A 57083-nucleotide genomic window follows, 5' to 3' on the forward strand; every position below is an offset into this window, starting at 1 on the left:
CCGGGAACGCCAGGAGGCTCGTTACGGTGGCAAGGGTGGGCCGAAGTGCTGTTGATGCACGAGGTCTAGGCAACACACCACTGTAGGAGCCTGGCTTGCCGGCGATGGCGATCTTCAGGACGCCATCGCCGGCAAGCCAGGCTCCTACAGTTTTTTTGCGTCCGGGAGACCTTATTTTGTTGACCCCTATCCCTGTAACAATCCTCAGTGGCTTTCTCGGCGCGGGAAAAACCACCCTGCTGCGCCACCTGCTCAAAGCCGAACACGGCCTGAAAATCGCCGTGATCGAGAACGAATTCAGCGACGCCGGAATCGATACCCAACTGCTGGGCGACGAACCGGTGCAAGTGATGACGCTGTCCAACGGTTGCGTCTGCTGCACCATCCACACTGACCTGACCAAGGCTCTGTACTTGCTGCTCGAGCGCCTGGACAGCGGCGAAATCGCCTTCGACCGTCTGGTGATCGAATGCACCGGCCTGGCCGACCCGGCACCGGTGGCGCAGACGTTCTTCATCGATGAAGAGCTGCGCGAGCGCTACATCCTTGACGGCATCATCACCTTGGTGGACGCCGCTCATGCCGACACTCACCTGACCCAAACCATCGCCCAGGCGCAGATCGGTTTCGCCGACCGCTTACTGGTGAGCAAGCGCGATCTGGTGGACGAGGCGACGTTCAACGCCCTCAGCGAGCGGCTGACCCGGATCAACCGTCGCGCACCGATTCGCGTGGTCGAGCACGGCAAGATTGACCTGGCCGAATTGCTTGACGTGCGCGGTTTCAATCTCAATGCCGACCTTGGCGGCGTCAGCCTGCGCCCGGTGAACAAAGCGCCGTCCATCGACCGTATTTCCAGCCTGGTACTGCGCACCGACAAGCCACTGGATATCGACAAACTCAGCGAGTTCATGAACGAGCTGCTCGAAGACCATGGCAAGCAACTGCTGCGCTACAAAGGCGTTTTGAACATCCTGGGTGAGCCACGGCGCATGGTGTTTCAGGGCGTGTTGAAGTTGTACGGATTCGATTGGGACACCGAGTGGGCGAACGATGAAACGCGCGAAAGCGTGATCGTGTTTATTGCCGATGATTTGCCAGAAGAGAAGATTCGTGAAGGGTTTGCGCGGATAGCCGCGGACTAAAAGTTCAGTGCCCATTGCATTGGGCACTTTTTCACGTCGTCGCAATGACGACTAAAGATTTCTTGTTGAAATTCAGAATTAATATTGTTCCGTGTCCTTGTTGGATAAGTATTGCTGTGTTCGGCTGAATGATTGCTGTGTGTGTTAAAGCATTAAAGGTTATTTCTGATTTGGCTTTTAGTGGCGGAGTTAGAGGGGGGTGTAAGTTACATTTGGTTGGGTTTCTAATCTTTCATTATTTCATCCGGGTGATACAGTCTTTGGGCGCTAATATTGGCGTTAACTTGTTGAGTATGGAGAATTGAATGAAAGAGCAAATCATGGATCTGTCGGGTGAGTTCGATGCGGAATTCGAAGCCTACGTAAAAGCAGGCGACAACCAGACCGCGGGCGCAGAGGTCATGGCGACCACCGTATCGTGCGGCACCCTGGGCTGCACCGTTCTGGACTGCTAAGCAGGCAGTCACCTATGGCGAGTCGATGGCTCGCCATATCCGTTATAGGTGTCATCAAATGTTGGCTGATGTACTGACGTTTCAAGAGCGTGAAATAACGGGCGCCGGTGCGTCGATAGATGTTGCCCTGTTGCATAAGACCATTGCGCAGCTGCATAAAAATGATAATGCTCTACTGCATTATTTTGGTCTGGATCGGCAGCAACTGATTCAACGAGTTGAAAGTAACAACAGGCCTGTCGAGCGTGAACATGAGTCGTCGGTGATAGTGTCTTTGAAACACGAAATTGACATTATAGAGTCGCTGTTACTGGGCGAGCATGTGGAAGACGTAGGTCAGGAATGTTTCTACTGCTTTTATTATGTTTTTTACGACTACTTCAAGAAGTGCTTCGAAGAAGAGCGGCGATTTATTGAGGTGTGCAACTTGACGAATGTTGATAGTTTGCTGGCGAGTGTCAAGTCTTACGTCATCGCAGGCGTCAAACGTTTATCGGAAAAGTCTCTTGTCCATGCGCTGAATACGCAGATATCCGAAAATGCCGATCTGGATCTACAGACCTTCAATCAGCGATTGAAAACCGGAATAACAGGCGCGGTTCTGAAATCATACCCGGTTCTCACCCGTCTCTTGATCGAGCAGATCAACAGCACGGTAGCGTACCTGTACAAGGTCGTTTTTCATTTTGCCGACGACGCTGACCTACTCCAACGTACATTCAGTTTGCCTGGCAAACGGATAGACGCAATCAACCTCGGGTTGGGCGATCCCCATGCGGACGGAGAAACGGTCTGCTCTGTACAGGTTGGCAGTCAATCGCTGGTGTACAAGCCACGGAGCAATCATGAGGCCTTGTTCTACAATGCACTGCTAAAGCGCCTTCATGAGCTGACCGGCGATGACAGCTTTGCCATCTATGCGCCGATAACGGTAGCCAGGGAGGGGCGCTGCTGGATCGAAAAAATCGAGAATCTGGCGTGCGCAGCAGAGACCGATCTGTCGTTATTCTACCGGCGGATGGGGGCACAGATTGCGGTCGTTCACGCCTTGAACGGCATCGATTTCCACTACGAAAACATCATTGCCTGCGGCAACAGCCCGGTGATGATCGACCTGGAGTGCCTGTTCTCGGCCGCCATGGTTGATCTGAAGATCAACCTTCCACACACCCGTGCATTGTTCAAAACCCTCAAACGCAACAGTCAGTCCGTCTTCTCGAGCGGTTTTGTCGCCTATTCGCCAGACACCGACAATGACACCGGCGGGCTGACTCGGCAGAAAACCTTCATTTCGAAAAAGAAGCAGCTGATTCGTGAGCAAAGTTTCTATCGTTTGAAAACGGTCAAGGTCGACAAGGTTCCTGTGATCAGACACCTGCCGGTTTTCAAGGGTGAGCCGCGTTCAGTGGATGAGTACCAGCACGTGTTCTTCCAAGGGTTCGAAGATGCCTACGACCAGATCGTGAACCATATCGACGCGGTACAGGAACTGATCACCCAGCACGTCAGCCAGCTGAAAACCCGTGTCCTGTTAAAAAATACGCAGCGTTACGCCGACTTCATCGAACTGTCCCTTCATCCGCGCTTCATGCAATGCATGATTCAGCGTGAGGTGCTGCTGGCAACGTTGTGGGCAGAGTTGAACGAGACGCTCACTGGCCATCAGCTACCACGTTACGAATTGAACGATTTGCAGAAGGCCAACATCCCTTGTTTCACCATGTCTATCGGTTCAAGCCGAATAGTCGGTGCTGCAGGTGTGGAGTTGACGCAACTGGCGATCGAAACCCCTTTTGACAGTTGCCGGCGCAAGTTGAGATCACTCTCGCCCAGCGATAAAACCTTCCAGAAGTACATACTTCGGGAGTGCCTGTTTCCCGTTTCCAACGACGCCTTGCCCATGAACCGTAAACATCGATGTGACGGAGCGCCGGGGCTGAGCTCGCCGCAGTACCTTGATGCTGCAATGAGCATCGCCGGGGCAATCGAGCGCTTTCGTATCAAGGGTGAGGAGGGCGATGTCGGGTGGATGTTCTTGAATACTCATCCGCGAACCCGGCGCAAATACATTTCTGCAATGGGTAACAGCTTGTACAACGGCATGGGCGGGCTTGCGATTTTTTACATGAGTCTATTCAGCGTCAGCGGCCAGGAACATTACAACGATAAGGCTGACGAGATCCTGCGTTCGATGGCAAAGTCCCACGGCCATTTTGACAGTGACATGACGGTCAGCGCCTATTTCGGGTTGGCATCCTATGTGTACGTGCTGGTCAATTACCAGCGTGTGACAGGACGGCAGAATCACCAGCAAACCATCGATGGGTTACTGCTCAAGCTCGCCGACTGTCCTCGTCCGGATGACGAGTACGACTTTCTCAATGGCGGGTGCGGCACGGTGACAATGTTGGCGAATCTCTACTTGTTGGAGAAGCGCGCGATGTTGCTGCCCCTCATAAAAACGTTTACCGAAGCGATCAAGTCCCGACTGAGGTACGAAGGCGGCACATTTGTGCTCGGTGATACTCGGGTGCCGCTGCTGACGGGGTTCTCCCATGGGATATCCGGCATCCTCCATGCGCTTGCCAAGGTGTACGAGGTCACTCGGGATTCGTCGCTCGTGACGTTGATCACGCAGTTGCTGGAGGCCGAAAACCGTCTCACCGTCCAAGGCTTCTGGCTCGATCTGCGTGATTGCTCCAGACAAAGCTATATGAACAAATGGTGTCATGGTGATGCGGGTATTTTGATCTCCCGGTTGCAACTGAGCAGGGCGCTGGCAAATGCCTTGAGCCACGACGCAAGGACGGCAGTCGAAGCAGACATCAAAACCTGTGAAAACAATCTCTGGGGGCATGGCCTGGGAAGCGGTTATAGCCTTTGTCACGGTGATTTCGGGAATCTTGTGTGCTTGCTGGATCTGTACCGTCGGGACGCAAACGACCAGGGCGTCGCCCGCGTGTTGCAGGCGTTTTCCGAGGCTGTGCACAACTTCTTCAATGAAGACTTTATCGGTAAAGACAGCATTCCCGATCTGGGGATGATGCTGGGCATTGCCGGGGTCGGGCAAGCCTTGCTGCATGCCCTGGATGCGGAGTTGCCTAATGTTCTATCGCTCGAGTTTCAGGGCGCGGCATCAGTAGCGTCTGTTCAAGATGATCCAGTTGCCGGGTCATCAGTCGAACCGCTGCTGTAACGTCTGCGCGCTCCAGAGCCTGCACCAGCAGTGTGCTTTCATGCCATTCGCTATAACTGGGCGTGGGTCGTTCATGTCGAGCAATGGCCAGCAATGTCACGGGGACCAGGCTGCCGAGGAAATGCGCCAGCGGTGCATTGCCGGCCATCTCGGCCAGTTGTAGATGGAATTCTCCAGACAGTCGAATTGCCGGGCCGCGCTCACCGCGCTCCATGCATCGGCGCTGCCGCGCGATCAGGTCATGCAGGCGTTTCAGATCTTCTGCTTGAGGCTGCTGGCTGGCCAGTTGCACCAGCGTGATCTCGGTCAGGCGCCGGGCATGAAGGGTTTGGCGGGTTTGCTCGATGTCTGGCGCGGCGACTCGGGGACGATGATGGGTGCGAAGGATGATGATCTGCTGATACGACAGGCGCGTCAGTACCTGGCGGATGCTGCTGCGGCTGACCCCGAACATGTCCCCCAGGCTTTCTTCGGTGAAGCGGCTAGCGGGGACGATGCGCTGTTCGAGAATGGCATCGAACATCCGTGAGTAGAGATCATCCGCCGACGGCTTCCCGGTATTCGTTCGAGGGAAGGGCAGGGCCGTGAGTGTTTGCGGCGAGGCGAAGCTGTTCATGGCTTGTCTCCAGTTCGAAGCGGGCTCAACTGTCGAGGTTGTCGTCCGGAATGTTCAATTCGATGCCCATCCGCTGGCCTTCGCGAAGGATGTGCCGACGCATTTCGGCGCTGGCCAGGGCGCTGTTCTTGCTGCGGATCGCCCGCACTACCGCTTCGTTTTCTTCGAGACGTTCAGCCAGATGCTCTGGCGAATTGCGCAGCACGTCGGCGCTTTGCTTGAGGGCGTTGCTGGTCTGTTGCACCACACTCTGGAAAATCGGGTTCGAGGTCAGCGTGAACAGCTCTTCGTGGAACGCGATGTAGGCGTTCACGCCGGCTTCGCTGTCGTTGGCCTCAAGGGCTTCGCGCATGTCCATCAGGGTCAGGCGCAGTTGCCCGACTTCCTTGCTGCTGATCGACTGCGCGACCAGGCCGACAATGAACGGCTCGAGGGTGTAGCGCAGTTGCAGCACGTCTTCCAGGCTCGCACCGGCCACCGCGCTGTCGTGGCTTTGGCTGTCGCTGAGATTGACCTCCAACACCACCACGCCTTTACCCGGCATGGAGCGCACCAGCCCGAGGGTCTCCAGCACGATGACGGCTTCACGCAGGCTCGGGCGGCTGATGCCCAGTTGTTCGGCCAGCTCACGTTGCCCCGGCAGCATCTCGCCGGATCGCCACTGACCACGGACCAAAGCGGCCCTGAGTTTTTCTACGACTGAATTCACAACGGTCGACGAGGTAATCACTGTTCGCTCCACGAGCATCCAAAACGATTGATGACCGTGCCTGCCCGCAGGCAGGCACGGCGATTATTCAAAATTCCTGCTGATGCGCCGGGGCGACAGGTTTTCTTGGCTGGAAGGTATAACCCACTTGGCCGGAAAGCACTTTGTTCGCCCGTTGAATATCGATGTCCTTCTCCCAGCGGGCGATGGCTACGGTAGCCACGCAGTTGCCGATCAGGTTGGTCAGCGCCCGGCCGATGCCCATGAACCAGTCCACCGCCAGCACCAGCACCAGGCCCACCACCGGAATCGCCGGGATTGCCGTCAGCGTTGCCGCAAGAATCACCAGCGCCGAGCCGGGAATACCGTGGGCACCTTTGGAGGTGATCAACGACACCAGCAGAATCGTCAGCAAGTCGCTCATGGCCAGCGGCGTGCCGGTGGCATTGGCGATGAACACGATGGCCAGGGTCAGGTAGATCGAGAAACCGTCCAGGTTGAACGAGTAACCGGTTGGAATCACCAGCCCGACCGTCGAACTGCCGATGCCCAGGTGCTCAAGCTTGCGCATGATCTGCGGCAGCACGGCGTCGGAAGAAGCGGTGCCCATGACGATCAGCAGTTCTTCGCGCAGGTACTTGAGCAGTGGCCACATCCGCAGGCCGGACAGGCGCATCACCAGGCCGAGAATCAGCGACACGAACGCCACGCAAGTCAGGTAAAACAGGCCGACCAGGCTGCCCAAGTGTTGCAGCGAGTCCAGGCCATATTTGCTGGTCGTGAAGGCAATCGCCCCGAACACACCAATCGGCGCCAGGCGCACGATCATACCCATGATGCGGAAAATCACGTGGCTGAGTTCGTTGATCAACCGGGAAATACCCGAAGCCGCTTCACCCACCAGATTCAACGCGCTACCGAACAGCACTGAAAACAGCAGGACTTGCAGGATGTTGTTGTCGGCAAAGGCGCCAATCACCGAGGTCGGGATCAGATCCATCAAGAACTGTGTGGTGGTGTGCATGTGTTGACCGCGCTGGGCGATGTCGCCCATGTCCGCGGCGGAAAGCTGATCCAGATGAATGTTCGCGCCGCTGCCAATGCCGGTGCTGAAGGCGAACACCAGGCCGATCACCAGGGCGATGGTGGTCAGGATTTCGAAGTAGATCACCGATTTCAGGCCGATGCGTCCGACCTTCTTCAGGTCGCCGGCACCGCTGATGCCGCTGACCACTACGCAGAACACGATCAGGCCAATGAGCATCTTGATCAGTTTGATGAAACCGTCGCCGAGCGGTTTGAGCTGGGCGGAGTATTCAGGAAGGGTCAGCCCGCAGACGATGCCGAGCACCAGTCCGAGAACCACTTGGAGGAAGATTGAACGCGAGCACCATTTGAGCATGGGAGGAATCCTGGTCGGTGTCCTGGCTGCCGTGCGCTTAAGCGCATCAGATTCAGGACTTAATTATTGTGGTCTTACCGGTATGTCCAGTGCAGGCGCAGTCTAGGCGCTGTTTTTGGGTGTTCGCAAGTGGAAATTTGCAGATTGGCTTTACCGGTCTTACCAGTTGGGCGCAATGCCCCGACCTTGAGCCATTTCACTGTTTTAAAAAATCGCGGACGAAAAAAAACCGGCCATCACTGGCCGGTTTTTCGTTGCTGCGGTTTAGCGGGCTGATTAGGCGCCGTATACCGGCAGCTTCTTGCAGATGGCCTTGACCTTCTCACGAACGGCATCGATCACCGCTTCGTTGTTCAGGTCAGCCAGGATGTCGCAGATCCAGCCGGCCAGTTCCTTGCACTCTGCTTCCTTGAAGCCGCGAGTGGTCACAGCCGGAGTACCGAAGCGCAGACCGGAGGTGACGAACGGGGAGCGTGGATCGTTTGGCACGGAGTTCTTGTTCACGGTGATGAAAGCCTTGCCCAGAGCGGCGTCGGCGTCTTTACCGGAGATTTCCTGCTTGATCAGCGACAGCAGGAACAGGTGGTTTTCAGTACCGCCCGATACCACGTCGAAACCGCGCTCGATGAACACGCCGGCCATGGCCTTGGCGTTCTTCACCACTTGTTGCTGGTAAGTCTTGAACTCAGGCTGCAGCGCTTCCTTGAAGCAGATCGCTTTGGCGGCGATTACGTGCTCCAGCGGGCCACCCTGGGCGCCCGGGAATACCGCGGAGTTCAGCTTCTTCTCGATGTCGGCGTTGGCGCGAGCCAGGATCAGACCGCCACGTGGACCGCGCAGGGTCTTGTGCGTGGTGGTGGTCACGACGTCAGCGAAAGGCACCGGGTTCGGGTAGACGCCAGCGGCGACCAGACCCGCCACGTGGGCCATGTCGACGAACAGGTAGGCGCCGACTTTGTCAGCGATTTCGCGGAAACGCGGGAAGTCCAGGATCTGCGAGTAGGCAGAGAAACCGGCCACGATCATTTTCGGCTTGTGCTCAACGGCCAGACGCTCGACTTCGTCGTAGTCGATCAGGCCATTGGCATCGATGCCGTACTGAACGGCGTTGTACAGCTTGCCGGAAGAGGAAACGCTGGCACCGTGGGTCAGGTGACCGCCGTGAGCCAGGCTCATGCCCAGGAGGGTGTCGCCCGCTTGCAGCAGGGCCAGGTAAACGGCGCTGTTGGCTTGCGAACCGGCGTGCGGCTGAACGTTGGCGTAATCGGCGCCGAACAGTTCTTTTGCACGATCGATGGCCAGTTGCTCGACCACGTCGACGAACTCGCAACCACCGTAGTAGCGCTTGCCCGGGTAGCCTTCGGCGTACTTGTTGGTCAGTACCGAGCCTTGAGCTTCCATCACCGCAGGGCTGGTGTAGTTTTCCGAAGCGATCAGCTCAATGTGCTCTTCCTGGCGCTGAGCTTCTTGCTCCATGGCGGCAAAGAGATCGGCGTCGTACTTGGCAATAGTCAAATCACGGCTGAACATGGCGGTCCTCAAGGATCGGGGCAGAAAAGGGGGGCATTCTAACCCAATGGGTTTTAGATGGCATATGAAAGGACATCATGTCGCAGACAAGTGGGCTTCATGACGGGATCAAAGGTCTCAGTCAAACATGAAGAGCGCATCATTGCTGAACTGCGCTTCAAACCGGCTCGCCGGCATCGGACGGCCAAACAGATACCCTTGAACCTCGTCGCAACCATGCTCACGCAGGAAGTCGAGTTGCTCGTGGGTTTCCACGCCCTCGGCGATGACTGCCAGATTGAGGCTATGGGCCATGGCGATGATCGCGCGGGCAATTTGCGCATCCTGCTCACCCGACGGCAGGCCGTCGACGAAGGTGCGGTCGATTTTCAGCACGTCGATGGGGAACTGCTTGAGGTAGTTGAGCGATGAGTAACCGGTGCCGAAGTCGTCGACCGCAATGCTCAGGCCGAGATTTTTCAGCCCGGCAAGTATCTGCATCGCTTCGCTGACTTCGCGCATCAGGATACTTTCGGTCAGTTCCAGCTCCAGGCACGCTGGCGGCAGGCCGGTTTCCTTGAGGATGGTGGCGATTCGCGTCCCGAGTTGGCCGTCGGAGAATTGCCGGGCCGAAATGTTCACCGACACCTTGGGCACCCGGACCTTGGCCTGATGCCAGGTCTTGAGTTGACGGCAGGCCTCGCTGATCACCCAGTCGCCGACATCCACCACCAGACCGAGCTCTTCGAGCACCGGGATGAAGTCCCCCGGCGGTACGAGACCGCGTCGCGGGTGGCGCCAGCGCAGCAAGGCTTCGGCGCCGGTCAGGCGTTTGCCATCGCCGCTGAACTGCGGTTGGTAGTAGAGGACGAATTCGTTCTGCTCCAGGGCGTGACGCAAGTCGCTTTCCAGCTCCAGACGCTCCAGGGCGCTGGCGTTCATGTCGGCCTGATAGAACTGGAAGTTGTTCTTGCCACGCTCCTTGGCGTGATACATCGCGGTGTCGGCGTTTTTCATCAGTTGGCTGAGTTCGTTGCCGTCCTGAGGGCTCAGGGCGATCCCGATACTGGCGGTGACGAAGAACTCGCGGCCTTCAAGCACGAACGGTTTTACCAGGCTGGCGAGAATCTGTTCGGCCACATGAATCGCCCGGTTCAAGGCGATTTCACGGGTGAGCCGCGGTTGCAGCAGCAAGGTGAATTCATCGCCACCCATGCGCGCCACGGTGTCGTCATCATCGACACAACCGAGCAGGCGCGTGGCCATTTCCTTGAGCATGCGATCGCCGGCGGCGTGGCCCAGGGAGTCGTTGATCGGTTTGAAACGATCCAGGTCGAGGAACATCAGCACCACCCAGGACTTCTGCCGTTCGGCTGATTGCAGCGCCGAGTGCAGGCGATCCTGGAACAGCGTGCGGTTCGGCAGGTGGGTCAGGGCGTCGTAATAGGCCAGACGGTGAATCCGCTGCTCACTGGCCTTGCGCTCACTGATGTCGCTGAAGAAGCACACGTAGCTGGCCAGATCGCCTTCGTCATCCAGCACCGCCGTAATCCCGACCCAGGCCGGGTAATGCTCGCCATTGCGTCGTTTGAGCCAGACTTCACCTTCCCACGTGCTGTGCTGATGCAGCTGCTTGAGCACGTAACGCAGATGGGCCTCCTGCTGCTCATCGACCGTCAGCATGTTCGGCAACTGGTCGAGCACCTGCTCCACCGCATAACCGCTGACACGGCTGAAGGCTTCGTTGGCCTGGACAATGTAGCCGGCCGGGTCGGTGATCAGGATCGCCGAGGTCGAGTGCTCAAACACTGTCGCGGCCATGCGCAGGTCTTTTTCAGCCCGGCGCTGCTGGCTGATGTCGCGACCGACGCCCAGCACGCCCTCGAATGCACCGTGTTCGTCCCAGACCAGCACCAGCCGCAGCTCGATGGGAATCTTGCGCCCGTCGGCCCGCAGGCAGTCGAACAAAAACAGTTGGGTCTGCACCTGACTGCGCAACAGCGCCAGTTGCTCGGGTTTATTCAGCGCTTTGCTGACCCGGTCCATCAGGGTGTAAATGCCGGTCAGTTGTTGCGGGTTGGCGATGGTCGATTGCCAGCCGTTCTGGAAAATCCAGTCAGCGTCGTAACCCAGCACGGCCTGCACCGACGGGCTGACGTAGTTGAGCGCCATCTTGCTGTCGGTTGAGAAAATCACGTCGCTGATGCTTTCGGCGAGCATCCGGTAACGCTGCTCGCTGTCGCGCAAGGACTCACTGGCTTCGATCTGTTCGGTGATGTCCTTGGCCACGCCGATGATCCGCGTGACCTGATCGTGCTTGTCCCGCGCCAGCGCCTGTTCGCGGATGTCGAAACGCCGCCATTTACCATCCCGGTGGCGGAAGCGCAGTTGGCATTGCAGCAATTGTCTGTAGCCAGCCTGCCGCTGGGTTTGGCGCGAGCGGTGGTAGAAATCGGCATCTTCGGGATTCAGGAGAATTTCCCAGAAATACTCGCCCATCTGGTGCAGTTCGGTACGGTTGTAACCGAGTGTCTGGCCCAGGTGGTGGTTGCTGAAAATCATTCGCTGGCTGATCACGTCTTGCACGTACAGATGATCCGGCACGGTGCGCACCACGTCGGACCAGAATCCTTCACGCTCCAGCAGCGACAGTTCGACGAGCTTGCGGCTGGTGATATCAGTGATGCTCAGGATCACCGATTTATAGTCGTCCAGGTCTTCCGGCAACCGCAGGACCAGCCACACGTGCTGGTCGCGGCCATTGGCGTCCTGCAGTTTGATTTCCAGTTCAAGCTGTCTCTGCTGGTTGAGCACCGCTTCGAGCACTTGATTGCCGATGGCGGTGCCGTCCTGCGGATTGCCGTCGATCAGCAGTTTCCAGGCTTGATCGCAAGTGTTGACGTTGAGCAGTTGCAGGGCGACCAGGTTGACCTCGGTGATGCGCAGTTCCTGCAGCAGTTGCTGGCGTTGTTGTGGTGTATCGAGCCAGGCCTTCAGGTGTTCGCTGCTGTGCAGCTGAGCCTTGTCGAAGACGCTTTTGAGCCCGGACACGTCGAGCACACACAGGGCGACGCCGGTGCCTTCAAAAATATCCTGGTAGCGTCGACGGCCTTCATGCACCTGACGCTGGCGGCGGCGCATGTTCAGCAGGGCGATGAACGGCAGCAGGGAGAAGGCCAGGCCCAGAAGGCATTTGCCGATGAACGCCGGCAGCAACTGTTCGATTACCCGTTGCCGGTCGAATAGCCCGCGCAGTTGCCAGTCGCTGCCGGTCAGGGGGACAGTCAGCACGCTGTTGGTTACATCGTTCGCGGTCAGCTCGCTCAATTTGGCTAAAGTCTGCGATTCATCGCGGCTGATGACTTGGTGGTTGACGCGGTTTTCCACCAGCCACTGCGGGCGAATACCGGCTTCGTTTGGTGTGGTGAGCGACGAGAAAATTGTCGGCGTCAGGCGCAGAGCCCAGTAGCCGCGGGTGCTACCGCTGGCCTGATGCAGGAGCAGATGCACCATCGAACCGTCATTGGCGTTGCTGAAATAATGGGCCTGGGCGTGACTGCGTCGGACCAGTTCGCTCAGGTAGTCGGCGTCGTTGCTGTCGTCGGCACTGTCGCTGAGGACTTTCCCGGAAGGGCTGAGCAACGCAAGGCTGCGCAGGTCGGGCAAGGATTTTTGCAGCTTGCGCAGCAGCGCCTGCAGTTCGTCGGCGCTTTTTGGTTGTTCGACGATCGGTAGCAGGTTGAGGGCGATCTGGGCGTTGAGCGCCATGTTCAGGCTGACTTGCGAGGCCAGATCGGCGGTGTAGTCGATGGTGTACTGACGCTGGTTTTTCTGGGTTTCGCGAAGCTGATCCAGCAACTGCCAAAACAGTAGCGCGAGTAGCAGCAGGACGAGCGTCGCCAGCGCGCCCTTCAAGGATCCACGCAGGGGTGAGCCGGTCGCAGGATTGAGTGCGCTCACGGAAGAAGGGGGAGAGACATTAGACAAACTGTAATCCTGCGGTTTGGCTTGACTGGCGCGACGTGCACTATAAGCCGGACGCCCGAAGGGCGGCTAGCATGCCTTGAGTTGTGGCAAAGTGCCAGTCCCGCTCGGCTGGACTGCCATCGGTCATTCAGGTAGCTTTGCCGGTTACGCGGGAGCGTTCCAGCTCCTAGGGCTTTTTTAGCGCGCACGCATTGATACCCATCAATCGGCCGACGCGCACAGCCTGGCCAGGCATCGCCTGCGCTCCAATCATTCATCAGTCACTGACCCTAGGTTCTCCATGGCTCAATACGTATTCACCATGCATCGGCTGGGTAAAGTTGTTCCACCGAAGCGGGAAATCCTCAAAAACATTTCGCTGTCGTTCTTCCCGGGCGCCAAGATTGGCGTACTCGGCCTTAACGGTTCGGGTAAATCCACGCTGTTGAAAATCATGGCTGGCGTCGACACCGAGTTCGACGGCGAAGCCCGTCCGATGCCGGACCTGAACATCGGCTACCTGCCGCAAGAACCGATCCTGGACCCGACCAAGACCGTGCGTGAAGTGGTCGAGGAAGCGGTCAGCGTGATCAAGAACGCCCAGGCGCGCCTGGACGAGGTCTACGCGGCTTACGCTGATGAGGATGCCGACTTCGACAAACTGGCCGCTGAACAAGCCAAACTCGAAGCCATCCTGCAGGCCAGCGACGGTCACAATCTGGATCGCCAACTGGAAGTCGCCGCCGATGCGCTGCGTCTGCCAGCGTGGGATGCCAAGGTCGAATTCCTGTCCGGTGGTGAAAAGCGTCGTGTGGCCCTGTGCCGCCTGCTGCTGTCCGCTCCCGACATGCTGCTGCTCGACGAACCAACCAACCACCTGGACGCCGATTCCGTCGCCTGGCTGGAGCATTTCCTCCACGATTTCCCGGGTACCGTGGTAGCGATCACGCACGACCGTTACTTCCTGGACAACGTCGCCGGCTGGATCCTCGAGCTCGACCGCGGCGCCGGTATCCCGTACGAGGGCAACTATTCGGGCTGGCTTGAAGCCAAGTCCGATCGTCTGGCTGCCGAATCCAAGCAGCAGTCGGCCCATGAAAAAGCCATGAAGGAAGAACTGGAGTGGGTGCGCAAAGGCGCCAAGGCCCGCCAGTCCAAATCCAAGGCTCGTCTGCAACGCTTCGAAGAAATGCAATCGCAGGAATTCCAGAAGCGCAGCGAAACCAACGAGATCTACATCCCGGCCGGTCCGCGCCTGGGCGACAAGGTCATCGAGTTCAAGAACGTTTCCAAGGGCTATGGCGATCGGGTGTTGATCGACAACCTGTCGTTCTCCATGCCAAAAGGCGCCATCGTTGGCGTGATCGGCGGTAACGGTGCCGGTAAATCGACCCTGTTCCGCATGCTGATGGGCAAGGAAACGCCGGATTCGGGCAGCATCGAAGTCGGCGAAACCGTGCAACTGGCGTGCGTCGATCAGAGCCGCGAAGACCTGGACGGCAGCAAGACTGTCTTCCAGCAAATATCCGAAGGTTCCGACCAGATCCGCATTGGCAACTATGAGATCCCGTCGCGCACCTACGTCGGTCGCTTCAACTTCAAGGGCGGCGATCAACAGAAGTTCGTCAAGGACCTGTCCGGTGGTGAGCGCGGTCGCTTGCACCTGGCCCTGACCCTGAAGGAGGGCGGCAACGTCCTGCTGCTCGACGAACCGTCCAACGACCTCGACGTTGAAACCCTGCGTTCCCTGGAAGAAGCCCTGCTGGACTTCCCGGGCGCCGCCATTGTGATCTCTCACGATCGGTGGTTCCTTGACCGCGTCGCGACTCACATCCTGGCGTACGAAGACGACTCGCAAGCGGTGTTCTTCGAAGGCAACTACACCGAGTACGAAGCCGATCGCCGCAAACGTCTTGGCGAGGCGGCCACTCAGCCGCATCGTGTACGGCACAAGAAACTGGCCTGATTTCAGGTTGGTGCATGAAAAAACGGAGCCTCGGGCTCCGTTTTTTTATGGGGTTTCAGATAAGCCGCGGCGCGGCCATCGCGAGCAAGCTCACCCAATCTCTATGCCCAACACCTCAATCAACAAATCCCCCGCCGGCCGCTTCCACAGCACTTCATCCCCAACCTGCGCACCCAGCAACGCCCGACCCAGCGGCGAACCCCAATTGATCAGCCCGCTCGCGGCATCCGCCTGATCCTCGCCCACCAATTGCACGCGTTGTTCGTTGCCCTGTTCATCGGCAAAGGTCACCCAGGCGCCCATCTGCACTTTGTTGGTCGAGGAGGCCGGCACGACTAACTGAGCGCTTTGCAGGCGTTGATTGAAATACCGCCAGTCACGCTCAAGGTCGGCCTGGCGCTGTTTGTCCGCCAGTTCACCCCGAGAACTCTGTTCATTGAGCAGGTTTTGCACCTCGGCGACTTTCGCCTGAAGCTGCGCAAGCCCGGCGGGCGTGACGTAATTGGGCTGCGCGCTGACCTGCCGTTCGACTGGCTGATCGGCTTGCGCGGCGGCGTTATCTTCATTGACGAAGGCGCGACTCATGGTTTTCTCCCGTTATAGGGTTTGGGCCATGATCGCAGGCTTTTAGTTTCGACGGATGTCTGTCAGCGACTCATTGCGAGCGATACGCACGGGCGGCACCCTGATCCTTTTGCTGCTGCCAGGCTTTGTCCCGGTCGTCCCAATGATGGCGGCGATAATCTTCGCGATCCTCGCTTTCGCGCATCGCCTGACACTGACGGAAGCCATCGCTCCAGCCCTCGGCGTACTGCTTGTCCTTGAGGTAACGCGGGACATTTTTTCGAAACTCGCCAGTGATTGCGCCAGCGGCTTGCCGGCCACTGCTGCAACCGTCATCGAAGCCATCGGCGAACGCCGGTGGATAGCCCTTGGCGATCAGATCCTCGTGGGTCGTCTGGCAACCCGCGATCAACATCAGCAAACCCACCACACCCACGCAACGCCACATCTCAGACTCCCGGGGCCGTTCTACGGCCTATATCAGAAGTCTAGGAGTGGATTCGTCGATGGGATGTGAAAGAGAGATCAAAAGATCAGTAGTGATACCACTTCACCTCAAGCATCACTTCGTTCTCGGGCGAAGCCAGGTGGCTGAATTCGCGCTGGGCACTCAGGCGCACACCCAGGTTGCGCGACAGTTCCCACTGCTGATTCAGACTCACGCTACGGCGTACTTCGCCATTGGTGAAGTAATCACCTTTGGCCTCCAGGCTGAAGTTGCCCAGCGGGTTTTTCCACAGCAGGCCCGTATTGAAGCCCGCCGCCGGAGCGATGAAACCGGCGAAGTCGTTGTTGTGCTCCACGCGCACGGTGCCCAAGGCAAAGCCGAGCATGTCGTCGCCCAGTTGCCAGGTACCGCCGCCACCGCCATTGACGTGGCTGACCAGGGTTTCGTCGTCATGTTTGCCGGGCACTCGCTCCAGGCCGCCGGTGACCTGCCACGAGAGCGGTTGCAGCAACTCATTGCGCGGGGTCAGGGAGCGGATGGTCGCCAGGTCCAATTGCTGCAACTGCCAGTGATTGCCTTCGTACTGGCGCAGTTTCATTTGCAGGATTTCGATCTGCGCACCGAGGGGGAAGCTCTCGGCGTTGTCGTTGAGATCGTGATACGCCATGCGCAGGCCATATTCGCCAAAGGCCTTGTCGCCTCGGGTGCCGATGCCGGCCTGCCAGGTTCGCGATTCATGGCCATCCTCGGGCAGGCCGGGTTGCGGGATGTCCAGTTCCGGTGCCGGGTTCTGGTTGATCGCCCGCAGCAGTTCGAAACTGCGCTGCGCCCGTTGCGGGTCACGTTCCTGACCGTTGGCGCGGTAGCGCTCCAGGCGATAGGCCGCGTCGATGATCAGCGCCTGACGCTCGCGCGGTTGAGCCTTGAACGCCGGCGCCTGCAACTGCTTCTGGTCGGCGCTGACATTCAGCACCCAATCCTGTTCTTCGTCGGTCAACGGCTCGGCGCGGCTCAGCAGTTCACGTTCGCGAGACGGTCGATACTGAATGGATTCCACCAGTCCGGCTTCTTTCACCGCTTTCACGGTGTCCGTAGGAATCGCGGTCAGCGGGAATTGTTCGGTCAATCGCAGGCTCGGGCGGGCCACTTGCAGCAGTTCCAACAGGCGATAGGAGCAGTTTTCGTCGAAGAAGAAATAGTCGAACTGGATCTGTTTCAGTTCCCAGACGTGCTCGACCATGCGCTCGGTTTCTGTCTGGGTCAGGTTCAGGCGGTACTCCCACAGATCGCGGTTCTCGAGACTGCGGTACTCCGAGAGTTTTTCCTGATAAGGCACTAGCGCAAACAAACCAGGATAGCCGCCCATCAAGCCTTTCCAGGCATACAGGATGCTGTTGTCGGAACCCTCAATGTACGCACCGAAGTTGATCGCATAACTGAGCAGGGCGGTTTGATCGCTTTGCACATTGGCCTGGTCGATGCGCAGCAACGTGTGGCCGAACATCGATGACGGGCTGTTCAGATACGCCGCCGGGAAAATCATCACCGCACTGTGGGGTGAAACATCCTTGAACCATTGCTTGAATTCTGTGCAGGGAAGCGTCGGCAGATCGCTCAGGTTGAGCTGCGCCTTCAGCCAGCGGGTGCGGGCGGGGTAGACGCATTGGGCGTGTTTTTCGCCGGCACTGGCCGGGGCGTACAGCGCTTGCACGGTGGCGGCCAGTTCGCGGTCGGGATGTTCGTTGCCATCGGGTGCAAGAAAAAACTTCTTGTCGCTGACATAGCTCCGCCAGCCGCCGAGTTTGGCGGTTTCGTAGTGGCCCAGGGAAATCCAGAAGGGGTCGTTGGCCAGTTGCTGCAAACGTTGATTGTCTATGTGAGGCGCGGCGGACAGCGGGGCGCAGACACAGAGCGCCAGCCAGGCAAGGCGTTTGAGCATAGTGGGCTACTTAAACTCGAAGAATACAAAGACCAAAAAGGGTCAGGTCCAAAAAATAAAACCCGCTCCCCGAAAGGAACGGGCGGGTCGAGCTTAAGCTTGAGTAACGTACTTAGCCAGACGAGGATCGTTCTTCAGAACGGCCAGGGTGTTGGTATGCACGTCGTCAGCGGTCACGTCAGCCTTGCTGAAGATCTGCTGGAAGTGCTTATGAGTGACGGCGGCGAAGTGCGCACGGTCTTCCGGCGCCACGCCCATTACCACGGCGTATGTGGTCAGCGCTTCGCCCTGACCCTTAGCCATGTCTTCGGACAGCTCGTTCATCATGCCATTCATGGCAATCCAGGATTTGCCGCCATAGGTCAGCGACGCATTAGTCGAGCAACCATTGGTACCGGAGGTCATACCGAACGTTGCGTTGCCGGAAGTGCCGTTGGTGGTGGATGCCAGGAAGTGAGCCGGGGTGCCACGCTGACCTTCGAACAGCATGTTGCCCCAACCGCAATCCGGGCCGCCTGGCGCCTGAGCCATGGCATTGAGGGATACAACGGTGAAGAGAGTACCGAGAAGAATCCGTTTCATAGCTTTGTTCTCTTTATGTGCATACCAATGGACAAGGGGTCTGGCCCGATCTGGCGCCAGTGGGCCGGTTATTGTTCCAGCCGCGCAGTTTGGAGTTTAGGCACGTTCCTGAGGTTCCGTTATTTTTTGCATAACATTCGTTGAAAACATTGATTTAGACCCGACCCGCTTAGCGATACCGCTTTGTCTATGCTTTGGCTAGAGGCGCGCCTTGCAAGTGAGGTATGGGCGGCGCCAGAATGCCGCTATCTGCCCCGCCTGATGTAAGGAAGCCCGATGCCTGATCCTGTTGCTGCCAGCTTGCGTCTAGCGCCTGAAGCGCTGACCCGTCCGTTTTCCGCTGAACAGTTCAGCTTCTCTACCACCAATGATTTGGAGCCCTTCCGCGGTGTGCTTGGCCAGGAACGTGCGGTCGAAGCCTTGCAGTTCGGTGTGGCGATGCCACGCCCCGGCTACAACGTATTCGTCATGGGTGAGCCCGGCACTGGCCGGTTCTCGTTCGTCAAACGCTACCTGAAAGCCGAAGGCAAACGCCTGCAGACCCCGGCGGACTGGGTCTATGTCAACAATTTCGATGATCCTCGCGAACCTCGTGCCCTGGAGTTGCCCTCTGGCACCGCCGGTGCCTTTATCGATGACATCAACGGCTTGATCGACAACCTGCTGGCGACTTTTCCGGCAGTGTTCGAGCACCCGTCCTACCAGCAGAAGAAAAGCGCCATCGACCGCGCCTTCAATCAACGCTATGACCGCGCGTTGGATGTGATCGAGCGCCTGGCGCTGGAGAAGGAAGTCGCGCTGTACCGCGACAGCACCAATATCGCCTTCACCCCGATGAGCGAAGGCAAGGCCGTGGACGAAGCCGAATTTGCCCAGTTGCCGGAAGCCGATCGCGAGCGTTTTCACGACGACATTGCGTGGCTGGAAGAGCGGCTGAACGAAGAGCTCGCCAGCCTGCCGCAGTGGAAGCGTGAGTCGAGCAATCAACTGCGCCAGCTCAACGAAGAAACCATCACACTGGCCTTGCAGCCATTGCTCGCACCGCTGTCGGAAAAGTACGCGGAAAACGCCGGCGTTTGCGGTTACCTGCAAGCGATGCAGGTGTACCTGCTCAAGACTGTGGTCGAGCAATTGGTGGACGACAGCAAAACTGACGCCATCGCCCGCAAGCTGCTGGAAGAGCAATACGCGCCGAGCCTGGTGGTCGGTCATCCGTTCAGCGGCGGTGCGCCAGTGGTCTTCGAGCCGCATCCGACCTATGACAACCTGTTTGGCCGCATCGAATACAGCACCGATCAGGGCGCGTTCTACACGACCTATCGGCAGTTGCGGCCGGGCGCCTTGCATCGGGCCAACGGCGGTTTCCTGATCCTCGAAGCAGAAAAAATGCTCAGCGAGCCGTTCGTATGGGATGCGCTCAAGCGCGCCTTGCAATCGCGCAAGCTGAAAATGGAATCGCCACTCGGTGAGCTGGGCCGCCTGGCCACCGTGACCCTGGCACCGCAACACATTCCGTTGCAGGTCAAGGTCGTCATCATTGGCGCCCGACAGCTCTACTACACGCTGCAGGACCTCGATCCGGACTTCCAGGAGATGTTCCGCGTTCTGGTGGACTTCGACGAAGACATCCCGATGGTTGACGAAAGCCTGGAGCAGTTCGCCCAGTTGCTCAAAACCCGCACCTCCGAAGAAGGCATGGCGCCGCTGACCGCTGATGCGGTGGCGCGTCTGGCGACTTACAGTGCTCGCCTGGCTGAGCACCAGGGGCGTTTGTCGGCGCGGATCGGTGATCTGTTCCAACTGGTCAGCGAGGCGGATTTCATTCGCCAACTGGCCGGTGATGAAATGACCGACGCCGGGCACATCGAACGTGCGCTCAAGGCCAAGGCCACGCGTACCGGGCGCGTCTCGGCGCGGATTCTTGATGACATGCTGGCGGGAATCATCCTGATCGACACGGATGGCGCGGCGGTGGGCAAATGTAACGGGCTGACAGTGCTGGAGGTCGGCGACTCGGCGTTCGGTGTGCCGGCGCGGATTTCCGCCACGGTGTATCCGGGCGGTAGCGGCATCGTCGACATCGAGCGCGAGGTCAATCTCGGTCAGCCCATTCACTCCAAAGGCGTGATGATCCTCACCGGGTATCTGGGCAGCCGTTACGCCCAGGAATTCCCGCTGGCGATTTCCGCGAGTATCGCCCTGGAGCAGTCCTACGGTTACGTCGATGGCGACAGTGCATCGCTGGGCGAGGCTTGCACCTTGATTTCGGCCTTGTCGAAAACCCCGCTCAAGCAGTGCTTTGCGATCACCGGCTCGATCAACCAGTTCGGTGAAGTGCAGGCGGTGGGTGGGGTCAACGAGAAAATCGAAGGCTTCTTCCGACTTTGCGAAGCGCGCGGGTTGACCGGTGAGCAAGGGGCGATCATTCCTCAGGCCAACGTTGCCACGCTGATGCTCGACGAGAAAGTGCTGACGGCGGTGCGCGCGGGGCAGTTCCACGTCTACGCCGTGCGCCAGGCCGATGAGGCGCTGAGCCTGTTGGTTGGCGAGCCGGCTGGTGCGCCAGACGCCGATGGTCAGTTCCCTGAAGGCAGCGTTAACGCGCGGGTGGTAGAACGCCTGCGGGTCATCGCAGAAATGATCAGCGAAGAAGACCTCAAGGAAGCGGAAAAAGAAGCTGCGCAGGAAGCGTTAGTGGAAGCCAAACCCGCCTGACATAGAGCCCCCTGTAGGAGCGAGGCTTGCCCGCGAAGAGCGATAACGCGGTTATTCCGGTAAAACCGCGTCACGGCTTTCGCGGGCAAGCCTCGCTCCTACAAGTGCCGTCGGTCTGACGTCAATATTCACACAATGACCATTCGGCGCCTTTCGGTCTCACCTGACGTACAAGTCAAACTTTTCTTCTATTCTCAGCTCAAGGATATCGACAGTAATCACTGGATCGAGACAGTCCTCCCGTGGGGGCTGAATACCGGATCTACCGAGGGTCGCCGCCATGTCGCGCAACCTCTGCCTCACCCGTCAATGCCTGGGCCTTGTGACCCGTATCGAGTGTGCCATCCGCCCATTGGCGGGCGATACGGGCATGTGGACCTTACTCTTTGCCGCCGGAATGGCCGGCGAACAACCTTCTGCCATTAAGGCCCAGGGCCCGTTTCATGGTCCCTTTGTGGCTGAGTCGATCCTCTACACCATCGTTGAAAGTCTCACCCTGCACGGCTATGAACTGGCCGATGATCCGCAAATCTGGTGCCTGCACCTGCAAGCTCAGCTGCGGGAAATCAATGGTGGCCGTTGCCGTAATCCTGGAGGTTTCGAGTTTCGACCCGAGCACTGAACCGGCTATTGGGCAAGGTGGGACGTATCCGCCGTGTCGAGTTTGACCTCGAATCCATATTGCACGGTGGTGAGGTCGGTTCGTTGATAGGTTTCCAGTCGGGCAGGCTGCCCGTAGAAGTAATGCACGCCCAATAATGCCGGGCCTTCTGCGCTCGCATCGTGAATGACCGAAAGAATCTCCTTCAGATAATTGCCGCTGTCGTCCTTGGCGAAGAAACGCCAGTCCTGGGCGGGAAACAGCTTCAGATTAACCACCAGCGCATTGCCTTTGAGCGCCAGGCCTTTGGGCAACTGGTGGGTGTCGATGGTTTTCTTTTCGACGGTGGCGAGGAACAGCGGCATGGAGCCCACCGCGTAAGCCGGGGTTTCTGGAAACAGGTTCAAGTCGTAGGTAATGGTGCCGCGCAGGGGATCGACCTGGTAAGCCTCAGGCGGCAATTCGATCGGCTCATCGCGCTTGCCGTTACCGTCCTCGGTAAAGAAGCTGACCGGGCTTTCACCGGGGTTGAAGGAGGTGCCGAGCAGCTCATCATTGAAGCTTTTGGAGTGATCGAACTCGATACGGGCGGCGCTGGGGTCTTCGACCGACTGACTGATGCTGACGTTCTTTTTCAGTTTTTCCTCGCCAAGCGTTGCGCCTTTGAGCCAGATCGGGGCCTGATCGTCGTACACCACCACCGGCAAAGTCAGTGGCTGGATGGTCTTTTCCGTGGTGTGTGGGTCGAAGCGACGGACTGGCAGGTCCAGGTTCTTGTGGGTCACCGTGGCGGTTGAAAAGTCCAGTACGCTGACCTCAAGGGTCTCGATCGGCCCATTGAAGTACACCTTGGAATAATGGTGGCTCTGTTGCTTCTCAAACGCGCGCTGCTCGTCATCGATCTGTTTTTCGAAGTTCTCGCTCCAGGCTTTCTGCTGCTGCATTTTCGCCAGTTGCTGTTGATAGAAAGCAATTTGTGCGGCGGTTTCGTTGATCGAGCCTGAGCGCGAGAGAAACTGCCCGGTGCTGTCCTTGGCCTGAACGATCAGCGGGTTCAACGGTGTTTCGCTGACCTCGGGGGCCAGTGGTGCGCTGTTGTTGAATTCGATTTCGGCGTAGTTGTTGGCAAGTTTCAGCAGGGTGACGCTGAGGTTGTCGTTGGTGCGAGTCTGGCCAACGTCCTTTTTCGTCAGGTCGAAGCTGTAGAGCCGGCGCGGTGCGATCACGTCTACCTTGCCTTGCAGGCTCACCGGTTGTGGCGGGTTCTTGTTATCGACGTCCAGGCCATCGATGAAGGGGTAGGTCACCGTCAGGTCGTCGGGGTTGGTCAGGTTTGAGCTCGACGGGCTCAACTGAATACCGGGATCGGTTTCCGACCATTCCGGCTGAAACGGGATGACGCGCTTGTCGCTCAAAGTCACCGACTGCCATTCCAGGCCATGGGGAAAGAGAAACGCGGCCGGAATGCTGAAGTTGAAAGGGAACACCGGTTGCAGATCGGTCAGGTAGTCGGAACTGGAGTCTTTGTGCAGCACGAACAGACCGTTGATGTACGTGTCGACCAAGGCTTGTGGCGTGGGGTAGTGCTGGAGCACGGCGAGGGCGTCTTCGCCGTATTCTGTTTCTACCGGTTTGCTGTCGAGCTTGAGTTGCGCACGCTCGAGCAACAACAGTGAGCCACCGAGTTCAGCCACGGCATCCTTGAGTTTCGGATCCTGAATCGCATCCAGAGACTTCTCGAGCTGCGCAGTTTTTTCCTCGAGGCTGACCTGGCGCTTCTCATCGCTGGGAGAGCAGGCGCTCATCAGCAAAGCCAGGCAAATTCCGGCGCTCGTTAGAGGCAATCGCACATCCATTTCCCGTCTTCCTGTCCGATGTCGCTGAGCTGTCAATGCTTTGGACACTAGCAGAAAAACCTTGTCACACACGCGCAGGTTGCGGATTTCCCGACGGTTTCTGGGTGTAACGGGTGGCTGATATACTCGCGGCCATTTCCAGCCCACATGTGAGATTTAATGGAACGCTTTATCGAAAATGCAATGTACGCCTCCCGCTGGCTGCTGGCGCCGATCTACTTTGGTCTGTCCCTCGGTCTGCTGGCGCTGGCGCTGAAATTCTTCCAGGAAGTGTTTCACGTCATCCCCAACGTGTTCTCGATGGCCGAGTCGGATCTGATTTTGGTGCTGCTGTCGCTGATCGACATGGCGCTGGTGGGCGGCCTGCTGGTGATGGTGATGATCTCCGGGTACGAGAACTTCGTTTCCCAACTGGATATCGACGAAGGCAAGGAGAAGCTCAACTGGTTGGGCACCATGGACTCCTCTTCATTGAAGATGAAGGTGGCCGCTTCCATCGTGGCGATTTCGTCCATCCACCTGCTGCGGGTCTTCATGGACGCCAAGAACATCGATCCCGAGCATTTGAAGTGGTACGTGATCATCCACATGACCTTCGTGATTTCGGCGTTTGCCATGGGTTATCTGGATAAGCTGACCAAGCACTGATTGGCTAGACAGAGTTGCGAAACAGACGGGCGGTGTTGTTTGTGGCTTGTACTTTGATGCGCCGAGGCTTATGCCTGTAAGGATCTTGGCTCGCCACTGTGTGAGGTGTGTTCATGGACCTGCAAGAGTTGAATGCCTATGCCATCGCCGGGAAGATCGATGAGCTCAACCTGATCTCGATGGAAGGTGGGATCTACCTGTTGGAAGCGCGGATGCACGGCGCGGCGTATCCATTGAGTGATGCCCGCGGCCAGATGTTTCATCTGCGCTCGGTCGAGCATGCGCGTGAAGTGCTTCACGCCTTTCCCAGCTTGCCATTCAACCTTGTACATGTTTCGGTTCATGACGAGATGTGTGGACTCGGCATCGAGGAAAGCCTGAAGGTACCGATCGCGTGGCAGCACTGACACCTCTCATCAACGCGATGGCATCTGTGCTAGTCTGCTGGCCCTTTTGGTTCCGGGCGCTCCGGGATGCGCTGTGCACGCACGGCAAGTTCCAGGGCCGTCCGCACAGCGGAGCAGTGTCATGTCCGAAGTAAATCTGTCCACCGACGAAACCCGCGTCAGCTACGGTATTGGCCGTCAGCTGGGCGACCAACTGCGCGACAACCCGCCACCGGGCGTTAACCTGGACGCGATCCTGGCGGGTCTGACCGACGCATTCGCCGGCAAGGAAAGCCGTGTGGGTCAGGAAGAAATGTCCGCAAGCTTCAAGGTGATCCGCGAAATCATGCAAGCTGAAGCAGCCGCCAAAGCTGAAGCAGCGGCTGGCGAAGGCCTGGCATTCCTGGCTGAAAACGCCAAGCGTGACGGCATCACCACCCTGGCTTCCGGCCTGCAATTCGAAGTGCTGACCGCCGGTGAGGGCGCCAAGCCAACCCGTGAAGATCAAGTGCGTACTCACTACCACGGCACCCTGATCGACGGCACTGTGTTCGACAGCTCCTACGATCGTGGTCAGCCTGCAGAATTCCCGGTCGGCGGCGTGATCGCTGGCTGGACCGAAGCCCTGCAACTGATGAACGCCGGTAGCAAATGGCGTCTGTACGTGCCGAGCGAACTGGCTTACGGCGCTCAAGGCGTTGGCAGCATTCCACCGCACAGCGTACTGGTATTCGACGTCGAGCTGCTCGACGTTCTGTAATACATGAGCCTGTAGGAGCGAAGCTTGCTCGCGAATGCATCACCTCGGTTTCAAGTCGGAACCGAGTTGCCTGTTTCGCGGGCAAGCCTCGCTCCTACAAGGTTTTGCGTTTTTCATATTTCAATCTTGTGGTGCAGTTCGCTTGTCGGGCGCAATGCCCGGGCATAGCAGAACAGAAACAGATTGCGCACCAGTTCCTTAAGCACCACCGGCTCGCTGGAACTCAAGCCGTCGACATCCAGATCACCCTGATCCTGCAGCTCGCTCAAGGCTTCTTCTTCAAGCACCGCACAGACTTCCCCGGTTTCCCGATGGAGGATCCTGAGGTAAGGGTGTGGCCGGTCCAGCCAGGCATCGATCAAATAAGTCATGGGTCTCATCTCCATTGATTGGTTTCAATGAGAATAATTCTTATTCATTAAATAGCAAGGACCTATTGGCGGTTTGTGTTTTATTCTGGGTAAGGGTTGCGTAGGTCAAAACGGCTGGCGTTTGGCTATTGCGAAGGATTGTTGGGTAAAGCGGGGGAGGTGAACCACCATCCCACGCAGGGCGCAGGATGGAAGACAACAGGCTCAGACTTTTCTGACGAACTCGGATTTGAGCTTCATCGGGCCGATGCCGTCGATCTTGCAATCGATGTCGTGATCGCCATCGCACAGGCGGATGTTCTTGACCTTGGTGCCGACCTTGACCACCAGCGACGTGCCTTTGACCTTGAGGTCCTTGATCACGGTGATGGTGTCGCCGTCCTGCAGGACGTTGCCCACCGAATCCTTCTTCGCGGTGTCATCGGACACTGCTTCGGCTTCGCCGCTGGCGGACCACTCGTGGGCGCACTCAGGGCAGATCAGCTGGGCGCCGTCTTCGTAGGTGTATTCGGAATTGCATTTTGGGCAGGGTGGCAACGTGCTCACTAAAGCTCCTTGGAGTCAGGGTCGCTAAAAGTCGCACATTGTATAGGGTTTTTAGGCGGAGGAGGGTGATGGAGCAAACCTGTGGGGGAGGGGCCCCACAGGTTGAGGTGTCAGTGCGTGCGCGCGACCGCAAACTCGCTCAACTCGACCAGCGCATCGCGATACTCGCTGGCTGGCAGCGCATCGAGGCATTTGATCGCGCGGGCCACGAAGTCGCGAGCCAGCTGGGCGGTGTAATCCAGCGAGCCTGACGCTTCCACGGCTTCGCGGATGCTTTCCAGGTCTTCGATGCCGCCTTTCTGGATCGCCTTGCGAACCAGTGCAGCCTGCTCCGGCGTACCTTCACGCATGGTGTAGATCAGCGGCAGGGTCGGCTTGCCTTCAGCCAGGTCGTCACCGACGTTCTTGCCCAAGGTTTCAGCGTCACCTTTGTAGTCCAGCAGGTCGTCGACCAGTTGGAAGGCTACGCCCAGGTGATCGCCGAAGGTACGCAGCGCTTCGCTCTGTTCCGGAGTGGCTTCGCACAGGGCTGCGGCGCTGTGTGTCGACGCTTCGAAGAGCATCGCGGTCTTGCCGCGGATGACTTCCATGTAGGTTTCTTCAGTGGTGCTGGCGTCACGGACCTTGGAAAGCTGCAACACTTCGCCTTCGGCGATGATGCGCGTGGCTTGCGAAAGGATCTTCATCACCGGCATGGAGCCCAGTTCGACCATCATTTCGAAGGACCGCGAATACAGAAAGTCACCCACCAGCACGCTTGGGGCGTTACCCCACATGGCGTTGGCGGTCGAGCGGCCACGGCGCATACCGGACATGTCGACCACGTCGTCATGCAGCAGGGTCGCTGTATGCAGGAACTCGATGGTCGCGGCCAGCAGGCGCAGGTCATCGCCTTCGCGGCCCAGGGCCTTGCCACACAGCAAGACTAACAATGGACGCAGGCGTTTACCGCCAGCCGAGGTTATGTAGTCGCCGATTTTCGATACCAGCGGCACTCGGGAAGCCAGCTGCTTCTTGATGATGCCGTCGACGGCGCTAAAATCGTCCGCCACCGCGCGGTAGAAAGCTTGGGGTTGCATCAGCGACAGTTGCTCCAGAAGGGTTGCGCGGCATGCTAGGACCCGCGTCGGCGAGTGTCAAGGTACGATGGACGGCCTCTTGCATCGCCCCGGTAGCTTGCGTACAATCGCGCACCCTGAACTTCCTGGGCAGCACCTGCCTTACGCAATTGCAAACAGGCCTTCCAGCCTTATGCAGCCATGCCAGCCAATACCTCTTCTTATAAAGAGCTGGGTGAGCAGGATTATCGGAGAAATACCATGTCTTATGCAGTAATCGTTACTGGTGGCAAGCAGTACAAAGTTGCTCCAGGTGAATACCTGAAGATCGAAAAACTGGAAATCGCTACCGGCGAATCCGTTACTTTTGATCGCGTTCTGTTGGTTGCCAATGGCGACGACGTGAATATCGGCGCTCCAGTTGTTCCTGGCGCTACCGTTGTGGCTGAAGTGATCTCCCAAGGTCGTCACGATAAAGTCCGCATCATCAAGTTCCGTCGTCGTAAGCACCACATGAAGCGTATGGGCCACCGCCAGTGGTACACCGAGATCAAAATCACCGGTATTCAGGCTTAATTTCAGCCTAATTCCTCACTAGGAGAATTGACTCATGGCACACAAAAAAGCTGGTGGTAGTACCCGTAACGGTCGCGACTCAGAAGCCAAACGCCTTGGCGTGAAGATGTATGGCGGCCAGGTTATCATTCCGGGCAACATCATCGTGCGTCAGCGCGGCACCCAATTCCACGCTGGCTACGGCGTTGGTATGGGCAAAGATCACACTCTGTTCGCTAAAATCGACGGCGTGATCAAGTTCGAAGTAAAAGGCGCTTTCAATCGCCGTTACGTAAGCATTGTCCCGAAGACTGAAGTCGTCGCGGCATAATTACGCAGTTGCTGGAAAAGCCCTGTCTTGCGACGGGGCTTTTTCGTTTGTGGGGTGAGTCTCTTGCAAAGCTGTTTGTGATGGGCTCCAGCGCTGGATTTGCGGTCGTTGATTGAGGTCGCTGCGCTCATTTTTGCAAGAGTCTTATGTCTAGGTTTTTTCGGCTCGTCCGTATGGCGAGAGGCGTTTTGTTATGAAGTTTGTTGATGAAGTATCGATTCGAGTAAAGGCCGGTGACGGCGGCAACGGTTGCATGAGCTTCCGTCGCGAAAAATTCATTGAAAACGGCGGCCCGAACGGCGGTGACGGTGGTGATGGCGGCTCGGTCTACATGATCGCCGACGAAAACCTCAACACCCTGGTGGACTACCGTTACACCCGGCACTTCGATGCCGAGCGCGGTTCCAACGGCGGCAGCACCGACTGCACTGGCAAGAAAGGTGAAGAGCTGGTGCTGCGTGTCCCGGTTGGCACCACGGTCATCGACTCCGCTACTCAGGAAGTGATTGGCGACCTGACAAAAGCGGGTCAGCGTCTGTTGGTTGCTCACGGCGGCTGGCACGGCTTGGGTAACACCCGATTCAAGTCCAGTACCAACCGTGCTCCGCGTCAGACCACTCCGGGCAAGCCGGGTGAGGCGCGTGATCTGAAGCTGGAAATGAAGGTGTTGGCTGACGTCGGTCTGCTGGGTTTACCGAATGCTGGCAAAAGTACCTTCATTCGTTCGGTCTCGGCCGCCAAGCCAAAAGTCGCCGATTATCCGTTCACCACGTTGGTGCCAAACCTGGGCGTGGTCAGTGTCGATCGCTGGAAAAGCTTCGTGGTAGCGGACATTCCGGGTCTGATCGAAGGCGCTTCCGATGGCGCGGGTCTGGGGATTCGTTTCCTCAAGCACTTGTCGCGTACGCGTCTGCTGTTGCACCTTGTGGACATGGCGCCGCTCGATGACGCCAGCGCCCCGGATGCCGCTGAAGTGATCGTCAGCGAACTGACCAAGTTCAGCCCGTCCCTGGCTGAGCGTGATCGTTGGTTGGTGCTGAACAAGTGCGACCAGATCCTTGAAGAAGAGCATGATGCTCGCGTCAAGGAGATCGTTGATCGCTTGGAATGGGCCGGTCCGGTCTACGTGATCTCGGCCATCTCCAAGCTGGGCACTGAGCGTCTTTGCCACGACATCATGCGTTACATGGAAGATCGTGCCGATCGCCTGGCTAACGACCCGGTCTACAAAGAAGAGTTGGCCGAGCTCGATCAGCGCATCGAAGACGAAGCCCGTGCTCAGCTGCAGGCGCTGGATGACCAGCGTGCCCTGCGTCGTAGCGGCGTGAAGTCGGTCCACGACATCGGCGACGATGATTGGGATGAAGAAGATGTGGATGACGAAGACGGTCCGGAAATCATTTACGTGCGTGACTGATTCGGTAGGAGCGAGGCTTGCCCGCGAAGGCGGTCTATCTGCCTGATCGCGGTGTTATCATCGCTGGCAAGCCGGCACTTTAGGCGCCGCTCAATCGAGCGGCGTTTTAGTATCTGGAAATTGGTAGTCACGAATAACGTCACGGGCAGCGCTGGGTCGCGCTGTCCTCAAGCTAGGGTTGAAGATGATGCGGAGCAAGGTGACAGGTGCGCAGCGTTGGGTCGTGAAGATCGGCAGCGCTTTGCTGACTGCGGACGGCAAGGGCCTGGATCGCGCGGCAATGGGTGTTTGGGTCGAACAGATGGTGGCTTTGCATGAGGCTGGCGTCGAGCTGGTGCTGGTGTCCTCCGGGGCGGTGGCGGCCGGTATGAGTCGCTTGGGCTGGACCGTACGGCCCAGTGCGATGCACGAGTTGCAGGCCGCTGCCGCCATTGGTCAGATGGGGTTGGTGCAGGCCTGGGAGTCGAGCTTTGCCGAGCATGGCCGGCATACCGCGCAGATTCTCCTGACTCACGACGACTTGTCCGACCGCAAGCGCTACCTGAACGCCCGCAGCACCTTGCGAGCGTTGGTTGAGCTGAAAGTTATTCCGGTGATCAACGAAAACGACACTGTGGTCACTGACGAAATCCGTTTCGGCGATAACGACACCCTGGCGGCGCTGGTAGCCAACCTGGTCGAAGCTGACTTGCTGGTGATCCTCACCGATCGCGACGGCATGTTCGACGCCGATCCGCGCAACAACCCTCACGCCAATCTGATTTACGAAGCGCGCGCCGATGATCCGGCGCTGGATGCGGTAGCGGGCGGTACGGGTGGCGCGCTGGGTCGTGGCGGCATGCAGACCAAATTGCGCGCTGCGCGGCTGGCGGCTCGTTCCGGTGCGCATACCGTCATCGTCGGCGGGCGTATTGAGCGCGTGCTGGATCGCCTCAAGGCGGGCGAGCGCATCGGCACCTTGCTGTCACCTGAGCGCGGCCTGCTGGCGGCGCGCAAGCAATGGCTGGCCGGGCACCTGCAAACCCGCGGCACGCTCGTGCTGGATGCTGGTGCGGTGACGGCGCTGTCCCAGGGCAACAAAAGTTTGCTGCCGGTCGGTGTCAAGCTGGTCCAGGGCAGCTTCCGTCGTGGTGAGATGGTGGTTTGCGTGGCGCCGGACGGTCGTGAAATCGCCCGAGGCCTGGCCAACTACAGCGCGCTGGAAGCACAAAAAATCATCGGTCAGTCGTCTGAGGCGATTGTCGGTCTGTTGGGTTACATGGCGGAACCGGAACTGGTTCACCGCGATAACCTGATCCTGGTCTGAGGGAATACCTGAATGCGCGTTGCAAAAGGATTGTTGGGCCTGTTGTTGGCGGTGCCGCTGCTGGCCTCGGCCGAGGAGATTGGTCAGGTGTCGACGGTGTTCAAATTCGTCGGCCCGAACGACCGTATCGTCGTCGAGGCGTTTGATGATCCAAAGGTCGAGGGCGTGACTTGCTACCTGTCGCGAGCCAAGACGGGCGGCGTGAAGGGTGGTTTGGGGCTGGCTGAAGATCGCGCTGAAGCCTCTATCGCTTGCCGTCAGGTCGGGCCGATCAGCTTCAAGGGTGAGTTGAAGGATGGCGACGAGGTGTTCAAGGAGCGCACATCGCTGGTGTTCAAGACCATGCAGGTGGTGCGATTCCTCGACAAGAAGCGCAATACGCTGGTGTACCTGGTCTACAGCGATCGGGTGATCGAAGGCAGTCCGCAGAATGCGGTGACGGCGATTCCAATTTTGCCGTGGGCGCAGGCTCAGTAATCTAAAGAAGATCAAAAGTATGGGGCGGGGCTGGCCCTTCCCATTTTTTTTGCGCTGGGCTTACTAAATCACAGGCAATAAAAAACCGACCCTGGGGTCGGTTTTTCAACAAGCTTATCGCTTATGCGGCAACAGCAAGGTTCAGAGCCTTGACGTGACCGTTCAGGCGGCTCTTATGACGAGCAGCCTTGTTCTTGTGGATGATGCCTTTATCGGCCATGCGGTCGATAACTGGCACTGCCAGAACGTAAGCAGCTTGAGCTTTTTCAGCGTCTTTTGCGTCAATGGCTTTAACTACATTCTTGATGTAGGTACGAACCATGGAACGCAGGCTGGCGTTGTGGCTGCGACGCTTCTCAGCCTGTTTTGCACGTTTTTTGGCGGAAGGTGTGTTGGCCACCGTCGAGCTCCTCGAAAGACTTTTTAGGAAATAGCAAACAAAATAGGCCGCGAATCATGCCGATGAGTTGATGTCTTGTCAAGGGCGGTTGAGACGTTCCGCTAAGTGGTAGGTATAAAGAGGCGGGATATTTATTTCCGGCGCTTGACCTGTAAACTCGCGAGCTTTGGCTCTGTGCTGCTGCGGCGCGGAGTATCGCATAAGTAGGCGCTTTGTTCGCCTGCTGTTTATCGACAGGCACAAACTCTTTCAATGAATCTGCTCAAATCGTTGGCCGCCGTCAGCTCTATCACGATGCTTTCCCGGGTTCTGGGGTTCGTACGTGACACCCTTATCGCGCGTACATTTGGCGCGGGGATGGCGACCGACGCCTTCTTTATCGCCTTCAAACTGCCCAATCTGCTGCGGCGGATCTTCGCTGAAGGGGCATTTTCCCAGGCGTTCGTGCCGATTCTTGCTGAATACAAAAGCCAGAAGGGCGAGGAGGCGACGCGAACCTTCATTGCTTACATATCGGGCCTGCTGACGCTGGTGCTGGCGCTGGTCACCGCTTTGGGCATGATCGCCGCGCCGTGGGTCATCTGGGCGACCGCGCCGGGTTTCACCGATACGCCGGAAAAATTCGAGCTGACTTCCGATCTGCTGCGGGTGACCTTTCCTTATATATTGCTGATCTCCCTGTCTTCATTGGCCGGGGCGATCCTCAATACGTATAACCGCTTCTCGGTGCCGGCCTTCGTGCCGACCCTGCTCAATGTCAGCATGATCATCTTTTCGTTGTTTCTGACGCCGTATTTCGATCCGCCGGTCATGGCGTTGGGCTGGGCAGTACTGGTGGGCGGCCTGGCGCAATTGCTCTATCAGTTGCCGCACCTGAAGAAGATCGGCCTGCTGGTGTTGCCACGTCTGAACCTGCGTGACAGCGGCGTCTGGCGGGTCATGAAACAAATGCTTCCGGCGATTCTCGGCGTGTCCGTGAGCCAGATTTCGCTGATCATCAATACCATTTTCGCCTCGTTCCTGGTCGCCGGTTCCGTGTCCTGGATGTACTACGCCGACCGTTTGATGGAGTTGCCCTCCGGCGTTCTGGGTGTGGCGCTGGGTACGATTCTCCTGCCGACCCTGGCCAAGACCTATGCCAGCAAGGATCGCCAGGAATATTCGCGGATCCTCGATTGGGGTTTGCGCCTGTGCTTCGTGCTGGTGCTGCCGTGCTCGCTGGCGTTGGGCATTTTGGCTGAGCCGCTGACGGTTTCGCTGTTTCAGTACGGTCAGTTCAGCGCGTTTGACGCCTCCATGACGCAACGGGCTCTGATCGCTTATTCGGTCGGTTTGCTCGGGATTATCGTGATCAAAGTGCTGGCGCCGGGCTTTTATGCGCAACAAAACATCCGCACGCCGGTAAAAATCGCGATTTTCACCCTGATCGTTACCCAATTGTTCAACCTGGTGTTGATCGGCCCGCTGGCCCATGCCGGTCTGGCTTTGGCCATCAGCATCGGTGCGTGCATTAACGCCAGCCTGCTGTTCTATCAACTGCGCAAGCAGCAGATGTATCAGCCGCAACCGGGTTGGGCGAAGTTCGCTGCCAAACTAGTGATCGCGGTGTTGGTGATGTCTGTTGTGCTACTGGTCGGGATGCATTTCATGCCGACGTGGGATCAGGGCCATATGCTTGAACGGTTCCTGCGTCTGGGCGCACTGGTTGTTGCCGGTGTGGTCGCTTATTTCGGCATGTTACTGCTGATGGGCTTCCGTTTGCGCGACTTCAATCGCAAGGCGTTGAGCTGAGGTCCTTGCCTTGATAAACACGGGCGAATCGACGGTTTTGTCGGCTCGATCACTTTGGGTTACGGTGTTGCCTGTCGTCGGCCGCCGGGTGTGGTTATAATCGACCACTTTATGAGCAAGAAGCGCGTTATGCAGCTGGTTCGAGGCCTCCACAATCTGCGCCCCCAGCATCGGGGCTGCGTCGCCACTATTGGCAACTTTGACGGTGTTCACCGTGGCCACCAGGCGATCCTGGCGAGGCTACGCGAGCGAGCGCTCGAGTTGGGCGTGCCCAGCTGCGTGGTGATTTTCGAGCCGCAGCCGCGAGAATTCTTCGCCCCTGACACGGCTCCGGCCCGTCTGGCCCGGCTACGGGACAAACTGCAGCTGTTGGCTGAGGAAGGTGTCGACCGGGTCCTGTGCCTGGCCTTCAATCAGCGCTTGAGCAAGCTCGGCGCCAGCGAATTCGTCGACACCATTCTGGTGGACGGCCTCGGGGTCCAGCATCTGGAGGTCGGTGACGACTTCCGTTTCGGCTGTGACCGGGTAGGGGATTTCGATTTCCTGCAACAGGCCGGCGTGATACAGGGCTTCACCGTCGAAGCGGCGCAAACCGTCGTACTGGACGGCATTCGCGTCAGCAGCACTCAGGTGCGAAATGCCTTGGCCGCCGCCGATTTCGCCTTGGCCGAAGGGCTGCTCGGTCGTCCTTTCCAGATCACCGGGCGGGTCCTGCACGGCCAGAAGCTGGCACGGCAACTGGGCACGCCGACCGCCAACATACAACTCAAGCGTCGTCGCGTGCCGCTGACTGGGGTTTATCTGGTCAACGTCGACATCGACGGCAAGACCTGGCCAGGTGTCGCCAACATTGGCGTGCGGCCCACGGTACAAGGTGATGGCAAAGCCCACCTCGAAGTGCACCTTTTAGATTTTGCCGGCGATCTGTATGACCGGCGTTTGACGGTGGTTTTCCACCACAAGCTGCGTGAAGAGCAGCGTTTCGCCTCTCTGGAGGCGCTTAAGACGGCGATCAATGCGGATGTTGCCGCCGCCCGTGCCCTGTCGCACCTAGCGCCAATCGCTAATGAAGAGCCTTAAATGACCGACTATAAAGCCACGCTAAACCTTCCGGACACCGCCTTCCCAATGAAGGCCGGCCTGCCTCAGCGCGAACCGCAGATTCTGCAGCGCTGGGACAGCATTGGCCTGTACGGTAAGTTGCGCGAGATTGGCAAGGATCGTCCGAAGTTCGTTCTGCACGACGGTCCTCCGTACGCCAACGGCACGATTCACATCGGTCATGCGCTGAACAAGATTCTCAAGGACATGATCATCCGCTCGAAAACCCTGTCGGGTTTCGACGCGCCTTATGTTCCGGGCTGGGACTGCCACGGTCTGCCGATCGAGCACAAAGTCGAAGTGACCCACGGTAAGAATCTGGGCGCGGACAAGACCCGCGAACTGTGCCGTGCCTATGCCACCGAGCAGATCGAAGGTCAGAAATCCGAATTCATCCGTCTGGGCGTGTTGGGCGACTTTGCCAATCCGTACAAGACCATGGACTTCAAAAACGAGGCCGGTGAAATTCGCGCCCTGGCTGAAATCGTCAAGGGCGGTTTTGTGTTCAAGGGCCTCAAGCCTGTGAACTGGTGCTTCGACTGCGGTTCGGCCCTGGCTGAAGCGGAAGTCGAGTACGAGAACAAAAAGTCCTCGACCATCGACGTGGCCTTTCCGATTGCCGACGAAGCCAAGCTGGCGGCCGCTTTCGGTCTGCCGTCGCTGGGAAAACCTGCTTCGATCGTGATCTGGACCACCACCCCGTGGACCATTCCGGCCAACCAGGCGCTGAACGTTCACCCGGAATTCAACTACGCCCTGGTCGACGTCGGCGACAAACTGTTGGTGCTGGCTGAAGAGCTGGTCGAGTCGTGCCTGGCGCGCTACAAGCTGGAAGGCTCGGTCATCGCGACCACCACCGGTTCGGAACTGGAACTGATCAACTTCCGTCACCCGTTCTACGACCGTCTGTCGCCGGTTTACCTGGCTGAGTACGTCGAACTGGGCGCCGGCACCGGCGTGGTTCATTCCGCACCGGCTTACGGCGTGGACGACTTCGTGACCTGCAAGAAGTACGGCATGGTCAACGACGACATCCTCAATCCGGTACAGAGCAACGGCGTCTACGCGACGTCGCTGGAGTTCTTCGGTGGCCAGTTCATCTGGAAGGCCAACCCGGCCATCGTCGACAAGCTGTCGGAAGTCGGCGCGCTGCTGCACACCGAAACCATCGAACACAGTTACATGCACTGCTGGCGTCACAAGACTCCACTGATCTACCGCGCCACCGCGCAGTGGTTCATCGGTATGGACAAAGAACCAGCGACCGGCGACACCCTGCGCAAGCGCGCGATCAAAGCCATCGAAGAGACCAAGTTCGTTCCGGCCTGGGGCCAGGCGCGCCTGCACTCGATGATCGCCAACCGTCCGGACTGGTGCATCTCCCGTCAGCGTAACTGGGGCGTGCCGATCCCGTTCTTCCTGAACAAGGAAAGCGGCGAGCTGCACCCACGCACCGCCGAGCTGATGGAAGAAGTCGCCAAGCGCGTCGAAGTCGAAGGCATCGAAGCCTGGTTCAAGATGGACGCCGCTGAGCTGCTGGGCGATGAAGCGCCGCAGTACGACAAGATCAGCGACACCCTGGACGTCTGGTTCGATTCGGGCACCACGCACTGGCATGTCCTGCGCGGTTCGCACCCGATGGGCCACGAGACGGGCCCACGTGCCGACTTGTACCTGGAAGGCTCTGACCAACACCGTGGCTGGTTTCACTCGTCGTTGCTGACCGGTTGCGCCATCGACAACCACGCGCCGTACCGCGAGCTGCTGACTCACGGCTTCACCGTCGACGAGTCCGGCCGCAAGATGTCCAAGTCCTTGGGCAACGTGATCGCGCCACAAAAGGTCAACGACACCCTGGGCGCCGACATCATGCGGCTGTGGGTCGCTTCCACCGATTACTCGGGTGAAATGGCCGTTTCCGAGCAGATCCTGCAACGCAGTGCGGACGCCTACCGGCGTATCCGTAACACCGCGCGCTTCCTGCTTTCGAACCTGACCGGCTTCAACCCGGCCACCGACATCCTGCCGGCCGAAGAAATGCTCGCCCTGGACCGTTGGGCTGTAGACCGCACCCTGCTGCTACAACGCGAGTTGCAAGAGCACTACGGCGAATACCGTTTCTGGAACGTCTACTCCAAGATCCACAATTTCTGCGTGCAGGAGTTGGGCGGTTTCTACCTGGACATCATCAAGGACCGTCAGTACACCACTGGCGCCAACAGCAAGGCCCGCCGTTCGGCGCAAACCGCGCTGTACCACATCAGTGAAGCGCTGGTGCGCTGGATCGCGCCGATCCTCGCCTTCACCGCCGACGAACTGTGGGAATACCTGCCGGGCGAGCGTAACGAATCGGTGATGCTCAACACCTGGTACGGAGGCCTGACTGAACTGCCGGACAACGTCGAACTGGGTCGCGCCTACTGGGAGCGGATCATGGCGGTGAAGGTCGCGGTCAACAAGGAAATGGAAATCCAGCGCGCGGCCAAGGCTGTCGGCGGCAACCTGCAAGCCGAAGTGACGCTGTTCGCCGAAGAGGCGCTGAGCGCCGATCTGGCCAAGCTGAGCAACGAACTGCGTTTCGTTCTGATCACCTCGACCGCCAGCGTTGCGCCTTTTGTTCAGTCACCAGAGGACGCGGTAGTCACCGAAGTCAGCGGCCTGAAGTTGAAAATCGTCAAGTCGGCCTTCGCCAAGTGCGCCCGTTGCTGGCACTGCCGTGAAGATGTCGGCGTAAACCCGGAGCATCCGGAAATCTGTGGCCGTTGCGTCGACAATATCAGCGGCGCTGGCGAGGTTCGTCACTATGCCTAATGCTGCTGGTCGTTTCGGACGGCTGAGCTGGCTCTGGTTGAGTTTGCTGGTCCTGGTCATCGACCAGGCCAGCAAGTTCTACTTCGAAGGCAAGCTCGAGATGTACCAGCAAATCGTGGTGATCCCCGATCTGTTCAGCTGGACACTGGCTTACAACACAGGCGCGGCGTTCAGTTTCCTGGCCGACAGCTCTGGCTGGCAGCGCTGGTTGTTTGCCCTGATCGCTGTGGTGGTCAGTGCAGTGCTGGTGGTCTGGCTCAAGCGTCTGGGGCGCAACGAAACCTGGCTGGCCGTCGCTCTGGCGCTGGTTCTGGGTGGCGCGCTGGGCAATCTGTATGACCGCATTGCCTATGGCCATGTGATCGATTTCATCCTGGTGCATTGGCAGAACCGCTGGTATTTCCCGGCGTTCAACTTTGCCGACAGTGCAATTACTGTCGGTGCCGTGATGCTTGCGCTGGATATGTTCAAAAGTAAAAAGACTGGAGAAGCCGTTCATGACTGAACAGGTATTGGCTGAGCAACGCATCCGCCAGAACACGGAAGTCACCTTGCACTTTGCACTGCGCCTGGAGAACGGCGACACCGTCGACAGCACCTTCGACAAAGCCCCGGCGACCTTCAAGGTCGGTGACGGTAACCTGTTGCCAGGTTTCGAAGCAGCGCTGTTCGGCTTCAAGGCTGGCGACAAGCGTACGCTGACAATTGCGCCGGAAAACGCTTTTGGCCAACCCAACCCGCAGAACGTACAGATCATCCCGCGCTCGCAGTTCAAGGACATGGAACTGTCGCCTGGCTTGCTGGTGATCTTTAACGATGCGGCGAATACTGAGTTGCCCGGTGTAGTGAAGGAATTCGATGACGAGCAAGTGACCATCGACTTCAACCACCCGCTGGCCGGCAAGACATTGACCTTTGACGTCGAGATCATCAACGTCAAATCGCTGTAACTGACCAAAAAAGGTCAAATGTAGGAGCAGAGCTTGCTCCGGGCGGCGTTCCGACGAAGGTGTTGTCACCTTCAACATCAATGTCGACTGGCACACCGCTTTCGTCGGAACGCCGCCCGGAGCAAGCTCTGCTCCTACAGAGTTGTAATGATCTAACTTCTTGCGCGCAAGACACGAGGCACAGCATGCAAATCAAACTCGCCAACCCCCGTGGCTTCTGCGCCGGTGTGGACCGGGCGATCGAAATCGTCAACCGTGCACTGGAAGTCTTCGGGCCGCCGATCTACGTGCGCCACGAAGTGGTCCACAACAAATTCGTCGTCGAAGACCTGCGTGCTCGTGGAGCGATCTTTGTCGAAGAACTGGATCAGGTGCCAGATGATGTCATCGTGATCTTCAGTGCCCACGGCGTTTCCCAGGCCGTGCGTAGCGAAGCCGCCGGTCGTGGTCTGAAAGTGTTCGACGCTACCTGTCCGCTGGTGACCAAGGTGCACATCGAAGTGGCGCGCTACAGCCGCGACGGCCGTGAATGCATCCTGATCGGCCACGCCGGTCACCCGGAAGTCGAAGGCACCATGGGCCAGTACGATGGCAGCAATGGTGGCGCGATCTATCTGATCGAAGACGAGAAAGACGTCGCCGCCTTGCAGGTGAGCAACCCTGAAAAACTGGCGTTCGTGACCCAGACCACCCTGTCCATGGACGATACCAGCCGCGTCATCGACGCACTGCGTACGCGCTTCCCGGCGATCGGCGGTCCGCGCAAGGACGACATCTGCTACGCCACGCAAAACCGTCAGGACGCGGTCAAGCAACTGGCCGATGAATGCGACGTAGTACTGGTGGTCGGCAGCCCGAACAGCTCCAACTCCAATCGCTTGCGTGAACTGGCCGAGCGCATGGCCACCCCAGCCTACCTGATCGACGGTGCCGAAGACCTGCAAGAGAGCTGGTTCGAGGGTGTCGAGCGAATCGGCATCACCGCCGGCGCCTCCGCGCCAGAAGTTCTGGTGCGTGGCGTGATCCAGCAGTTGCAGGCGTGGGGCGCTACCGGCGCGGATGAACTGGCCGGTCGCGAGGAGAACATCACCTTCTCCATGCCTAAAGAGTTGCGCGTGCGCTCCCTGCTTTAACGCCTTTGCCCCCAGGGCATAGCGCCTGCTCAGCCTTATGGCTGCGCAGGCTTACGCGGCCGGTAGCGGCCAGCACCACCTGGAGGTGAGTGACCGGTTCGCGGGCTGCGCAAATGTGCAATGTTCCTGCTTGAAAGGCCCGTCCGGGCATCTGTGGCTCGCCAATACTGTTGAAACGTATGTATCGCCTGACCGGCCAGTTGCCGATAATCGGTACCCGAGCGCCAATCGCGCGCTCAAAGAGCAGCGGATTGCTGTTGTCCTCTGCCCCTTTACCACTGATATCCAGAATGATCCGCCAGCCCTGACTCCAGTCGCCGTTGATGCCGTGAATCACGACGCTCTGGTTATGTGTGATGGCAACGGTTCTGGCGTTGCGTATACCGCCGATAAGCAACTGCGCCGCCTGCTCGCGATGGTTCGATTCAGTCAGTGCTGCGAACGCCGGACTGACCAGTTGCAGAACAATTCCGACAATTGTCAGTCCCATGAGCAGTTCGATCAGGCTGAAACCTCGCTGATGCATGTCATCTCCCTCCCTGGAGTACTGCGGCCCGCGCGATCCCTGCGCGAGTATTGGCAAAACAACCGAACATCTGCCGGTCGAATGTTCTAGCGTGTAGAAGCAGGTATAGCCGACGGCAACGGAGGGCACCGATGGATCATCGTACAAAAGGTTTCACGCTGATCGAGTTGCTGGTCGCGCTCGCAGTATTTCTGGTCCTGATCACTCTGGCCGTACCGGCATTTACCCGTTCGGTGCAAATCACCAAGGCCGACACCGAAATCGGTGATCTGCAACGGGGTCTGAATTTCGCCCGGCTCGAGGCGATCGATCGGGGTGTCACTACCCGGGTTCGCCCAACGGTAGAAGACGGTGCCTGGACCGGGGATCTGTCGGTCTATGACGGTACTGGCAAATTGGCCAAAGTATTGCGGGTTGTTCCAGCGATGAGCAGCGGGGCGACTCTGACGCTAACCTCAGGAGTGACCGCCATCGATTTCAACAATCTGGGTGGTTTGTCGGCACCGTCCACGGCGGTAGTGATCAGCTATGTACTGGGGGCGCAAAGCAGGACGCTGAATGTGTGTTTGAACGGACGAATTCTATTGGGTGGAAGTTGCGGATGAGGGGATGGAGCAAGCGTGCACAGGAGGGCATGACGCTGATCGAAGTTTTGGTTGCGTTGTTGATTCTGGGTGTTGGGCTGTTGGGGGCGGCGGCGATTCAGCTCAATGCGCTGAAGTATACTGACAGCTCGCGGATGACCAGCCAGGCCAGTTTTATCGCCTACGACATGATGGACCGCATTCGCGCCAACTCCGGTGCCGACTACACCGTCACGCCACCGACCTCGGGCAACTTGAGCATCGCCCGGGATCAGGACCTCTACGACTTCACGACCAACATCGTCAATTTCGGCGGCGCCACGGCTACTGGCAGCGTTACGCTCAATCAGCGGGTGTACACCATCACCATCACCTGGGATGACTCGCGGGCCGCCAACACCGCCAATTCCCGTCGCAGCTTTGTGCTGAGCAGTCGCGCCGCCGTCGATCCGGTGACGACGCCATGAGCCGGCTCAATCGAGGTTTCGGCCTGATCGAAATGCTGATCGCCCTGGCGTTGAGCCTGGTCGTGGTGCTCGGTGTGGCGCAGATTTTCATTGCAGCCAAGAACACCTACGTCAGCCAAAACGCGTCGGCCAACCTGCAGGAAGATGCTCGATTTGTGCTGAGCAAAATGATTCAGGAAATTCGCATGGTGGGGATGTTTGGTTGTCTGGGAACGATCACTGACGCAAGCGCCGGGGGGAGTTTCAATGCCAGCCAGGTAACGCCGATCAGTTGGGACAATGCCAATCTCAAGCTGACCTTGGTGACCGCCGATGTGGGAGCAGGTGGCGGTACGTCGACCTGGACGGTGGTTTCCGATTGTCGAAACACGGCGACGGCTTATTCAAATTTGCAGGCTCCCGCATCGGGACAATTGGCGTTTCCGATTCGGCGACTGGTTTACAGCCTTAAGAACAATCAGCTGACGATGGGAAGCGGCACCACGCCTACCCAAGCGGTGCTGGTCGACAACGTCAGTGCCTTCAACGTGAGCTTCGGTCTTGCTAGTTCGGCTACCGATTCGTCCGCTTCCAGCTACAGCAGCAATCCGTCGGACCCTGCTCGAATCCGCAGCGTACGCCTGACGTTGACTCTCACGGACCCGAGCAACCGGGTACGCAATCAAACCTTTAACGTGGTTGCCGCTCTGCGCAACCGCTTGCCATGAGGGGAGGGCCGATGAGTATTTCTTCCAAGACCCCTCACTCCCAGCGCGGCATGGCGCTGCTGGTCAGCCTGGTGTTTCTTCTGTTGCTGACACTGATCGGCCTTTCATCGATGCAAAACGCCACCCTGCAGGAAAAAATGGCCGCCAGTGTGACCCTGCGCAATCAGTCGTTCCAGGGCGCCGAAGCCGCGCTGCGCATCGGCGAAAGCGCGGTCCAACTGGATACCTACGCACTGCCGGTTTGCAGCGGCACCAGCCAATGCGCGCCGCCGGCCGAGGCGTCGGCCCTCACCGCCGCCGGGTTCAATTCCACCTCGGGGGTGACCTGGATCGCCTCCGGCAACGGCTTTTATGGGGTGCAGAACATTGGCACCACGCTGAACGCCGTGAACGTGCCGAGCAACACGTCGGCAACGCTGTACCGGGTGACCGCTGTGGGCATCGTAGGCAACTCGCGCAGTGTGGTGGAGAGTATCTATGCGAAGTACTGAGGCCCGCACAGGCTGGCGCCGTTGGTTGTTGCAGCTGCTCTACGGCGCGGCGTTGAGTCTTTATCTGGCAGCGCCGGCTTACGCCTTCACGCCCTCGGATTCGCCGCTGTTGAGCGCCGCCGCCGTCGCACCCAATGTGATGCTGTTACTCGACGACTCGGGGAGTATGAACAACATTATCTGGGCGGCAGGCTTCGACCCGACGGTCGCACGCCCCTCGGTGACTATTTGCCTCTCGAATGGTTCGTGCTCGAAAGGCCGCGAGCTTGACATGACCGATACCAATATTGCTTTGTCGAGTTTGACTCGAGGAAAATGTTCGAAAGGATGGTACGGTTTTTATAACAACAGCTCTTCCGGTCCGGATTCGCTTTGCCTCAAACTTCCCGATCCGGTGGGGAGCGAGGACACGCGGTATACGGCAAATTACTTGTCCTATCTGAAAAGCCTGGCCAACAATTCAGATCGGGATTTCACTGATGGCTCGATCCCCAATGATTACCGGATGAACGTGGCGCGCAACGTTTCCAAGATGTTGGTGGCTGGCAACCGCGCGCTGCGCATCGGCCTGTCGACGTTCAATCTGGCAGTCGGCAACCACAAGAATGACGGCGGTTACATTGCCCGTTCGGTCAGTGATATGTCAGCGGTCAGCGGCACCGTGACCCAGGCTCAGGCCAATACCAACTACAACGCACTGATCGACGCGATCGATGAACTGAGCGCGGAAGCCAATACACCGCTGGCAGAAGCCTATTACGAAATCACCCGCTATTTCCGTGGCATGGCGCCATACAACAACTCGACGCCCACCACCTATACCAGTCCGATTCAGTACCGTTGCCAGAAAAATTACGGGGTGGTGATTACCGATGGTCTGCCGACCTACGACCGAACCTTTCCGACCAACGATCCGCTGGGTGGCAGCGGGTTACCGAACTGGGACGGGATCAGCAATAACGATGGCGCCAACCTCTCCGGCGACGATGAGGGCGACACCCTGTACCTGGATGACATCGCCAAGTTCGCCTTCGACATCGACATGCGCTCCACAGGGACAGATGCCGCGGGTAAAAGCTGGAACGAGGTGGATTTTTCCAAGCAGAACATGAACACCTACACCGTGGGTTTCGCCGTCGCTAACCAGATGTTGTCGGATGCGGCGACCTACGGACAGGGCCAATACTACCAGGCGAGCGATAGCGCGGAACTCATCAGTGCACTGACTGCAGCCTTGAGCGACCTCACCGCCAAGGCCGGCTCAGGTGGCAGCGGCGTTGCCAGCGGCACCACTCTTGCCAGCAACTCAACCTACTTCCAGACCACCTACGACCCCAAGGACTGGCGGGGCACCATCAAATCCCTTGGCTTCACATCGGCGGGTGCGGTTAACACGGCCGCGGTTCTATGGACGACCGATACCACTATCGTGCCCGGTGCTACTGCGCCGACCTACCAGTCCTGGAACACCCTGACCAACGCCGCCGTCACTCTGGCCTTCGGCAATTTTTCCCCGGTCCAGCAGGCTTTCCTCAGCCTGAACTTGCCCATCGGGATCACGGGCAGCGATCTGGTGGAGTGGAGCAAGGGCACCAACAAAACCGGGTTGAAAGCGCGTAGCGTGTTGCTCGGCGACATTATCAATTCGCCACTCGTGCTGGCCGCGCCCACCGACCAAACCGCGTCCGATCTGGTGGGGGATACTACCTACAGCACCTACCTGGCCACCAAAGCCGCCAACATGAATGCCAGCCTGGTGGTGAACGCCAACGACGGTTTTGTGAACGTCGTCAACTCGGCCAACGGTGCAAGGCGTTATGCCTACATGCCTTCCAGTGTGTTGCCTTCGCTGCGTTTGATCGCCGACACCAATTACATCAACGGCGTCAGCCACAAGTTTCTGGTTGACGGTCAGGTTGCGGTATTCGATGCGCAACTCAACAGCGCCTGGAAGACCCTGGCATTGGGTGGAACAGGGGCGGGGGGCAGGACCTTCTACGCGTTGCAGTTGTTCGACGCCTCGGCAGGCAACGTGATCAAGGCGGTGTGGGAAATCAGTGTGCCGGCCACTGCAAATACGGCGAACGTTTTCAATGATCTGGGTTATGCCTACGCACGACCGGAAGTGGCACGCTTGGCAGATGGGCGATGGGCCGCATTCATCTCCAACGGTTATGGCAGCAACTCCGGGGTGGCAGCGTTGTACGTGGTCGACATTCGTGACGGCTCGCTGATCAAGAAAATAGTGGTCGACGGCGCCGAAACTACCAACGGTTTGTCATCGGTAAAACTTCGGGTCAACTCGCAGAATGTGGTGCAGGCCGCTTATGGCGGCGATTTGAAGGGGCGGCTGTGGAAGTTTGATTTGAGCGCTACCGCCCCGGAATCGTGGGACCTGGCGTTTTCCCGCAAACCGCTGTTTACCACCGCGGGTGGCGTCACCCAGCCGATCACCGCGCAACCATTGCTGGCGGACAATCCGTTGGGAGGGAAGGAAGTGTTTTTCGGCACCGGTAAATTCAACGAGACGGCCGACAAGACCAACAAAGACCTCCAGGCGTTCTATGCAGTGTGGGATGCGGAAGGTGGCCCCGGGCAAATCACAACGTCCAGCTTGCAGGCCCAAGCGGTGACCGGTGTGTTCTCGGGCAGCAACGGACAATTCATCACCACCAGCCGGAACGAGGTGACCTTTCCGGCAGAGAAGGGCTGGTATCTGCCATTGGTTTACAACAACGTGTTGACCGGTGAGCGGGTGATCAATCAGGCCAATCTGGTGTCCGGCCGGATAGTGTTTACCACGGCCAGCGTGGACACCACCGATCCTTGCGCCAGTTCCGGTACCGGCAAACTGGTCGAGCTGGATGCATTCAGCGGTAAGATGCTCAACTACGCGGTGCTCGACACCAATGGCGACGGGCTGGTCGACATCAAGGATTCGATTTCCAGCGGGGTGATTTTCACCGGTGGTATTCCGACGCTCAACGCGATCGTCAACAATGCGTCCCGCAAGATCGTGAGCGACTCCGGTGGCGGCGTGAACTCGCTGGTGGAAAAGCCCGGCGGTGGTGTCAACCGTCGCATCATGTGGCGACAAATTCAGTAAGTGAGAGTTGAGGCATGCGCAGATCCAACCGAGGTTTTACCCTGATCGAAATCATGATCGTGATTGCGATCATCGGGATCGTCATCACCATTGGCTACCCGAGCCTCACCGAATACGTGAAAAAGGGGCGTAGGACTGAAGTCGCGGGTCTGCTCTCCGAGCAGGCGCAAATTCTCGAGCGGTTTTACTCAAAGAGTAATGTCTACACAGGCGCCGCAGGCCTGAGCGCCGGCAATGACTTTTACACCATTACCCAGACCCTGACCGATCAGACCTTCCTGCTGACGGCAGTTCGCAAGGCTGGCAAAGCCATGGCGACGGACCAGTGTGGGGATTTCACCATCACCAACACCGGTGTCAGAAGCATGGTCAATGCAACGGCCACGACCAAGGATTGCTGGGGTCGCTGAGTTCCTTTTTCGGGCGCCTTTTGCGTCCCTCTGTCTATTTAACGGTTGGATCAGAACATGACCAGGCAACAGCAAGTGGTGATTGTCGGCGGCGGAGTGATTGGCCTGCTGACAGCGTTCAACCTCGCGTCCGAAGTGCAAAGCGTCATGCTGCTGGATCGCTCGAACGTTGGTCAGGAATCGTCCTGGGCCGGCGGCGGTATCGTTTCGCCGCTTTACCCGTGGCGCTACAGCCCGGCGGTCACCGCGTTGGCTCACTGGTCCCAAGACTTTTATCCGCAGTTGGGTGAGCGGTTGTTCGCAGCAACCGGCGTTGATCCCGAGGTGCATACCACCGGGTTGTATTGGCTGGACCTGGATGATGAGGCCGAGGCGTTGGCCTGGGCCGAGCGGGAAAACCGCCCGCTGCGGGCTGTGGATATCTCGGCGGCACATGATGCCGTGCCGGGATTGGGTGCGGGTTTTTCGCGGGCAATCTACATGGCCGATGTGGCCAATGTGCGTAATCCGCGGCTAGTCAAATCGCTCAAGGCTGCGTTGTTGGCGCTGCCGAACGTGACGATTCATGAGCAGTGCGAAGTCAGCGGGTTTATCCGTGAAGGCGCTTCGGTCGTTGGGGTGCAGACCTCCGCGGGTGCTATCCATGGCGATCAGGTGGTACTGACCGCGGGTGCCTGGAGCGGTGATTTACTCAAATGCCTGGGCCTGGACCTCCCGGTCGAGCCGGTGAAAGGGCAGATGATTCTCTACAAATGCGCCGCGGATTTCCTGCCGAGCATGGTTCTGGCCAAGGGGCGTTATGCGATTCCTCGGCGCGATGGGCACATTCTGATTGGCAGTACGTTGGAACACGAAGGCTTCGACAAGACACCGACCGAAGCGGCCCTGGAGAGTTTGAAGGTATCGGCGGTGGAGTTGATTCCGGCACTGGCGGATGCCGAGGTCGTGGGGCACTGGGCCGGGTTGCGACCGAGCTCGCCGGAAGGCATTCCCTACATCGGTCGGGTGCCGGGGTTCGAAGGGCTTTGGCTCAACTGCGGGCATTACCGTAACGGCTTGGTGCTGGCGCCGGCGTCGTGTCAGTTGTTTGCGGATGTGATGCTGGGGCGTGAGCCGATCATTGATCCGGCACCGTATGCGCCGGTTGGAAGGATCTGAGACTCAATCGAGTCCCAGTTTTTTGAGCCTGTAGCGCATCGACCTGAATGAAAGATTCAACCGCTGAGCAGCCGCCGTGCGGTTCCAGCGGGTTTCTTCCAGGGCCTGGAGGATCAGTTTGCGTTCGACGTTTTCCAGGTAGTCTTCCAGGTTGTCGATCTGCGTCAGGTCCGGCACTCCACCTTCCGGGTTGCAGTTGCCTTCGGCCAGCCGCAGGTCGCTGGCTTCGATCTGCTTGTTTTCGCACAAGGTGTGAGCCCGTTCGAGCACGTTCTCCAGTTCCCGCACGTTGCCGGGGAAGCGATAACTTTTCAGTGCGTCGAGGGCATCCGGGTGGAGTTTCGCGGCGGGTTGGTCGGTGCTGATGGCCAGGCGTTTGAGCACATGGCTGGCGAGCGATTCGATGTCGTCACGGCGTTCGCGCAAGGGCGGCACCCGTAGTTCGATCACGTTCAACCGGTAGTACAAATCCTGGCGAAAGCGTTCGGCGGCGACTTCGGCGTCGAGGTCTTTGTGGGTGGCGCAAAGGATCCGCACATCGACCACGGTTTCCTGCTGCTCGCCGACACCGCGAACGGCTTTTTCCTGTATGGCCCGTAGCAGCTTGACCTGCATCGCCAGCGGCAAATCCGCCACTTCGTCGAGGAACAAGCTGCCGCCATGGGCGGCCTGGAACAGTCCGGGTTTGTCTTCGATGGCACCGCTGAAGCTGCCTTTGCGATGGCCGAAAAATTCGCTCTCCATCAATTCAGACGGAATCGCCCCGCAGTTGATCGGAATAAACGGTTGGCTGGCGCGCGGTCCTTGCTCGTGGATCAGTCGCGCGACCAATTCCTTACCGCTGCCGGATTCGCCGCTGATGTACACCGGCGCCTGGCTGCGGGCCAGTTTGTCGATGTGTTTGCGCAGGGCACGCATGGGCAGTGAGTCACCCAGCAGCCGGCGATCGATGGCGGTGCCGGTGCCGCCTGACGCAGGCAAACGCAGCGCGCTGCTGACCAGCTCCCGAAGGCGGGTGAGGTCCACCGGTTTGGTCAGGAAGTCAAAGGCGCCAGCCTTGAGGGCGTTGATCGCGGTTTCCAGGTTGCCGTAAGCGGTGATCATTGCCACCGGTATTTGTGGGTAGCGTTGTTGAATGTGTTGCACCAGTTCAAGGCCGGTGCCGTCCGGCAGGCGCATGTCGGTCAGGCACAGGTCGAACGTCTCCCGCGTCAGCAGGGCCTGGGCTTCGCCGAGGTTGCGGGCACTGAAGGTGTCGAGTTTCATCCGTCCCAGGGTGATTTCCAGGAGTTCGCGGATATCCGGTTCGTCGTCGACGATCAGGACTTTTTGCCGTGGGCTCATGTTCAACTTTGTTTCCGTCCGTGAGCAAAGGTGATGCGAAAGCAGCCGCCTTGGCGTGGTTTGAAGTCTAGGCGGGCCTGGTTGCTTTCGCACAGCTCACGGGACAGATAAAGCCCCAGGCCAGTGCCTTGGGTGCTCGTGGTGAAGAACGGTTCGAACAAGTGCGTTTGATGCTCCGGTGCCACGCCGGGGCCATTGTCCAGGACCTCGAGGATCGGCAGCTGGCTATCCGGGTCGACAAACAATTCGAGCCAGACCTGCGCCGGGTCGTGATTCAAGGCGCTATGGCGCCAGGCGTTGCGCAACAAATTGTCGAGAATCTGGGGCAGCTGGTTGGGGTCCATCAGGGTTTTGAAGTCTCCTGAGCCGATGCGCAGATGAATCTGCTGATGCTCGGTCGCCCCCTCGCGGGTTTCGTTGACGAACTGTTCCAGCCACGGCTTCAGATCGAGCCGTTGCGCCACGGTTTGCTGGCGACGGGACAGTTGCAGGACGTTTTCGATTACCCGATTCATTCGCTGAGAGTGGTCTTGAATAATCTGTGTCAGACGTCGATCCGCGCTGTTCAGTTCCTCTGATTCTTGCAATAGCTGCGCAGCATGACTAATGGCGCCCAGTGGATTGCGGATTTCATGGGCTATACCGGCGGTCAGGTGACCGAGGGCGGCCAGCTTCAGTTGTTGGGCGTGTTGGGCGATTTGCGCGAGGTCTTCGAGAAAGACCAGGGTCTGGTGGTGTCGGCTTTGGTCCAGGGCAATGAAGCTCGGTTGCAACTCCAGGCCACTGCTGGCGACTTTCAGGCTCTGGGGGCGCAGCGTCGGGTTGTTGAGCCACAGTTGCAGGCGTTCGACCAGGATGGGTGAGTCATCGTCGATCAACTGGCCTACAAGGCTTTCCCTGCCTAACAGGTTCAAGGCGCTGTGGTTGGCCAGTTGAACCTGCCGCTGGTCGTCGAGCACCAGGATGCCGGTACGCATGCGTTGCAGGATCAGTGCGTTGAGGGCTTCGAGACCGACGACTTCGCTGGCCCGTTGTTCGGCCAGGGTTTCGCTGACTTCCAGGCGTCGGATCAGCCCTTGCACCAGCAATGCCGCAGCAAAACACAGGGCGCCGAGCGTGCCGGCTTGCAAGTAATCATTGGGGGTGGCGGGATGGCTGAAACTCAGGAGGAAGCTCAGCCCCACGATGCCGAGCGCGCCGACGGCGGCAATCAACAGGCCGATGCGCCCTCGCAACAAAGTGTTGCTAATGGCTACCGATACGATCAAGAGGTTGCCGATGGCGCTGGCCACACCACCGGCGGCGTAGAACAGACCGCACAGCAGCAGGACGTCGGTCAGCGCCAGGCTGAACAGTTGCGCCGGGCGCCGGGTGTTCTCGAGAAACACCACCAGCAGGATATTCAGCACCAGATATAACCAACTGCCACTACGCAGCAGGTCGTCATTGGCGACCGTCAGCAGCTGGTTGTCCATGTTGCTGGCGATCAACAGCACCAGGGTGATGCCGACGCTCAAACGGTAAAGATGATAGAGACGCAGCAGTCGCAGGGCCTGTTTGCTGCCAGGACTGGACGTCTCAGCGATCACTGGAGCCCGGGCCTTGCTCAAGGTGAGCCTGGCTGCAATACCACTGTTGTTGAAGGTTCAGCGCGCGGTCGCGTGGCAGGTGTACGCCGCAATGGGCGCAGCGGACCATAGGGGCTGCTTCCAGTTCTGCGGAGGACTTGGGATTTGTCGACGATCCCTTGAACTTGCGCCAGAACCATACCGCAACGGCAATCAGGGCGATCCAGAACAGTAAACGAAGCATGATGAGCTGCTATTTGACGAGTGATTAGCCAGTTTAGCCAAGGACATGACCAGCGCACAGCGTAATAATCGAGCCCATAAAAAAGGAACCTCGAAAGGCTCCTTTTTGTACCACCCGACGTGTCAGTCAAACACGCCGAAGGTCATGTAGCTGAACCACGAGCGGTCGCTGTTGTTGGCTTCGGACTCGTGTTCCTCTTCTTCGATCACGTCGCCATTTTCGTCTTTAGGCTTGAGATCGCTCGGAATCGCGTCCTTGGCGTCCTGGAACTGCTTCTGCACGTCCTGGTTGGCGCGGGTTTCTCCCGGCGGCAGCGGTGGACGGGATTCGATCAGGCCCAGGGTCGCCTTACTCAACCACGAACGGTTGTCGGCTTCGTCTACCGAAGGCTTGAACTGACCGTCGACCAGGGTTGGATGGTTCGGGTAGTTGAGCTTCAGGGTTTCGAGGCTGGTGGCAGCCAGTTCGTCCAGGTGCAGACGCTGGTAGGCCTCTGTCATCACCGCCAGACCGTCACCGACCGCAGGGGTTTCCTGGAAGTTTTCCACCACATAACGACCACGGTTCGCCGCAGCGACATAGGCCTGACGGGTCAGGTAGTAGTCGGCAACGTGAATCTCGTAGGCCGCCAGCAGGTTGCGCAGGTAGATCATGCGCTGCTTGGCGTCCGGCGAGTAGCGGCTGTTGGGGAAGCGGCTGGTCAGCTGGGCGAACTCGTTGTAAGAGTCGCGAGCGGCACCCGGGTCACGCTTGGTCATGTCCAACGGCAGGAAGCGCGACAGCAGGCCGACGTCCTGGTCGAACGAAGTCAGGCCCTTGAGGTAATACGCGTAATCCACGTTCGGGTGCTGCGGGTGCAGGCGAATGAAGCGCTCGGCGGCGGACTTGGCCGCTTCAGGCTCGGTGTTCTTGTAGTTGGCGTAGATGAGCTCGAGTTGAGCCTGATCGGCGTAGCGACCGAACGGATAACGCGACTCCAGCGCCTTCAGCTTGGCTGTGGCGGCGGTGTAGCTATTGTTGTCCAGATCGTGCTGAGCCTGCTGGTACAGCTCGACTTCGCTCAGGTTTTCGTCTACGACTTCCTTCGATGAGCAAGCAGCGGTCAATGCGAGGATGGCGATCAGCAGCAGGTGTTTCACTTGCATGGCGGCTTGCGTCCCTATGACGGCCGCTGTCTTGGGCGGGGCCGTCCTGTTATGATGAGCGCCCCGTTGAATAGCCTCGGGGCAAAAGACGCCGTATTTAACCACAAGCGCGCAGCCGAAACCAAAGGCTGTGCCGACGCCTAGTCCGAGCATGTCCGATAAAATTGAACTTCGCGCAGAGGTGCCGTCCGAATTGGGCGGCCAACGCCTCGATCAAGTCGCCGCACAATTATTCGCTGAGCACTCGCGCTCGCGCCTTTCCGCCTGGATCAAAGACGGCCGCCTGACTGTGGATGGGGCGGTTATCCGCCCGCGAGACATCGTTCATGGTGGCGCCATTCTTGAGCTCACTGCCGAGCAGGAAGCTCAGGGCGAATGGATCGCTCAAGACATCGAACTGGACATCGTCTATGAAGACGACGACATCCTGGTGATCAACAAACCCGCGGGTCTGGTGGTGCATCCTGCCGCCGGTCACGCCGATGGCACCTTGCTCAATGCCTTGCTGCACCACGTGCCGGACATCATCAATGTGCCGCGCGCCGGTATCGTGCACCGCCTGGACAAGGACACCACCGGTCTGATGGTGGTGGCCAAGACCATTCAGGCGCAGACACAGCTTGTCACGCAATTGCAGAGCCGTAGCGTCAGCCGTATCTACGAGTGCATTGTGATCGGTGTGGTGACGGCCGGCGGCAAGATCAACGCGCCAATTGGTCGTCACGGTCAGCAACGCCAGCGCATGGCCGTGATGGAAGGTGGCAAGCAAGCCGTCAGTCATTACCGCGTGCTCGAGCGTTTCCGCTCCCACACACACGTGCGGGTGAAACTGGAAACCGGTCGTACGCACCAGATTCGTGTGCACATGGCTCACATCAACTTCCCGTTGGTCGGAGATCCTGCCTACGGCGGTCGTTTCCGCATTCCGCCGGCAGCCAGTGTGACCATGGTCGAAACGTTGAAGGCGTTCCCGCGTCAGGCACTGCATGCGCGGTTCCTGGAGCTGGATCACCCGACGACCGGTAAGCGGATGAGCTGGGAATCGCCACTGCCGGACGATTTCGTCTGGTTGCTGACGCTGCTCAAGCAAGACCGCGAGGCGTTCATCGGATGAGTGACTGGCTGATTCCTGACTGGCCAGCGCCGGCCGGGGTCAAAGCCTGCGTTACCACCCGGGCGGGCGGCGTCAGCCTGACGCCGTTCGACAGCCTCAACCTCGGCGATCACGTCGACGACAACCCCGAAGCCGTTGTCGAAAACCGCCGTCGCCTCACCGATCATTTCTCTATTCAACCGGCCTGGTTAAAGCAGGTTCACGGCATCGCCGTGGCCCACGCAGACCCAAGCCAGGTGGCCACTGCCGATGCCAGCTGGACCGCAACGCCCGGTATCGCCTGCACGGCGATGACCGCTGATTGCCTGCCGGCATTGTTTTGCGACCGTGCCGGCACTCGCGTAGCAGCGGCCCATGCCGGTTGGCGCGGGTTGGCGGCGGGTGTGCTGGAAGCGACTCTGGACACGCTGGCCGTGCAACCAGAAGAAGTGCTCGTCTGGTTGGGCCCGGCCATTGGCCCGCAAGCCTTTGAAGTCGGCCCGGAAGTGCGCGAAACCTTCGTACAGCAATTGCCCGAAGCCGCTAACGCCTTTGTGCCGAGTCAGAATGCTGGCAAATTCATGGCTGATATCTACGAGCTGGCGCGTTTACGGCTGGCCGCTCGTGGCGTCACTGCTGTCTATGGTGGCGGTTTCTGCACCGTGACCGATCCTCGCTTCTTTTCTTACCGCCGCAGTCCTCGCACCGGTCGGTTTGCCTCCCTTATCTGGCTGTAGTGCGCTGTCTCAGGGCACGACCGCTAGACTTAGCTGACCTGCATCAACGTCACGACGCTTGAAACTCCCAGAATCGACCACATCTAATGAGGTATCTGGCAGGTTTCTTCATTCAGGATGTTTTATCGGTCCGGCCTGCTCAAAAGGAAGGTGACCCATGCGTATAGATCGTTTAACCAGCAAATTGCAGTTAGCGCTATCCGACGCCCAATCTCTGGCCGTCGGCCTTGACCATCCCGGCATTGAGCCGGCGCACTTGATGCAGGCCATGCTTGAGCAGCAGGGTGGTTCGATCAAACCCCTGCTGATGCAGGTAGGTTTCGACGTCAACAGCTTGCGTAAAGAACTGACCAAAGAGCTCGACCAGCTGCCGAAAATCCAGAACCCGACCGGCGATGTGAACATGTCGCAGGACCTGGCGCGGCTGCTCAACCAGGCCGATCGCCTGGCCCAGCAGAAGGGCGACCAGTTTATCTCCAGCGAACTGGTGCTGCTCGCCGCGATGGACGAGAACAGCAAGCTCGGCAAATTGTTGCTTGGCCAGGGCGTCAGCAAGAAAGCCCTGGAAAATGCAATCAACAACTTGCGCGGTGGTGAGGCCGTCAATGACGCCAACCACGAAGAGTCGCGCCAGGCACTGGATAAATACACCGTCGACCTGACCAAGCGTGCCGAAGAAGGCAAGCTCGACCCCGTGATCGGCCGTGACGACGAAATTCGCCGGACCATTCAGGTCCTGCAACGCCGTACCAAGAACAACCCGGTGCTGATCGGTGAACCTGGCGTGGGTAAAACCGCCATCGCCGAAGGCCTGGCCCAGCGCATCATCAACGGTGAAGTGCCGGATGGACTGAAAGGCAAACGCCTGTTGTCCCTGGACATGGGGTCGTTGATTGCCGGTGCCAAATACCGTGGAGAGTTCGAAGAGCGCCTCAAATCCCTGCTCAACGAACTGTCGAAGCAGGAAGGGCAGATCATTCTGTTCATCGACGAACTGCACACCATGGTCGGCGCCGGTAAGGGCGAAGGCTCGATGGATGCGGGCAACATGCTCAAACCGGCGTTGGCTCGTGGTGAGCTGCACTGCGTCGGTGCAACCACGCTCAACGAGTACCGCCAATATATAGAGAAGGACGCCGCCCTCGAACGGCGTTTCCAGAAAGTCTTGGTGGACGAGCCGAGCGAAGAAGACACCATCGCTATCTTGCGTGGCCTGAAAGAGCGTTACGAGGTTCACCACAAGGTGGCAATCACCGACGGCGCGATCATCGCCGCGGCCAAGCTCAGTCACCGCTACATTACGGATCGCCAGCTGCCGGACAAGGCCATCGACCTGATCGACGAAGCGGCCAGCCGCATCCGTATGGAGATAGATTCCAAGCCGGAAGTTTTGGATCGTCTTGAGCGCCGCTTGATTCAGTTGAAGGTGGAATCCCAGGCGCTGAAGAAAGAAAGCGACGAAGCGGCCATAAAACGTCTGGAAAAACTCCAGGAAGAAATCGTCCGTCTCGAGCGTGAGTATTCGGACCTGGAAGAAATCTGGAACGCGGAAAAAGCCGAAGTCCAGGGTTCTGCGCAGATCCAGCAGAAAATCGAACAGTCCCGTCAGGAACTGGAAGCGGCCCGCCGAAAAGGCGACTTGAACCGCATGGCCGAGCTGCAGTACGGGATCATCCCGGACCTGGAGCGCAGCCTGCAAATGGTCGACCAGCACGGCAAAACTGAAAACCAGTTACTGCGCAGCAAGGTGACCGAAGAAGAGATCGCCGAAGTGGTGTCCAAGTGGACCGGTATTCCGGTGTCGAAAATGCTCGAAGGCGAGCGCGACAAACTGATGAAGATGGAAAGCTTGTTGCACCAACGTGTGATCGGCCAGGACGAAGCGGTCATTGCCGTTTCCAACGCAGTGCGGCGCTCTCGTGCCGGGTTGTCCGATCCGAATCGCCCGAGCGGTTCGTTCATGTTCCTCGGCCCGACCGGTGTCGGTAAAACCGAGCTGTGCAAGGCACTGGCCGAGTTCCTCTTTGATACTGAAGAAGCGATGGTACGGATCGACATGTCCGAGTTCATGGAGAAACATTCCGTGGCTCGACTGATCGGCGCGCCACCAGGCTACGTGGGCTATGAAGAGGGCGGTTACCTGACCGAGGCGGTGCGTCGCAAGCCTTATTCGGTCATCCTCCTGGACGAGGTCGAGAAGGCCCACCCGGACGTCTTCAATATCTTGCTGCAAGTGCTGGAAGATGGCCGGCTGACCGACAGTCATGGCCGCACGGTGGATTTCAAAAATACCGTGATTGTCATGACCTCCAACCTGGGCTCGGTACAGATCCAGGAACTGGTCGGTGATCGTGAGGCGCAACGTGCGGCGGTGATGGATGCGATTTCCACGCACTTCCGACCGGAGTTCATCAACCGGGTCGACGAAGTGGTGATCTTCGAACCGTTGGCTCGGGATCAGATCGCGGGCATTACCGAGATTCAGTTGGGTCGTCTGCGCAGTCGCCTGACCGAGCGCGAGCTGAAGCTTGATCTCAGCCCTGAGGCCATGGATAAGCTGATTGCGGTAGGTTACGACCCGGTTTACGGCGCACGGCCGCTCAAGCGAGCGATCCAGCGCTGGATCGAGAACCCGCTGGCGCAGCTGATTCTGTCGGGCCGTTTCATGCCCGGCGACACCGCAAAAGGTGTCGTGGAAAACGACGAAATTGTATTCGTCTGATCCAGGGCGCCGGCAAAACTGACGAGGCCTCGCATTGTGAGGCCTTTTTTTCGCCAGGCTGTTGAACTGAAAGGAAAAGGCTTGTAAAGTGCGCCCCGCAGTAAGTTGCCCTGAAGGGTTTCTGCTCCCCAAGCAGGAATCTGAAATAAGTTGCAAATCATTAACTTGAAAGCAATTTAGGGGGTTGACAGAGGTGCTTAAAATTGTAGAATAGCGCGCCTCAGACACACGAACGCAGCGATGCGAACGGGTCGAAGAGGTGAAGCAAGCTTCACAGTTGTCAATTGAAATATGTAGTTCCGTGATAGCTCAGTCGGTAGAGCAAATGACTGTTAATCATTGGGTCCCAGGTTCGAGTCCTGGTCACGGAGCCAATTTCAAACCGGGGTATAGCGCAGTCCGGTAGCGCGCCTGCTTTGGGAGCAGGATGTCAGGAGTTCGAATCCCCTTACCCCGACCATTTTTGGGTCGTTAGCTCAGTTGGTAGAGCAGTTGGCTTTTAACCAATTGGTCGTAGGTTCGAATCCCACACGACCCACCATTTTTGAAACCAGTTAACGCTGGGATCAGATCTTAAGATCAGAGGCCAAAAGCACTGATCGAAGAAGGCGACTTGTAAAGGTCGCCTTTTTTTTACCGGGGTATAGCGCAGTCCGGTAGCGCGCCTGCTTTGGGAGCAGGATGTCAGGAGTTCGAATCCCCTTACCCCGACCATATTAAAAATCCTCGTATCGAAAGATTCGGGGATTTTTTTTGTCTGCTGGAAATGCGATTCCCTTGACGTCATGAGCTATCACAACTGGCCAATGCCTTGCAGGGCATGGTGCAGCGCTTTCGGGTGTAAATCCGCCAGACGAAAAAAGCCGCGCTTCCCGACAGGAATGCGCGGCTTGGATCTCAGAAACTTAGGCGCCGTCTTGGTCTTTCAAGTGCTCGAACAGACCTTTTGGCATTTTCTTGCCATTGGCTTCGAAGTTGGCTTTCACGTTGTCGTAAGCCTCTTGTTCGTCGATGAAGCCGTCATGGTTGGTGTCGATCTTGTCGAAATTGGACTTTGGCGCGACTTTCAGA

50 protein-coding genes and 4 tRNA genes (1 of these 54 running past the window's edge) are annotated in these 57083 nt (G+C 58.4%); 34 read left to right on the top strand and 20 right to left on the bottom strand.

The window, feature by feature from the left end:
• The first annotated feature begins 176 nt into the window (after positions 1-176).
• From yjiA to lanM, 3 genes are all read left to right on the top strand, one after another.
• Entirely contained in the window at positions 177-1145 is a 969-nt protein-coding gene (gene yjiA / locus QK293_RS22020; protein WP_282381028.1) for a GTPase, read from the top strand.
• Positions 1146-1450: 305 nt separating this feature from the next.
• Positions 1451-1600, top strand: a complete 150-nt coding sequence (locus tag QK293_RS22025) for a hypothetical protein (protein WP_282381030.1) — start codon at positions 1451-1453, stop codon at positions 1598-1600.
• Positions 1601-1658: 58 nt separating this feature from the next.
• Entirely contained in the window at positions 1659-4796 is a 3138-nt protein-coding gene (lanM, locus tag QK293_RS22030) for a type 2 lanthipeptide synthetase LanM (protein ID WP_282381032.1), read from the top strand.
• Here lanM and QK293_RS22035 read toward each other — a convergent pair.
• From QK293_RS22035 to QK293_RS22055, 5 genes are all read right to left on the bottom strand, one after another.
• On the bottom strand, positions 4702-5412 hold the full coding sequence (locus tag QK293_RS22035; RefSeq protein WP_282381034.1) for a GntR family transcriptional regulator: 711 nt from the start codon (positions 5410-5412) through the stop codon (positions 4702-4704). The genes lanM and QK293_RS22035 overlap by 95 nt on opposite strands.
• A gap of 25 nt (positions 5413-5437) precedes the next feature.
• The gene (locus QK293_RS22040) at positions 5438-6142 is read right to left on the bottom strand and encodes a FadR/GntR family transcriptional regulator (protein WP_282381036.1); all 705 of its coding nucleotides are present in this window, start codon (positions 6140-6142) and stop codon (positions 5438-5440) included.
• 67 nt (positions 6143-6209) lie between these two features.
• Positions 6210-7523: a C4-dicarboxylate transporter DctA gene (locus QK293_RS22045; RefSeq protein ID WP_282381038.1), complete on the bottom strand. Its 1314-nt coding sequence runs from the start codon at positions 7521-7523 to the stop codon at positions 6210-6212.
• Between the two features lie 276 nt (positions 7524-7799).
• On the bottom strand, positions 7800-9053 hold the full coding sequence (glyA, locus tag QK293_RS22050) for a serine hydroxymethyltransferase (RefSeq protein ID WP_282381040.1): 1254 nt from the start codon (positions 9051-9053) through the stop codon (positions 7800-7802).
• Between the two features lie 117 nt (positions 9054-9170).
• A complete protein-coding gene (locus QK293_RS22055; RefSeq protein ID WP_282381042.1) occupies positions 9171-13019 on the bottom strand; it encodes a bifunctional diguanylate cyclase/phosphodiesterase in 3849 nt (1282 codons plus the stop codon).
• Between the two features lie 280 nt (positions 13020-13299).
• Here QK293_RS22055 and ettA point away from each other — a divergent pair, with 280 nt between their 5' ends.
• Positions 13300-14964, top strand: coding sequence for an energy-dependent translational throttle protein EttA (gene ettA, locus QK293_RS22060; RefSeq protein ID WP_282381044.1), 1665 nt, complete (start codon positions 13300-13302; stop codon positions 14962-14964).
• Positions 14965-15054: 90 nt separating this feature from the next.
• On the opposite strand, the gene QK293_RS22065 is transcribed toward ettA, so the two are convergent.
• From QK293_RS22065 to QK293_RS22080, 4 genes are all read right to left on the bottom strand, one after another.
• On the bottom strand, positions 15055-15549 hold the full coding sequence (locus QK293_RS22065; protein WP_282381046.1) for a GreA/GreB family elongation factor: 495 nt from the start codon (positions 15547-15549) through the stop codon (positions 15055-15057).
• Positions 15550-15619: 70 nt separating this feature from the next.
• Entirely contained in the window at positions 15620-15976 is a 357-nt protein-coding gene (locus tag QK293_RS22070; RefSeq protein ID WP_282381048.1) for a hypothetical protein, read from the bottom strand.
• Between the two features lie 85 nt (positions 15977-16061).
• The gene (locus QK293_RS22075) at positions 16062-17915 is read right to left on the bottom strand and encodes a DUF4105 domain-containing protein (RefSeq protein ID WP_282381050.1); all 1854 of its coding nucleotides are present in this window, start codon (positions 17913-17915) and stop codon (positions 16062-16064) included.
• Between the two features lie 93 nt (positions 17916-18008).
• Positions 18009-18497 (bottom strand): DUF3015 domain-containing protein, encoded by a 489-nt coding sequence (locus QK293_RS22080; RefSeq protein ID WP_282381052.1) that lies wholly within the window; start codon positions 18495-18497, stop codon positions 18009-18011.
• A gap of 276 nt (positions 18498-18773) precedes the next feature.
• Between QK293_RS22080 and QK293_RS22085 the strand changes: the two genes are divergently transcribed.
• Together QK293_RS22085 and QK293_RS22090 are read left to right on the top strand one after the other, a co-directional pair.
• Positions 18774-21212 carry an ATP-binding protein gene (locus tag QK293_RS22085; RefSeq protein ID WP_282381054.1) on the top strand — a complete coding sequence of 813 codons (2439 nt, stop codon included), beginning with the start codon at positions 18774-18776 and terminating at the stop codon, positions 21210-21212.
• 280 nt (positions 21213-21492) lie between these two features.
• Positions 21493-21834 (top strand): hypothetical protein, encoded by a 342-nt coding sequence (locus tag QK293_RS22090; protein WP_282381056.1) that lies wholly within the window; start codon positions 21493-21495, stop codon positions 21832-21834.
• Positions 21835-21839: 5 nt separating this feature from the next.
• Here the strand turns inward: QK293_RS22090 and QK293_RS22095 are convergent, their stop codons facing one another.
• Positions 21840-23669, bottom strand: a complete 1830-nt coding sequence (locus QK293_RS22095; RefSeq protein WP_282381058.1) for a hypothetical protein — start codon at positions 23667-23669, stop codon at positions 21840-21842.
• Positions 23670-23828: 159 nt separating this feature from the next.
• Between QK293_RS22095 and QK293_RS22100 the strand changes: the two genes are divergently transcribed.
• From QK293_RS22100 to QK293_RS22110, 3 genes are all read left to right on the top strand, one after another.
• Complete coding sequence (locus QK293_RS22100) at positions 23829-24317, top strand: TIGR00645 family protein (RefSeq protein WP_282381060.1); 489 nt, start codon at positions 23829-23831, stop codon at positions 24315-24317.
• A gap of 113 nt (positions 24318-24430) precedes the next feature.
• Positions 24431-24724: a DUF6482 family protein gene (locus QK293_RS22105; RefSeq protein ID WP_282381062.1), complete on the top strand. Its 294-nt coding sequence runs from the start codon at positions 24431-24433 to the stop codon at positions 24722-24724.
• 121 nt (positions 24725-24845) lie between these two features.
• On the top strand, positions 24846-25463 hold the full coding sequence (locus QK293_RS22110) for an FKBP-type peptidyl-prolyl cis-trans isomerase (RefSeq protein WP_282381064.1): 618 nt from the start codon (positions 24846-24848) through the stop codon (positions 25461-25463).
• A 113-nt stretch (positions 25464-25576) separates the two neighbouring features.
• Here the strand turns inward: QK293_RS22110 and QK293_RS22115 are convergent, their stop codons facing one another.
• The 3 genes from QK293_RS22115 to QK293_RS22125 form a co-directional block, all read right to left on the bottom strand.
• Positions 25577-25834, bottom strand: a complete 258-nt coding sequence (locus QK293_RS22115) for a hypothetical protein (RefSeq protein WP_282381066.1) — start codon at positions 25832-25834, stop codon at positions 25577-25579.
• Between the two features lie 204 nt (positions 25835-26038).
• Positions 26039-26380, bottom strand: coding sequence for a zinc ribbon domain-containing protein YjdM (locus QK293_RS22120; protein ID WP_282381068.1), 342 nt, complete (start codon positions 26378-26380; stop codon positions 26039-26041).
• A 110-nt stretch (positions 26381-26490) separates the two neighbouring features.
• Positions 26491-27459 carry a polyprenyl synthetase family protein gene (locus QK293_RS22125; RefSeq protein ID WP_282381070.1) on the bottom strand — a complete coding sequence of 323 codons (969 nt, stop codon included), beginning with the start codon at positions 27457-27459 and terminating at the stop codon, positions 26491-26493.
• Between the two features lie 240 nt (positions 27460-27699).
• On the opposite strand from QK293_RS22125, the gene rplU reads away from it, so the two are divergent.
• The 5 genes from rplU (at position 27700) to QK293_RS22150 (ending at position 31524) form a co-directional block, all read left to right on the top strand.
• Positions 27700-28014 (top strand): 50S ribosomal protein L21, encoded by a 315-nt coding sequence (gene rplU, locus QK293_RS22130; RefSeq protein ID WP_007901869.1) that lies wholly within the window; start codon positions 27700-27702, stop codon positions 28012-28014.
• 34 nt (positions 28015-28048) lie between these two features.
• Positions 28049-28324, top strand: a complete 276-nt coding sequence (rpmA, locus tag QK293_RS22135) for a 50S ribosomal protein L27 (RefSeq protein ID WP_003215862.1) — start codon at positions 28049-28051, stop codon at positions 28322-28324.
• A gap of 193 nt (positions 28325-28517) precedes the next feature.
• Complete coding sequence (cgtA, locus tag QK293_RS22140) at positions 28518-29741, top strand: Obg family GTPase CgtA (RefSeq protein ID WP_282381075.1); 1224 nt, start codon at positions 28518-28520, stop codon at positions 29739-29741.
• Between the two features lie 187 nt (positions 29742-29928).
• Positions 29929-31047, top strand: coding sequence for a glutamate 5-kinase (gene proB, locus QK293_RS22145; protein WP_282381132.1), 1119 nt, complete (start codon positions 29929-29931; stop codon positions 31045-31047).
• A gap of 12 nt (positions 31048-31059) precedes the next feature.
• Positions 31060-31524 carry a CreA family protein gene (locus tag QK293_RS22150; protein ID WP_282381077.1) on the top strand — a complete coding sequence of 155 codons (465 nt, stop codon included), beginning with the start codon at positions 31060-31062 and terminating at the stop codon, positions 31522-31524.
• A 121-nt stretch (positions 31525-31645) separates the two neighbouring features.
• Here the strand turns inward: QK293_RS22150 and rpsT are convergent, their stop codons facing one another.
• Positions 31646-31924, bottom strand: coding sequence for a 30S ribosomal protein S20 (gene rpsT / locus QK293_RS22155; RefSeq protein ID WP_008154937.1), 279 nt, complete (start codon positions 31922-31924; stop codon positions 31646-31648).
• 252 nt (positions 31925-32176) lie between these two features.
• Here rpsT and murJ point away from each other — a divergent pair, with 252 nt between their 5' ends.
• The 6 genes from murJ to ispH all read left to right on the top strand — a co-directional run bounded on the left by murJ (position 32177) and on the right by ispH (position 39710).
• Complete coding sequence (gene murJ / locus QK293_RS22160; RefSeq protein WP_282381079.1) at positions 32177-33715, top strand: murein biosynthesis integral membrane protein MurJ; 1539 nt, start codon at positions 32177-32179, stop codon at positions 33713-33715.
• A 129-nt stretch (positions 33716-33844) separates the two neighbouring features.
• Complete coding sequence (ribF, locus tag QK293_RS22165) at positions 33845-34795, top strand: bifunctional riboflavin kinase/FAD synthetase (protein ID WP_282381081.1); 951 nt, start codon at positions 33845-33847, stop codon at positions 34793-34795.
• The gene (gene ileS / locus QK293_RS22170; protein WP_282381084.1) at positions 34796-37627 is read left to right on the top strand and encodes an isoleucine--tRNA ligase; all 2832 of its coding nucleotides are present in this window, start codon (positions 34796-34798) and stop codon (positions 37625-37627) included. It begins immediately after the preceding gene.
• Positions 37620-38132, top strand: coding sequence for a signal peptidase II (gene lspA, locus QK293_RS22175; protein WP_282381086.1), 513 nt, complete (start codon positions 37620-37622; stop codon positions 38130-38132). Before ileS ends, lspA begins: the two co-directional genes overlap by 8 nt.
• Positions 38133-38139: 7 nt before the next feature.
• A complete protein-coding gene (gene fkpB / locus QK293_RS22180; RefSeq protein WP_282381134.1) occupies positions 38140-38577 on the top strand; it encodes an FKBP-type peptidyl-prolyl cis-trans isomerase in 438 nt (145 codons plus the stop codon).
• A 185-nt stretch (positions 38578-38762) separates the two neighbouring features.
• Positions 38763-39710: a 4-hydroxy-3-methylbut-2-enyl diphosphate reductase gene (gene ispH, locus QK293_RS22185; RefSeq protein WP_282381088.1), complete on the top strand. Its 948-nt coding sequence runs from the start codon at positions 38763-38765 to the stop codon at positions 39708-39710.
• Here the strand turns inward: ispH and QK293_RS22190 are convergent.
• Positions 39679-40236 carry a GspH/FimT family pseudopilin gene (locus QK293_RS22190; RefSeq protein ID WP_282381090.1) on the bottom strand — a complete coding sequence of 186 codons (558 nt, stop codon included), beginning with the start codon at positions 40234-40236 and terminating at the stop codon, positions 39679-39681. The two genes, ispH and QK293_RS22190, sit on opposite strands and share 32 nt — an antisense overlap.
• A 131-nt stretch (positions 40237-40367) precedes the next feature.
• Here QK293_RS22190 and QK293_RS22195 point away from each other — a divergent pair, with 131 nt between their 5' ends.
• The 7 genes from QK293_RS22195 to thiO are packed head-to-tail and all read left to right on the top strand — an operon-like array spanning position 40368 to position 47159.
• On the top strand, positions 40368-40841 hold the full coding sequence (locus QK293_RS22195) for a GspH/FimT family pseudopilin (RefSeq protein ID WP_282381092.1): 474 nt from the start codon (positions 40368-40370) through the stop codon (positions 40839-40841).
• A complete protein-coding gene (gene pilV / locus QK293_RS22200; RefSeq protein ID WP_282381094.1) occupies positions 40838-41287 on the top strand; it encodes a type IV pilus modification protein PilV in 450 nt (149 codons plus the stop codon). The genes QK293_RS22195 and pilV overlap by 4 nt, the downstream gene beginning before the upstream one ends.
• On the top strand, positions 41284-41994 hold the full coding sequence (locus QK293_RS22205; protein WP_282381096.1) for a prepilin-type N-terminal cleavage/methylation domain-containing protein: 711 nt from the start codon (positions 41284-41286) through the stop codon (positions 41992-41994). The genes pilV and QK293_RS22205 overlap by 4 nt, the downstream gene beginning before the upstream one ends.
• Before the next feature lie 11 nt (positions 41995-42005).
• Positions 42006-42485 carry a PilX N-terminal domain-containing pilus assembly protein gene (locus tag QK293_RS22210; RefSeq protein WP_282381098.1) on the top strand — a complete coding sequence of 160 codons (480 nt, stop codon included), beginning with the start codon at positions 42006-42008 and terminating at the stop codon, positions 42483-42485.
• A complete protein-coding gene (locus tag QK293_RS22215) occupies positions 42472-45591 on the top strand; it encodes a PilC/PilY family type IV pilus protein (protein ID WP_282381100.1) in 3120 nt (1039 codons plus the stop codon). Before QK293_RS22210 ends, QK293_RS22215 begins: the two co-directional genes overlap by 14 nt.
• Positions 45592-45605: 14 nt before the next feature.
• A complete protein-coding gene (locus QK293_RS22220) occupies positions 45606-46001 on the top strand; it encodes a type IV pilin protein (RefSeq protein WP_282381102.1) in 396 nt (131 codons plus the stop codon).
• A gap of 57 nt (positions 46002-46058) precedes the next feature.
• Positions 46059-47159, top strand: a complete 1101-nt coding sequence (gene thiO, locus QK293_RS22225) for a glycine oxidase ThiO (RefSeq protein WP_282381104.1) — start codon at positions 46059-46061, stop codon at positions 47157-47159.
• Positions 47160-47162: 3 nt separating this feature from the next.
• On the opposite strand, the gene QK293_RS22230 is transcribed toward thiO, so the two are convergent.
• The 4 genes from QK293_RS22230 to QK293_RS22245 all read right to left on the bottom strand — a co-directional run bounded on the left by QK293_RS22230 (position 47163) and on the right by QK293_RS22245 (position 51460).
• Positions 47163-48503, bottom strand: a complete 1341-nt coding sequence (locus tag QK293_RS22230; protein WP_282381106.1) for a sigma-54 dependent transcriptional regulator — start codon at positions 48501-48503, stop codon at positions 47163-47165.
• A gap of 2 nt (positions 48504-48505) precedes the next feature.
• Positions 48506-50092 (bottom strand): ATP-binding protein, encoded by a 1587-nt coding sequence (locus QK293_RS22235; protein WP_282381108.1) that lies wholly within the window; start codon positions 50090-50092, stop codon positions 48506-48508.
• Positions 50082-50315, bottom strand: coding sequence for a PP0621 family protein (locus QK293_RS22240; RefSeq protein WP_282381110.1), 234 nt, complete (start codon positions 50313-50315; stop codon positions 50082-50084). The genes QK293_RS22235 and QK293_RS22240 overlap by 11 nt, the downstream gene beginning before the upstream one ends.
• 122 nt (positions 50316-50437) lie before the next feature.
• A complete protein-coding gene (locus QK293_RS22245) occupies positions 50438-51460 on the bottom strand; it encodes an outer membrane protein assembly factor BamD (protein WP_282381112.1) in 1023 nt (340 codons plus the stop codon).
• A gap of 151 nt (positions 51461-51611) precedes the next feature.
• Here QK293_RS22245 and rluD point away from each other — a divergent pair, with 151 nt between their 5' ends.
• From rluD to QK293_RS22280, 7 genes are all read left to right on the top strand, one after another.
• Positions 51612-52574 (top strand): 23S rRNA pseudouridine(1911/1915/1917) synthase RluD, encoded by a 963-nt coding sequence (rluD, locus tag QK293_RS22250; RefSeq protein WP_282381114.1) that lies wholly within the window; start codon positions 51612-51614, stop codon positions 52572-52574.
• Positions 52571-53290 carry a peptidoglycan editing factor PgeF gene (gene pgeF / locus QK293_RS22255; RefSeq protein ID WP_282381116.1) on the top strand — a complete coding sequence of 240 codons (720 nt, stop codon included), beginning with the start codon at positions 52571-52573 and terminating at the stop codon, positions 53288-53290. Before rluD ends, pgeF begins: the two co-directional genes overlap by 4 nt.
• Before the next feature lie 157 nt (positions 53291-53447).
• Positions 53448-56012, top strand: coding sequence for an ATP-dependent chaperone ClpB (clpB, locus tag QK293_RS22260; RefSeq protein ID WP_095130594.1), 2565 nt, complete (start codon positions 53448-53450; stop codon positions 56010-56012).
• A gap of 298 nt (positions 56013-56310) precedes the next feature.
• Positions 56311-56386: transfer RNA gene (locus QK293_RS22265), tRNA-Asn, on the top strand.
• A gap of 9 nt (positions 56387-56395) precedes the next feature.
• Positions 56396-56472 (top strand) — tRNA-Pro (locus QK293_RS22270).
• Between the two features lie 5 nt (positions 56473-56477).
• A tRNA-Lys gene (locus tag QK293_RS22275) sits at positions 56478-56553 on the top strand.
• A 96-nt stretch (positions 56554-56649) separates the two neighbouring features.
• Positions 56650-56726: transfer RNA gene (locus tag QK293_RS22280), tRNA-Pro, on the top strand.
• A gap of 191 nt (positions 56727-56917) precedes the next feature.
• Here QK293_RS22280 and QK293_RS22285 read toward each other — a convergent pair.
• Positions 56918-57083: the 3' end of an EF-hand domain-containing protein gene (locus QK293_RS22285; RefSeq protein ID WP_282381121.1), read on the bottom strand. The gene runs 233 nt beyond the window's last position; the window shows 166 of its 399 coding nt (coding positions 234-399); its start codon lies off the right edge, out of view; the stop codon is at positions 56918-56920.

Origin of the sequence: Pseudomonas sp. AL03, assembly GCF_029960815.1 — a bacterium.
Taxonomy (GTDB): Bacteria; Pseudomonadota; Gammaproteobacteria; order Pseudomonadales; family Pseudomonadaceae; genus Aquipseudomonas.

Excerpts from the sequence above, each read along its gene's own strand:
- QK293_RS22025 (WP_282381030.1), top strand. The coding sequence starts at position 1,451 with ATGAAAGAGCAAATCATGGATCTGTCGGGTGAGTTCGATGCGGAATTC.
- lanM (WP_282381032.1), top strand. The coding sequence starts at position 1,659 with ATGTTGGCTGATGTACTGACGTTTCAAGAGCGTGAAATAACGGGCGCC.
- QK293_RS22035 (WP_282381034.1), bottom strand. The coding sequence starts at position 5,412 with ATGAACAGCTTCGCCTCGCCGCAAACACTCACGGCCCTGCCCTTCCCT.
- QK293_RS22045 (WP_282381038.1), bottom strand. The coding sequence starts at position 7,523 with ATGCTCAAATGGTGCTCGCGTTCAATCTTCCTCCAAGTGGTTCTCGGA.
- glyA (WP_282381040.1), bottom strand. The coding sequence starts at position 9,053 with ATGTTCAGCCGTGATTTGACTATTGCCAAGTACGACGCCGATCTCTTT.
- ettA (WP_282381044.1), top strand. The coding sequence starts at position 13,300 with ATGGCTCAATACGTATTCACCATGCATCGGCTGGGTAAAGTTGTTCCA.
- QK293_RS22065 (WP_282381046.1), bottom strand. The coding sequence starts at position 15,549 with ATGAGTCGCGCCTTCGTCAATGAAGATAACGCCGCCGCGCAAGCCGAT.
- QK293_RS22070 (WP_282381048.1), bottom strand. The coding sequence starts at position 15,976 with ATGTGGCGTTGCGTGGGTGTGGTGGGTTTGCTGATGTTGATCGCGGGT.
- QK293_RS22075 (WP_282381050.1), bottom strand. The coding sequence starts at position 17,915 with ATGCTCAAACGCCTTGCCTGGCTGGCGCTCTGTGTCTGCGCCCCGCTG.
- QK293_RS22080 (WP_282381052.1), bottom strand. The coding sequence starts at position 18,497 with ATGAAACGGATTCTTCTCGGTACTCTCTTCACCGTTGTATCCCTCAAT.
- QK293_RS22085 (WP_282381054.1), top strand. The coding sequence starts at position 18,774 with ATGCCTGATCCTGTTGCTGCCAGCTTGCGTCTAGCGCCTGAAGCGCTG.
- QK293_RS22090 (WP_282381056.1), top strand. The coding sequence starts at position 21,493 with ATGTCGCGCAACCTCTGCCTCACCCGTCAATGCCTGGGCCTTGTGACC.
- QK293_RS22095 (WP_282381058.1), bottom strand. The coding sequence starts at position 23,669 with ATGGATGTGCGATTGCCTCTAACGAGCGCCGGAATTTGCCTGGCTTTG.
- QK293_RS22100 (WP_282381060.1), top strand. The coding sequence starts at position 23,829 with ATGGAACGCTTTATCGAAAATGCAATGTACGCCTCCCGCTGGCTGCTG.
- QK293_RS22105 (WP_282381062.1), top strand. The coding sequence starts at position 24,431 with ATGGACCTGCAAGAGTTGAATGCCTATGCCATCGCCGGGAAGATCGAT.
- QK293_RS22110 (WP_282381064.1), top strand. The coding sequence starts at position 24,846 with ATGTCCGAAGTAAATCTGTCCACCGACGAAACCCGCGTCAGCTACGGT.
- QK293_RS22115 (WP_282381066.1), bottom strand. The coding sequence starts at position 25,834 with ATGACTTATTTGATCGATGCCTGGCTGGACCGGCCACACCCTTACCTC.
- QK293_RS22125 (WP_282381070.1), bottom strand. The coding sequence starts at position 27,459 with ATGCAACCCCAAGCTTTCTACCGCGCGGTGGCGGACGATTTTAGCGCC.
- rplU (WP_007901869.1), top strand. The coding sequence starts at position 27,700 with ATGTCTTATGCAGTAATCGTTACTGGTGGCAAGCAGTACAAAGTTGCT.
- rpmA (WP_003215862.1), top strand. The coding sequence starts at position 28,049 with ATGGCACACAAAAAAGCTGGTGGTAGTACCCGTAACGGTCGCGACTCA.
- cgtA (WP_282381075.1), top strand. The coding sequence starts at position 28,518 with ATGAAGTTTGTTGATGAAGTATCGATTCGAGTAAAGGCCGGTGACGGC.
- proB (WP_282381132.1), top strand. The coding sequence starts at position 29,929 with ATGCGGAGCAAGGTGACAGGTGCGCAGCGTTGGGTCGTGAAGATCGGC.
- QK293_RS22150 (WP_282381077.1), top strand. The coding sequence starts at position 31,060 with ATGCGCGTTGCAAAAGGATTGTTGGGCCTGTTGTTGGCGGTGCCGCTG.
- murJ (WP_282381079.1), top strand. The coding sequence starts at position 32,177 with ATGAATCTGCTCAAATCGTTGGCCGCCGTCAGCTCTATCACGATGCTT.
- ribF (WP_282381081.1), top strand. The coding sequence starts at position 33,845 with ATGCAGCTGGTTCGAGGCCTCCACAATCTGCGCCCCCAGCATCGGGGC.
- ileS (WP_282381084.1), top strand. The coding sequence starts at position 34,796 with ATGACCGACTATAAAGCCACGCTAAACCTTCCGGACACCGCCTTCCCA.
- lspA (WP_282381086.1), top strand. The coding sequence starts at position 37,620 with ATGCCTAATGCTGCTGGTCGTTTCGGACGGCTGAGCTGGCTCTGGTTG.
- ispH (WP_282381088.1), top strand. The coding sequence starts at position 38,763 with ATGCAAATCAAACTCGCCAACCCCCGTGGCTTCTGCGCCGGTGTGGAC.
- QK293_RS22190 (WP_282381090.1), bottom strand. The coding sequence starts at position 40,236 with ATGCATCAGCGAGGTTTCAGCCTGATCGAACTGCTCATGGGACTGACA.
- QK293_RS22195 (WP_282381092.1), top strand. The coding sequence starts at position 40,368 with ATGGATCATCGTACAAAAGGTTTCACGCTGATCGAGTTGCTGGTCGCG.
- pilV (WP_282381094.1), top strand. The coding sequence starts at position 40,838 with ATGAGGGGATGGAGCAAGCGTGCACAGGAGGGCATGACGCTGATCGAA.
- QK293_RS22205 (WP_282381096.1), top strand. The coding sequence starts at position 41,284 with ATGAGCCGGCTCAATCGAGGTTTCGGCCTGATCGAAATGCTGATCGCC.
- QK293_RS22210 (WP_282381098.1), top strand. The coding sequence starts at position 42,006 with ATGAGTATTTCTTCCAAGACCCCTCACTCCCAGCGCGGCATGGCGCTG.
- QK293_RS22215 (WP_282381100.1), top strand. The coding sequence starts at position 42,472 with ATGCGAAGTACTGAGGCCCGCACAGGCTGGCGCCGTTGGTTGTTGCAG.
- QK293_RS22220 (WP_282381102.1), top strand. The coding sequence starts at position 45,606 with ATGCGCAGATCCAACCGAGGTTTTACCCTGATCGAAATCATGATCGTG.
- thiO (WP_282381104.1), top strand. The coding sequence starts at position 46,059 with ATGACCAGGCAACAGCAAGTGGTGATTGTCGGCGGCGGAGTGATTGGC.
- QK293_RS22230 (WP_282381106.1), bottom strand. The coding sequence starts at position 48,503 with ATGAGCCCACGGCAAAAAGTCCTGATCGTCGACGACGAACCGGATATC.
- QK293_RS22240 (WP_282381110.1), bottom strand. The coding sequence starts at position 50,315 with ATGCTTCGTTTACTGTTCTGGATCGCCCTGATTGCCGTTGCGGTATGG.
- QK293_RS22245 (WP_282381112.1), bottom strand. The coding sequence starts at position 51,460 with ATGCAAGTGAAACACCTGCTGCTGATCGCCATCCTCGCATTGACCGCT.
- rluD (WP_282381114.1), top strand. The coding sequence starts at position 51,612 with ATGTCCGATAAAATTGAACTTCGCGCAGAGGTGCCGTCCGAATTGGGC.
- pgeF (WP_282381116.1), top strand. The coding sequence starts at position 52,571 with ATGAGTGACTGGCTGATTCCTGACTGGCCAGCGCCGGCCGGGGTCAAA.
- clpB (WP_095130594.1), top strand. The coding sequence starts at position 53,448 with ATGCGTATAGATCGTTTAACCAGCAAATTGCAGTTAGCGCTATCCGAC.